At 57.8% G+C, this 42,812-nt stretch carries 44 protein-coding genes and 1 tRNA gene; 31 read left to right on the top strand and 14 right to left on the bottom strand.

Annotated features, from left to right (window positions below; translation table 11 throughout):
• Positions 1 to 1,874: DNA methyltransferase (locus tag ABWP81_RS07090; RefSeq protein WP_353140634.1), on the bottom strand; the 1,874-nt coding region annotated here is incomplete at its 3' end.
• A gap of 86 nt (positions 1,875 to 1,960) precedes the next feature.
• On the opposite strand from ABWP81_RS07090, the gene ABWP81_RS07095 reads away from it, so the two are divergent.
• A complete protein-coding gene (locus ABWP81_RS07095; RefSeq protein WP_353140637.1) occupies positions 1,961 to 2,986 on the top strand; it encodes an alpha/beta fold hydrolase in 1,026 nt (341 codons plus the stop codon).
• Here the strand turns inward: ABWP81_RS07095 and ABWP81_RS07100 are convergent.
• A complete protein-coding gene (locus ABWP81_RS07100) occupies positions 2,952 to 4,088 on the bottom strand; it encodes a methyltransferase (protein WP_353140640.1) in 1,137 nt (378 codons plus the stop codon). The genes ABWP81_RS07095 and ABWP81_RS07100 overlap by 35 nt on opposite strands.
• Positions 4,089 to 4,150: 62 nt before the next feature.
• Here ABWP81_RS07100 and ABWP81_RS07105 point away from each other — a divergent pair, with 62 nt between their 5' ends.
• From ABWP81_RS07105 to ABWP81_RS07125, 5 genes are read left to right on the top strand one after another with little or no spacing between them, the layout of a single operon-like run.
• A complete protein-coding gene (locus ABWP81_RS07105; RefSeq protein WP_353140643.1) occupies positions 4,151 to 4,888 on the top strand; it encodes an endonuclease/exonuclease/phosphatase family protein in 738 nt (245 codons plus the stop codon).
• Positions 4,885 to 6,069 carry a cardiolipin synthase ClsB gene (gene clsB / locus ABWP81_RS07110; RefSeq protein ID WP_353140646.1) on the top strand — a complete coding sequence of 395 codons (1,185 nt, stop codon included), beginning with the start codon at positions 4,885 to 4,887 and terminating at the stop codon, positions 6,067 to 6,069. Before ABWP81_RS07105 ends, clsB begins: the two co-directional genes overlap by 4 nt.
• 43 nt (positions 6,070 to 6,112) lie before the next feature.
• Positions 6,113 to 6,811 (top strand): GTP cyclohydrolase I, encoded by a 699-nt coding sequence (folE, locus tag ABWP81_RS07115; RefSeq protein ID WP_353136826.1) that lies wholly within the window; start codon positions 6,113 to 6,115, stop codon positions 6,809 to 6,811.
• A gap of 4 nt (positions 6,812 to 6,815) precedes the next feature.
• A complete protein-coding gene (locus ABWP81_RS07120; RefSeq protein WP_353136823.1) occupies positions 6,816 to 7,241 on the top strand; it encodes a BLUF domain-containing protein in 426 nt (141 codons plus the stop codon).
• Position 7,242: 1 nt separating this feature from the next.
• A complete protein-coding gene (locus tag ABWP81_RS07125) occupies positions 7,243 to 8,100 on the top strand; it encodes a DUF429 domain-containing protein (RefSeq protein WP_353140649.1) in 858 nt (285 codons plus the stop codon).
• Here ABWP81_RS07125 and ABWP81_RS07130 read toward each other — a convergent pair.
• Positions 8,097 to 9,779: a SulP family inorganic anion transporter gene (locus tag ABWP81_RS07130; protein WP_353140652.1), complete on the bottom strand. Its 1,683-nt coding sequence runs from the start codon at positions 9,777 to 9,779 to the stop codon at positions 8,097 to 8,099. The two genes, ABWP81_RS07125 and ABWP81_RS07130, sit on opposite strands and share 4 nt — an antisense overlap.
• A 75-nt stretch (positions 9,780 to 9,854) precedes the next feature.
• On the opposite strand from ABWP81_RS07130, the gene ABWP81_RS07135 reads away from it, so the two are divergent.
• Positions 9,855 to 10,412: a thermonuclease family protein gene (locus ABWP81_RS07135; RefSeq protein WP_353140655.1), complete on the top strand. Its 558-nt coding sequence runs from the start codon at positions 9,855 to 9,857 to the stop codon at positions 10,410 to 10,412.
• Here the strand turns inward: ABWP81_RS07135 and ABWP81_RS07140 are convergent.
• From ABWP81_RS07140 to gpmA, 3 genes are all read right to left on the bottom strand, one after another.
• On the bottom strand, positions 10,372 to 11,133 hold the full coding sequence (locus ABWP81_RS07140) for a HesA/MoeB/ThiF family protein (protein WP_353140658.1): 762 nt from the start codon (positions 11,131 to 11,133) through the stop codon (positions 10,372 to 10,374). The two genes, ABWP81_RS07135 and ABWP81_RS07140, sit on opposite strands and share 41 nt — an antisense overlap.
• Before the next feature lie 18 nt (positions 11,134 to 11,151).
• Positions 11,152 to 12,615: a S41 family peptidase gene (locus tag ABWP81_RS07145; protein ID WP_353140661.1), complete on the bottom strand. Its 1,464-nt coding sequence runs from the start codon at positions 12,613 to 12,615 to the stop codon at positions 11,152 to 11,154.
• A 78-nt stretch (positions 12,616 to 12,693) separates the two neighbouring features.
• Positions 12,694 to 13,437 carry a 2,3-diphosphoglycerate-dependent phosphoglycerate mutase gene (gpmA, locus tag ABWP81_RS07150; RefSeq protein ID WP_353140664.1) on the bottom strand — a complete coding sequence of 248 codons (744 nt, stop codon included), beginning with the start codon at positions 13,435 to 13,437 and terminating at the stop codon, positions 12,694 to 12,696.
• Positions 13,438 to 13,542: 105 nt separating this feature from the next.
• On the opposite strand from gpmA, the gene ABWP81_RS07155 reads away from it, so the two are divergent.
• From ABWP81_RS07155 to ABWP81_RS07180, 6 genes are all read left to right on the top strand, one after another.
• Positions 13,543 to 13,950, top strand: coding sequence for a rhodanese-like domain-containing protein (locus ABWP81_RS07155; RefSeq protein ID WP_353140667.1), 408 nt, complete (start codon positions 13,543 to 13,545; stop codon positions 13,948 to 13,950).
• Between the two features lie 32 nt (positions 13,951 to 13,982).
• Positions 13,983 to 14,240 carry a glutaredoxin 3 gene (grxC, locus tag ABWP81_RS07160; RefSeq protein ID WP_353131574.1) on the top strand — a complete coding sequence of 86 codons (258 nt, stop codon included), beginning with the start codon at positions 13,983 to 13,985 and terminating at the stop codon, positions 14,238 to 14,240.
• A gap of 80 nt (positions 14,241 to 14,320) precedes the next feature.
• The gene (gene secB / locus ABWP81_RS07165) at positions 14,321 to 14,767 is read left to right on the top strand and encodes a protein-export chaperone SecB (protein WP_353131573.1); all 447 of its coding nucleotides are present in this window, start codon (positions 14,321 to 14,323) and stop codon (positions 14,765 to 14,767) included.
• A 22-nt stretch (positions 14,768 to 14,789) separates the two neighbouring features.
• Positions 14,790 to 15,818, top strand: a complete 1,029-nt coding sequence (locus ABWP81_RS07170; protein ID WP_353140669.1) for an NAD(P)H-dependent glycerol-3-phosphate dehydrogenase — start codon at positions 14,790 to 14,792, stop codon at positions 15,816 to 15,818.
• Positions 15,819 to 15,930: 112 nt separating this feature from the next.
• Entirely contained in the window at positions 15,931 to 16,590 is a 660-nt protein-coding gene (locus ABWP81_RS07175) for a hypothetical protein (RefSeq protein ID WP_353140672.1), read from the top strand.
• On the top strand, positions 16,590 to 16,769 hold the full coding sequence (locus ABWP81_RS07180; protein ID WP_353140675.1) for a hypothetical protein: 180 nt from the start codon (positions 16,590 to 16,592) through the stop codon (positions 16,767 to 16,769). The genes ABWP81_RS07175 and ABWP81_RS07180 overlap by 1 nt, the downstream gene beginning before the upstream one ends.
• A gap of 321 nt (positions 16,770 to 17,090) precedes the next feature.
• On the opposite strand, the gene panC is transcribed toward ABWP81_RS07180, so the two are convergent.
• The 6 genes from panC to metG are packed head-to-tail and all read right to left on the bottom strand — an operon-like array spanning position 17,091 to position 23,805.
• Positions 17,091 to 17,969 carry a pantoate--beta-alanine ligase gene (gene panC / locus ABWP81_RS07185; RefSeq protein WP_353140678.1) on the bottom strand — a complete coding sequence of 293 codons (879 nt, stop codon included), beginning with the start codon at positions 17,967 to 17,969 and terminating at the stop codon, positions 17,091 to 17,093.
• A 28-nt stretch (positions 17,970 to 17,997) separates the two neighbouring features.
• The gene (gene panB, locus ABWP81_RS07190; protein ID WP_353131568.1) at positions 17,998 to 18,870 is read right to left on the bottom strand and encodes a 3-methyl-2-oxobutanoate hydroxymethyltransferase; all 873 of its coding nucleotides are present in this window, start codon (positions 18,868 to 18,870) and stop codon (positions 17,998 to 18,000) included.
• A gap of 48 nt (positions 18,871 to 18,918) precedes the next feature.
• Positions 18,919 to 19,716, bottom strand: coding sequence for a segregation and condensation protein A (locus ABWP81_RS07195; protein ID WP_353140720.1), 798 nt, complete (start codon positions 19,714 to 19,716; stop codon positions 18,919 to 18,921).
• Positions 19,717 to 19,776: 60 nt separating this feature from the next.
• Positions 19,777 to 19,980, bottom strand: coding sequence for a DUF3460 family protein (locus tag ABWP81_RS07200; protein WP_353131567.1), 204 nt, complete (start codon positions 19,978 to 19,980; stop codon positions 19,777 to 19,779).
• Positions 19,981 to 20,020: 40 nt separating this feature from the next.
• Complete coding sequence (locus ABWP81_RS07205) at positions 20,021 to 21,691, bottom strand: SulP family inorganic anion transporter (protein ID WP_353140681.1); 1,671 nt, start codon at positions 21,689 to 21,691, stop codon at positions 20,021 to 20,023.
• A gap of 5 nt (positions 21,692 to 21,696) precedes the next feature.
• Positions 21,697 to 23,805 carry a methionine--tRNA ligase gene (gene metG, locus ABWP81_RS07210; RefSeq protein WP_353140684.1) on the bottom strand — a complete coding sequence of 703 codons (2,109 nt, stop codon included), beginning with the start codon at positions 23,803 to 23,805 and terminating at the stop codon, positions 21,697 to 21,699.
• 56 nt (positions 23,806 to 23,861) lie between these two features.
• On the opposite strand from metG, the gene ABWP81_RS07215 reads away from it, so the two are divergent.
• The 14 genes from ABWP81_RS07215 to ABWP81_RS07280 all read left to right on the top strand — a co-directional run bounded on the left by ABWP81_RS07215 (position 23,862) and on the right by ABWP81_RS07280 (position 38,526).
• Positions 23,862 to 24,140, top strand: a complete 279-nt coding sequence (locus tag ABWP81_RS07215) for a cupin domain-containing protein (protein ID WP_353140687.1) — start codon at positions 23,862 to 23,864, stop codon at positions 24,138 to 24,140.
• Positions 24,141 to 24,225: 85 nt separating this feature from the next.
• Positions 24,226 to 25,317 (top strand): iron-sulfur cluster carrier protein ApbC, encoded by a 1,092-nt coding sequence (gene apbC / locus ABWP81_RS07220; protein ID WP_353131562.1) that lies wholly within the window; start codon positions 24,226 to 24,228, stop codon positions 25,315 to 25,317.
• Between the two features lie 8 nt (positions 25,318 to 25,325).
• Complete coding sequence (locus ABWP81_RS07225) at positions 25,326 to 25,916, top strand: DUF3305 domain-containing protein (protein WP_502905521.1); 591 nt, start codon at positions 25,326 to 25,328, stop codon at positions 25,914 to 25,916.
• Positions 25,906 to 26,523, top strand: a complete 618-nt coding sequence (locus tag ABWP81_RS07230; protein ID WP_353140690.1) for a DUF3306 domain-containing protein — start codon at positions 25,906 to 25,908, stop codon at positions 26,521 to 26,523. Before ABWP81_RS07225 ends, ABWP81_RS07230 begins: the two co-directional genes overlap by 11 nt.
• Positions 26,450 to 28,549, top strand: a complete 2,100-nt coding sequence (locus ABWP81_RS07235) for a 4Fe-4S dicluster domain-containing protein (protein WP_353140693.1) — start codon at positions 26,450 to 26,452, stop codon at positions 28,547 to 28,549. Before ABWP81_RS07230 ends, ABWP81_RS07235 begins: the two co-directional genes overlap by 74 nt.
• An 8-nt stretch (positions 28,550 to 28,557) precedes the next feature.
• Positions 28,558 to 29,175: a TorD/DmsD family molecular chaperone gene (locus ABWP81_RS07240; protein ID WP_353131558.1), complete on the top strand. Its 618-nt coding sequence runs from the start codon at positions 28,558 to 28,560 to the stop codon at positions 29,173 to 29,175.
• 189 nt (positions 29,176 to 29,364) lie between these two features.
• Positions 29,365 to 29,595 (top strand): formate dehydrogenase, encoded by a 231-nt coding sequence (locus tag ABWP81_RS07245; RefSeq protein ID WP_353140696.1) that lies wholly within the window; start codon positions 29,365 to 29,367, stop codon positions 29,593 to 29,595.
• Between the two features lie 11 nt (positions 29,596 to 29,606).
• Complete coding sequence (locus ABWP81_RS07250; RefSeq protein ID WP_353140699.1) at positions 29,607 to 32,570, top strand: formate dehydrogenase subunit alpha; 2,964 nt, start codon at positions 29,607 to 29,609, stop codon at positions 32,568 to 32,570.
• Between the two features lie 10 nt (positions 32,571 to 32,580).
• Entirely contained in the window at positions 32,581 to 33,213 is a 633-nt protein-coding gene (gene fdh3B / locus ABWP81_RS07255) for a formate dehydrogenase FDH3 subunit beta (RefSeq protein ID WP_353140702.1), read from the top strand.
• Positions 33,210 to 33,431: a hypothetical protein gene (locus tag ABWP81_RS07260; protein ID WP_353131554.1), complete on the top strand. Its 222-nt coding sequence runs from the start codon at positions 33,210 to 33,212 to the stop codon at positions 33,429 to 33,431. Before fdh3B ends, ABWP81_RS07260 begins: the two co-directional genes overlap by 4 nt.
• 11 nt (positions 33,432 to 33,442) lie before the next feature.
• Positions 33,443 to 34,579, top strand: a complete 1,137-nt coding sequence (locus tag ABWP81_RS07265) for a formate dehydrogenase subunit gamma (protein WP_353140704.1) — start codon at positions 33,443 to 33,445, stop codon at positions 34,577 to 34,579.
• A 24-nt stretch (positions 34,580 to 34,603) separates the two neighbouring features.
• Positions 34,604 to 34,948 carry a hypothetical protein gene (locus tag ABWP81_RS07270; RefSeq protein WP_353140706.1) on the top strand — a complete coding sequence of 115 codons (345 nt, stop codon included), beginning with the start codon at positions 34,604 to 34,606 and terminating at the stop codon, positions 34,946 to 34,948.
• 72 nt (positions 34,949 to 35,020) lie between these two features.
• The gene (locus ABWP81_RS07275) at positions 35,021 to 35,905 is read left to right on the top strand and encodes a formate dehydrogenase accessory sulfurtransferase FdhD (protein WP_353140708.1); all 885 of its coding nucleotides are present in this window, start codon (positions 35,021 to 35,023) and stop codon (positions 35,903 to 35,905) included.
• Entirely contained in the window at positions 35,902 to 38,526 is a 2,625-nt protein-coding gene (locus ABWP81_RS07280) for an ABC transporter permease (protein WP_353140710.1), read from the top strand. The genes ABWP81_RS07275 and ABWP81_RS07280 overlap by 4 nt, the downstream gene beginning before the upstream one ends.
• On the opposite strand, the gene ABWP81_RS07285 is transcribed toward ABWP81_RS07280, so the two are convergent.
• Both ABWP81_RS07285 and radC read right to left on the bottom strand, forming a co-directional pair.
• Complete coding sequence (locus ABWP81_RS07285) at positions 38,523 to 39,164, bottom strand: Smr/MutS family protein (RefSeq protein ID WP_353140712.1); 642 nt, start codon at positions 39,162 to 39,164, stop codon at positions 38,523 to 38,525. The genes ABWP81_RS07280 and ABWP81_RS07285 overlap by 4 nt on opposite strands.
• Complete coding sequence (gene radC / locus ABWP81_RS07290; RefSeq protein ID WP_353131581.1) at positions 39,161 to 39,838, bottom strand: RadC family protein; 678 nt, start codon at positions 39,836 to 39,838, stop codon at positions 39,161 to 39,163. The genes ABWP81_RS07285 and radC overlap by 4 nt, the downstream gene beginning before the upstream one ends.
• Before the next feature lie 63 nt (positions 39,839 to 39,901).
• On the opposite strand from radC, the gene ABWP81_RS07295 reads away from it, so the two are divergent.
• The 4 genes from ABWP81_RS07295 to ABWP81_RS07310 all read left to right on the top strand — a co-directional run bounded on the left by ABWP81_RS07295 (position 39,902) and on the right by ABWP81_RS07310 (position 42,812).
• Entirely contained in the window at positions 39,902 to 40,360 is a 459-nt protein-coding gene (locus tag ABWP81_RS07295; RefSeq protein WP_353140714.1) for an FKBP-type peptidyl-prolyl cis-trans isomerase, read from the top strand.
• A gap of 5 nt (positions 40,361 to 40,365) precedes the next feature.
• The gene (gene ispH, locus ABWP81_RS07300) at positions 40,366 to 41,301 is read left to right on the top strand and encodes a 4-hydroxy-3-methylbut-2-enyl diphosphate reductase (protein ID WP_353140716.1); all 936 of its coding nucleotides are present in this window, start codon (positions 40,366 to 40,368) and stop codon (positions 41,299 to 41,301) included.
• A gap of 16 nt (positions 41,302 to 41,317) precedes the next feature.
• Positions 41,318 to 42,688: a serine--tRNA ligase gene (gene serS, locus ABWP81_RS07305; protein ID WP_353140718.1), complete on the top strand. Its 1,371-nt coding sequence runs from the start codon at positions 41,318 to 41,320 to the stop codon at positions 42,686 to 42,688.
• 34 nt (positions 42,689 to 42,722) lie between these two features.
• Positions 42,723 to 42,812, top strand: a tRNA-Ser gene (locus ABWP81_RS07310).

Here is a 42,812-nt window from a genome sequence, read left to right on the forward strand (position 1 = left end):
ACATCAGGCGCATCCACCAAATACGCATTGATGCGTTTGGCCAACACCGCATGCGGTTGGCCTTTGATGTCTTCGTATTCGTAAATGGTTTTCACAGCATGGCTGTCATGCCCAAAGCCCACGATGACGCAATGCACCGCCGCGTTGCCGCTGGCTTCGTTGCTCCACTGAAACGTGCGGTGCGCAAAGTTAATGTGCATGCCAAGCCGCTGCATCTCGCCCCACAGCACGGCCACTTGTTCGCCTTGGGTGATGCTGTTGGTGGATACAAACGCGGCTTGTGTGCCTGCTTGCCCTTGCAGGTATTGCGCGGCCAGCACGTACCAGCCGCACACCAAGTCGAGGTCGCCCGCGCCGTGTATGCCGTGCATCACCAAGGCTAGGTCGGCCTTTTGTTCTTTGCTTTGGTAGGTCTTGCCCAAGAACGGCGGATTGCCCAACACATAACTGCATCGCTGGGCGGGCAGCACGCGGTGCCAGTCCACGCGCAGGGCGTTGCCGTGTTGGATGTGCGGCGTGCTTTTGAGCGGGATGCGCGCAAAGTACAAACCAAACTCCACGCTCACGCGCAGGTTCATTTGGTGGTCCATCAGCCACAGGGCCACTTGGGCAATTTGCGCGGGAAATTCTTCAATCTCGATGCCGTAAAACTGGTCCACGTTCACGCCAATCAGGGCATGCACGTCCACGCTCAGTTGGCCTTTGTGGGCGCTTAGCTCGTGGTCGGCGCGCAGCACTTTTAGCTCTAGTTCGCGCAGCTCTCTGTAGCTGATGACAAGAAAGTTGCCGCAGCCGCAGGCTGGGTCAAAGAACGTCAGTTGGCGCAGCTTTTTATGAAACTCAAACAGCTTGTTACGGTGGCCTTTGATACGTTCAAACTCGGTGTGCAGCTCGTCTAGAAAAAGGGGCTTGATGAGCTTGAGGATGTTGGCCTCTGAGGTGTAGTGCGCGCCCAAGTTGCGGCGGGCCTTTTCGTCCATGATGCTTTGAAACAAGCTGCCAAAGATGGCGGGGCTGATGGCCGACCAATCGAGCGCACACGCATCCAGCAGTGCTTCGCGCATGGCGGTGCTGAAGTCGGCCATGGGCAGGGTTTCTTCAAACAGTTTGCCGTTGATGTACGCAAACCTGCCCAGTTGTTCGTCAATGTGATGGCTGCGCTGCGCCTCGTGCGTGTTGAGCACTTGAAACAGTTGGCCCAAGCGTGGCCCTAGGTCTGAGCCATCGGGCGCGGTGCGCTCTTCTACAAAGTCGCGAAACGATTGCGCGGGCTGAAAGATGCCGGTGTCGTCTGCAAACAAGCAAAACAGCAAGCGCACCAGCAGCACTTCTAGTGCGTGGCCTTCGTAGCCGCTGGCTTTGAGGGCGTCGTGCAAGCGGCCCATGCGTTCGGCGGCTTTGATGTTGACGGGGTCTTCTGCCCGAATGTCTTGCACTTTGTAGCCCGCCAGTAGGCCAAACAGTTTGATGTGTTTGTGCAGGTGCTGAAGCTCAAACTCCACGGTTTCGCCCGTGGCCAAAATGCGCACGCGAAAGCGGGCAAAGTCGCATACCACCACCAGTTGGGGCAGGTCGCGCTCGGTCAGGTGGTGCAGGTAGCCCACGGCTTGATCGACGGCATCGTCCAGGTTTTTGCCGCGTGACTTGTGCTCCACCAGCAGCACGCCGGGCCAAAACAAATCAACAAAGCCTTGTGCGCCGCCTAGCTTTTTGACGTTGAGCTCAAAGGTGGCCACACGTTTGTCGGTAATGCCAAAGATTTCAAAGAAGGCCAACCAAAAGGGCTTGGCCTCGCTGTCTTCGTTGCTCGCGTCGGCCCAGGTTTTGCTAAAAAGCAGTGCCCTAGATTTAATTTCGTTCCAGTTAATGCTCATAAAGTGCTCAATTAATGAGCTAGCATCGTACTAGAAAGTATTATTTTTAAAGATTAAACATCCATAAGCTAGGATGATTCGCACGTATGACCCTCTCTAAATTTCCCTCTCTCCAATTTCAGATCCCCAAAGCCCACCGCCACTTGGCCTTCAGCGCCGTGGGCGATGCGCACAGCCCGCATGTGTTGCTGTGTTTGCCTGGGCTTTTAGAAACCCGCGCCACGTTTGACTCGTTGTTGCAAGACGCCGAGGGGGTGCAAGGCCTGCGCGTGGTCAGCCTTGATTTGTGCGGGCGCGGCGACTCTGGCCCGTTGGCTGATGACAAGGGCTACACCATGCAGGTGTATCTAGAAGACACCGAGCATTTCATTCGCACCCAGCTCATGCCCGAGGGCCAACCCGTGCCTTGCATTGAGGTGCTGGGCACCAGCATGGGCGGCATTTTGGCGATGTATTTGGCGCACGATGCACGTAACCACATCAGCGGTTTGACGCTGAATGACATTGGCTTGGATTTGCCTTGGATGGCTATTTACGGCTTGTACGACGGCATGAAAAAAGCAGGCCGCTTGCCCACGCCCGAGGAGATGGCCGAAAAGTTAAATGTCAGCATCGGCGTGGCATTGGCGGTGCAGTCGCCCACGCACTTTGATTTGCCTTACCGCAAAGACTGGAAGGGCATGCAGTTTGGCCACTTGCTCAGCGGCTTCAAAGGCTCGGTGCGTTTGGTGCACGGCAGCGATTCAGGTGTGTGCACCGCCAAAGAGGTGAAAGACTTGCAGCGCGAATTTCCCAAAGCCAAAGTGCTGGAGGTGGCGGGTGCGGCTCACCCTGTGCCGTTCAATGCGGCGGTAAACAAGTTTGTGTTGAAGTCCTTGGGCTTGCCTGTGGCCTCAGCGGCCAAAGCAGAGCCAGCCGTGGCCTTGACGCAAATGGACATGGCGCTAGACGCAGGCCCAGTGCTGTTAGAAACTTCGGTGGCCACTGATGCGCCTGTAGCCGTGTTGCAGTCAATTGAGCCACCCGTGGAGGCGTTAAAGCCAACCCCTGCTCAGCCGCCTAGCCTGTGGGCGTGGCTCAAGCGGCAGCTGCTAGGCACCAAAGAGAAGTAACTTCTTTGGCGCGTGCGTCGTGCAGTGGGTCGGTGTCGTCGCTGGCTTTGCCGTGACGCGGCTTGATGTCGCTGCGGCCCAACACTTGCAAGCCCGCTTCGCTGATCCAGCCCAGCAGCTCGTCGCGGCTGCGCAGACCCAAGTGTTCGGCCAAGTCCGACAAGATAAGCCAGCCCTCGCCCTTGGGCGCGAGGTGCGCACGCAAGCCGCCCAGGAAACCACGCAGCATGCGGCTGCCTTCGTCATACACCGCGTGTTCGATGGGCGAGCTGGGCCGTGCGGGCACCCACGGCGGGTTGCACACAATCAGCGGTGCAAGGCCTTCGGGGAACAAGTCGGTTTGCAACAGCTCTACTTTGTCGATGCGTTGCAAGCGTTTGAGGTTTTCGCGCGCGCAGGCCAAGGCGCGTGGGTCTTGGTCGGTGGCCACAATGCGTTGCACCCCGCGCTTGGCCAACACGGCCGACAACACGCCCGTGCCCACGCCAATGTCAAAGGCCAATGATTTGTCTTTGATGGGCGCGTTGGCCACGAGGTCGACATACTCGCCACGCACGGGCGAGAACACCCCGTAATGCGGGTGAATGCGGTTGTTGGGCGCGTCACCCAAGGCGGCTATTTCGACGCCGTTTTTGCGCCACTCGTGTGCGCCCACCACGCCTAGCAACTCGCGCATAGACACCATGCAGGCTTCACCGTTGGCGGGCCCCCAGGCTTCGGTGCAGGCTAGCTTCAGGTCGGGTGCGCGGCGCAGGGGAATGGCGTAGTCGCCCTCCAGCGGCACGATGACCATGGCCAAGATGCGAGCGCGTTGGCCCAGCGCTAAACGGTGGGCATTGAATACTTGCAGGGGCGCCACTTCGGGTGCTGGCTTTTTGTTTTTCTTAGGCTTGCGCTCGGTGCGGCGTGCCAAGGCTTGCAGCAGTTGGCGTGCGTTGTGAAAGTCACCCTGCCACAACAGGCCCGTGCCCTCGCAGGCCAAGCGGTAGGCTGTGTCGGCTGACATGGTGTCGTCAGCTGCCACCACGCGGCGGGGGGCAGCAGCGCCGCTTTCGGCGCGCCATGTGGGAAGGTTGGGTAAGGTTTCTGGGGAGGTAAGCATGGCTCATCATAGAGGTCGCTATGTGGGGCCACGCTGCGTTGAGGCACACTTATGCGCAGAACATGAAAACATTTAAAGTTGCCACCTACAACATCCACAAAGGCGTGCAAGGCCACGGCCCTGCGCGTCGTTTAGAGATACACAACCTGGGCCTAGCGGTGGAGCAGTTTGATGCCGACGTGGTGTGCTTGCAAGAAGTGCGTGCGTTTAATCGACAACAGGCTCGCCGTTTCAAGCACTGGCCCCAGCAGGGCCAAGCTGATTTTTTGGCGCCCGAGGGCTACACGCCTGTGTACCGCACCAATGCCATCACCCAACACGGCGAGCATGGCAATGCGTTGCTTAGCCGTTGGCCCGTGTTGGAGCATCGCCACGAAGACATGTCAGACCACCGCCTAGAGCAGCGCGGCTTGTTGCATGCGACTTTGCAATTGCAAGCGCGTGAGCTGCACGTCATCGTCATGCATTTGGGGCTCTTGCCTGGCAGCCGCATGCGCCAAACGCAGCAGCTGCACGACTTCATCATGCGCGAAGTGCCCGCCGATGCGCCGCTGTTGGTGGCGGGTGACTTCAACGACTGGGGTAGCGCTGTGTCGCACAAGATGGCCGACGTGGGTTTGCACACCAACACGGGTAAAAAACACCCCACGTTTCCCGCACGTTTGCCCTTGGCGCAGCTTGATCATGTGTATGCGCGAGGCTTGCACCGCTTGGGCTCGCAGGTGCCCCGAGGCCCCATTTGGCGTCGCATGTCCGACCACTTACCACTGCTGGTGGAGTTTGCGTGGGACGCGCCATGAAGCGCTCGCACACAGAGCCACACGAGATGAGCCTGCTGACAGGCGGTGTGGATTTGTTTGCGGCGATGGTCAAGGCGGTGGATGCCGCGCAACACGAGGTGCTGCTAGAAACCTACATCTTTGACTTTGCAGGTGCAGGCGCCGAAGTAGCGCGTGCGCTGATGCGTGCAGCGCAGCGCGGTCTGCGCGTGTGTGTGGTGGTGGACGGTGTGGGCACGGGTGAGTTGCCCGCCTTGTGGGCTGATCAGTTTGCGCAAACGGGTGTGCAAGTGCGCGTGTTTGCACCCGCTGTGGGTTTGGGATTTTGGCTGCCTAGCCGTTGGCGGCGCTTGCACCGCAAGCTGTGCGTGGTGGACAACGCAGTGGCGTTTTGTGGCGGCATCAACATCTTGGATGACTACCTAGACCCGCATGTGGAAGGCTTGCTCAAGTCGCCGCGGCTGGACTACGCCGTGAGCATGCGCGGCCCTTTGGTAAAGGCCGCCTACGACACCATGACGCAGCTGTGGTCGCGCATCGAGGCCGTGCGCGAGCTGCGCAGCCAAGACCTGAGCGGTGCCATGGACGCCTTGCGCGGGGCATCGCAAAGCTTGCACTTTCCTGCGCTGGGTGAGGCGCAGCTGGTGTTGCGCGACAACGTACGCCACCGTTCCCACATTGAGCGCACCTATCGCAAAGCGATTGGCGCAGCGCGACACGACATCCTTGTGGCCAGTGCTTATTTTTTTCCGGGTCTGCGTTTGCGCCGAGCGCTGGCGACGGCAGCGCGTCGTGGCGTGCGTGTGCGTTTGTTGCTGCAAGGCCAGTACGAATATTTTGTGCCCTACCGCGCGGCGCGTCAGTTGTACGGCCAGTTGATTACGGCGGGTGTGGAAATTCATGAGTATCACGCCAGCTTTTTGCACGCCAAAGTGGCGGTGGTAGACGGCAAGTGGCTGACCGTGGGCTCGTCCAATCTAGATCCTTTTAGTTTGTTGCTGGCGCGTGAGGCCAATGTGGTGGCGCACAACCCGCCTTTGGCGCAAACCTTGCAAGCCAGTTTGATCAATGCCATTGAGCAAGGCGCTACCCGCGTGGACCCGCTCGCCTATCTCAACCGTGGTGTGTGGGAGCGTTTGGTGGATGCGTTGGCCTCGGCTGTGCTTCGTTTTGGCGTGTTTTTGACCGGCAAGCCATACTGAGTGCGCCGTCTAAGGTTTTTGCTTCGCTGATACCATCCCCCCCATGACAGCAAAAGACAACTTCGAAGGCACGCCGGTTTCAGTGAAGATTCGTGAGCGCATCGCCGCCGCACGCAAACGCTTCCATTCCAATGACAACATTGCTGATTTCATTCAGCCGGGTGAGTTGGAGGCTTTGCTTGACGAAGTCGAAGTCAAAATGCAAGGCGTGCTTGATAGCTTGGTGATTGACACCGAGCACGACCACAACACGGGCGATACCGCCCGACGCGTGGCCAAGATGTACCTGCAAGAGGTCTTCAAAGGCCGCTATGTACCAGCCCCCGCCATCACCGAATTTCCCAACGCCGAGCACTTGAACGAGCTGATGATTGTCGGCCCCATCACTGTGCGCAGCGCTTGCAGCCACCACTTTTGCCCCGTGATTGGCAAGATTTGGATTGGCGTGTTGCCCAACGAACGCACCAACGTGATTGGCTTGTCCAAATACGCACGCTTGGCCGAGTGGGTCATGGGCCGCCCTCAAATTCAAGAAGAGGCCGTGGTGCAACTGGCCGACCTGATTCAATCCAAAACTCAGCCCGATGGCTTAGCCATCGTTATGGAGGCTAGCCACTTCTGCATGTCTTGGCGCGGTGTGAAAGACATGGACAGCAAGATGCTCAACTCGGTCATGCGTGGTGCTTTCTTGAAAGACCCCAACTTGCGCCGCGAATTTTTGTCTCTCATTCCTAAAGGTTGATGCCATGCTCGTTCGTCTGTTGTATGTGAGCCGGTCTGTCCACCCTGAGACGCCCGACGAAACGGAATCTATCTTGAACAGCTCACGCGAGCACAACATTGCCAACGGCATCACCGGCGTGCTGTGTTTTGGTGGCGGCATTTATTTGCAAGCCATCGAAGGTGGCCGCAACCAAGTGAATGCGCTCTACACCCATATCGTCAAAGACCCACGCCATAAAGACGTGGTGGTCTTGGCGTATCAAGAAATCTCAGAGCGCCGCTTTGGCGGCTGGACTATGGGTCATGTGCGCCTAGACAAGCTCAACCCGTCCATCGTGTTGAAGTACTCCGAAACCCCCGAGCTCGACCCCTACGGCGTGTCGGGCAATGTGTCCTTCGCGCTGCTAGAAGAGCTGATGGCCACCGCGTCCATCGTCGGTCGCGCTTGATGTGAACTTGATTGGCTGCGACTTCAGCAGCAGCCCCTCCAAACGTAAACCCATCGTCGTGGCTGTCGGCCACGCCAAGGCTGGCCGCGTGCAGTTGCAAAGCCTGCAGCGGTTTGACGCCCTTGCCGCGTTTGCCGATTGGCTCAAACAGCCCCAAGCGTGGGTGGGTGGTTTTGATTTGCCATTTGGCTTGCCGCGTGAGTTGGTGCAGACGCTAGGCTGGCCCAACGACTGGCTGGCCTGCATGCAGCACTACACCGCACTTAGCCGCGCCGAGATACGCGACACCTTCAAAGCCTTTTGTGATGCGCGACCCGTGGGCGGCAAGTTTGCGCACCGCGCCACAGACACGCCTGCGGGCTCTAGCCCGTCGATGAAGTGGGTCAACCCGCCCGTGGCCTACATGCTGCATGCGGGTGTGCCGCTGCTGATTAAGGCGGGCGTGACGCTGCCGCGTTTACATGCACCTGCTGTGTTGGCCGACGAGCCTGCGCCATCTGTTTCATCATCCTCGTCACTGCGCATCGCGTTAGAAGCCTACCCGGGCCTGCTGGCGCGTGAACTGATTGGCAACACCTCCTACAAAAGCGACGATAAAGCCAAGCAAACCCCCGAGCGTTTGATTGCCCGCAAACAACTCTTGCAGGCGTTAGAAGTGGGTCAAACCCGTTTGGGCCTGCGCCTCAAACTTACCCACGCCCAGCACGACACCTTGGTGGACGATGCCAGCGGCGACAGCCTAGACGCAGTGTTGTGCATGGTGCAATCTGCGTGGGCGCAAGCTCAGCACGAGGCAGGTGATGCGCACTATGGCTTGCCTGACTGTGATCCGCTCGAAGGCTGGATCGTTACGGCTTAGATAAACCACCCCATCTCCCCAGGCAATGCCTCCAGTTGCCGCAGATGCGCAATTGCTTCCGTATCCGTCCGATACAAGTGAAGCCCCGCATGCGCTTGCAGGCAGCCTGCGCGGCGCAGCACGGTTTCTACTGGTAGCTTCATGCCGCTGATGTGTAGGCTGATACTGCGCTCGCGCAGCATGACTTCAAGCTTGGCGAGGCTCTCCACGCCGGTGGCGTCGATGCGGTTGATGGGCATTGCAAACAAGCACACATGGGCCACGGTAGGGTGCTGGCCTAGGTGCTCCATCACGTTGCGCTCAAGGGTGCTGGCGGCTGCAAAGTCCAGCTCGGCGTCCATGCGCAGAGCGTAGAGGTGGGGCGCTAAGGGTGGCAGTTTCCAAAGGTGGCGGTCGCGCAGGCTGCCGTCGGGGTGCAGGCCGACTTCAATGATGCGCGGGTGCAAGCGTGTGTGCAAAAAGTGGCTTAGGCCCATCACCACACCGGCCAGCACACCCCAATACAAACGCGGGGCCGAGAGCAAGGTAATCACAAACGTCAGTACCGCCGTGGCCGCCTCCACACGGTTAATTTTGTAAAGCTTCACAAACGCGTGCGGCTTGATGAGCCCCAGCACCGCCGCCACCACAATGGCCGCCAATACCGACTGCGGAACTGGTTGCAACACGGCGGTGAAGAACAAGAGGATGACCAAAATCACCGCCACCGAAAATACGGTGGCCCACGCCGACTGGGCGCCTGCATACAGGTTGAGCGCTGAGCGGCTGAACGACGAACTGGTGGGAAACGCGCCGCACAAACCCGACGCTACTTTGGCCAAGCCTTGGCCAATCAAGTCTTGGTCTTGGTCCCAGCGTTTGCTGCTGCGGTCGTTGTCCACTTTGGCGCTGGACGCAGTTTCTAAAAAGCTCACCAGCGTGATGACCAACGTGGGCAGCACCAGCTGCTTCAGCACATCCCACTCAATCACGCTGGGCACAAATAGCGCCGGCAAGCCCTGCGGCAACGCGCCCACCACCGCTGTGCCAGATGCCTCTAGCCCCAGCGCCCAGCTGCCGCCCGCCGCGCCCAGCACCACCACCAACACGGTGGGGAAGGTGGGCCGCCAGCGGCGTGCCAACAACAGCACCGCAACTGTGACTACGCCAAACACTAGGCTGGCCCAATCAATGCCAGCGCCCGTGATCAGGGTTGACCAGCCGTTTGTCAAACCCAACAACGCTGGAATTTGCGACGAAATGATCAGCACGCCCGCACCCTGTGTGAATGCCATCAACACCGGCGAGCTGACCAAGTTCAGCAGCCAGCCAAACCGCGCAAAGCCCAGTACCACTTGCATCAAACCCGTCATGAGCGACAGCCACACCGTGAGGTTGACCCACTCGGCGCTGCCAGGCGCTGCCATGCCATTGAGCGAGGCCGATACCAAAATAGCCGTGAGCGCCGTAGGCCCCACCGACAAACGCTGCGAAGCGCTGAACAGCACCGCCATCAGCGCTGGCAACAACGATGCATAAATGCCCGTGACCAGCGGCATGCCCGCCAGCGCCGCATACGCCACGCCCTGGGGAATGACCATCAGGCCCACGCTCAGACCCGCAAAGGCTTCGCTCTTGAGGAGTTGAGGGGTAGGCTTAGGCCAACTGAGAAATGGGAGCCATTGTTTTGCAAAACGCATCCGCCAATCGTAACGGCTGGCTCACCATCTGATACGCGATGGTTTGCACAATACGTTTTTGGTTTGAGGCGGCTGATGAACTTTACGTGGAGCAAGCAAACAACAGCACAGACGCAGGGTATGTGGGCGTTGTTGCGAGCTTTGGCAGCTTCGCTCTTGGTGTTCGTGTTCGTGTTCGTGTGCGCCGCCAAGCCAGCGCATGCCTGGCCCGGCATCGTCACCCACGTGACCGATGGCGACACCGTGTGGGTGCAGCCACTGCAGGGAGGCGAGGCACACAAGGTGCGACTGCTGGGCATTGATGCCCCCGAGATTTGCCAGCTTTGGGGACCGCAGTCACGCGCCGCATTGCATGCGGTGCTACTGGGCCAAGTGGTGGAGGTGACGGCCCGCACACGCGACAGCTATGGCCGTTTGCTGGCGCAACTTAGCCGCCAAGGCAATGATGTGGGCGCGTGGATGGTGGGGCAGGGCTACGCGTGGTCATACAGTTACAAAAACAACGCTGGCCCTTATGAGGCTCTGCAGCTGTATGCGCAAACGCAACACCTCGGTTTGTTTTCAGATGGGCGAGCCTTGCAGCCGAGGTGGTTTAGAAAGCGGTTTGGGTCGTGCCACACACCGGGCAGCTAAGGTTGCGCTGCAAGCGCACTTCGTTCCATGCCATGTCACGGCCATCCAGCATTTGCAGACGGCCCGTCAAGCGCGAACCAATGCCCGCGATAAGCTTGACGGCCTCCATGGCTTGCATCGTGCCCACCACGCCCACCAGGGGTGCGAGCACGCCCATAGTGGCGCACGTCACTTCTTCGGGTGCTTCGCTAGGCGGAAAGATGCAGGCGTAGCAGGGTGACTTGTCGTCACGCGCGTCGTACACCGCCAGTTGGCCATCCATGCGAATGGCCGCGCCTGAAACCAAGGGAACTTTGTGCTTCACGCATGCAGCGTTCACGGCTTGGCGAGTCTCAAAGTTGTCGCAGCAGTCCACCACCACGGTCACGGTGGGCACGAGGGAATCTAGTTGGGCGGCGTCTAGCTTGTAGGCCAGCGGTGTTACCCGCACTTCGGGGTTGAGGGCCAGCATGGTTTGTGCGGCTGACGCGACCTTGGGCTGACCCACACGCGAGGTGGTGTGAGCAATTTGGCGTTGCAGGTTGGTCAGGTCCACCACATCGTGGTCGGCAATCGAAATATGGCCTACGCCGCTAGCTGCCAAGTACATCGCCACCGGAGAACCCAAACCACCTGCGCCGACGATCAGCACATGGCTGTCAATTAAGCGCTGCTGGCCTTCGATGCCCACCTCGTCCAGCAGGATGTGGCGCGAATAACGCAGCAGTTGGTCGTCGTTCACCGCAGAGTTACTCGTGAGTTACTTGTCTTTCTTCTCAGCAACAGGGCGCTCGCTTTGCGTCTTGCTGGCCAATACGGGTTGGCCTTTGAGTCGCTTCAAGGCTTGCTCAAGTTGGAAGTCTTTGTCGCTGCCAAACTCGGGTGGGCGGCGCTCGCTGTTGGGCTTTTTGGATTCTTCTTCCAAACGCTTCATGGCTTCTTCGCGAGCCTTTTCTTTTTCTTTCTCTTTGGCTGCGTCTTTGGCGTCTTTGCCTTGGCCGCTTTCTAAATGTTTGTCCAGGTCGGCTTCACGCATGCGCAAAACGGCAAATGGGCTGCCCTCGGCGGTGTCGTCCAGCAACACATCGGGCACGATGCCCTTGGCTTGAATGCTGCGGCCATTGGGTGTGTAGTAACGCGCGGTGGTGATTTTCAAGGCGGTATCAGGGCCCAACTGGCGCACAGTTTGCACCGAGCCTTTGCCAAAGGTTTGGCTGCCCATGATGGTGGCACGTTTGTGATCTTGCAAAGCACCAGCCACAATTTCGCTGGCTGAGGCCGAGCCTTCATTCACCAACACCACCAGTGGCACGGTACGGTAAATGCCTTTGGTGTTTTGATGCATACGGGCCACGGGGTCATTGCCGCTGTTGCGGCGGTAAAACTCGGGCGAGGCTTTGTAAACAAACTTGCTCTCAGCCAATTGGCCGTTGGTAGACACCACAGAGATGTTCTCAGGCAAGAACATGGCAGACACCGCTACTGCTGCGTCCAGCAAGCCACCTGGGTCGTTGCGCAGGTCAACCACCAAACCTTTGAGCTTGGGTTCTTGTTTGTAAATTTCTTCCAGCTTCTTGATGAAGTCGTCCACCGAGCGGTCTTGGAACTGGCTGAGGCGAATCCAGGCGTAGCCAGACTCCATCACTTTGCCCTTGACACTTTGGGTTTTGATTTCTTCGCGCACGATGTTCACAGGGAAGGTGCGGTTTTCGTCCTTGCGGAAGATGGTGAGCATGACCTTGGTGCCAGGCTCGCCACGCATGCGTTTGACCGCCTCGTTGAGCGACAGGCCTTTGACCGCGGTGTCGTCAATTCGGGTGATCAAGTCGCCCGACTTCATGCCCGCACGGAAAGCGGGTGAGCCTTCGATGGGCGACACCACTTTGATGAGTCCTTCTTCTTGGGTGATCTCAATGCCCACGCCCACAAAGCGGCCCGTGGTGCCTTCACGGAATTCTTTGAACGTCTTTTTGTCGTAATACTGCGAGTGGGGGTCAAGGCTGGCCACCATGCCGGTGATGGCGTCACTGATAAGTTTTTTCTCGTCTACGGGCTCGACGTAGTCGCTCTTGACCATGCTGAACACGGCAGCGAGTTGCTGCAGTTCTTCCAGGGGCAGCGGCGCCATGTTGGCACGAGCAGCGGTTTGCAGTGAAACGGTGGTCAGTGCCCCGGTCAAAGCGCCGATGGCGATCCAACCTGCGATCTTGAGTTTTTGACGCATGTTGCCCTTGAATGTTAACTAGTTTCTAAATGTGCTCAATATACAACGCGTCCAATGGGCGCGCTCTAAAAGGGACGATTAAGCCTGGCCGTGAGCGGCTGACGCTGCGGCGGCTTTGGCGGCTGCCTCAGCGTCGCCCAAATAGTAGTGACGAATGGGTTTGAGGTTGTCGTCCAGTTCATACACTAGGGGTATGCCATTGGGAATGTTCAAGCCCACGATGTCTTGGTCGCTGATGCCGTCCAAATATTTGATCAGCGCACGAATCGAGTTGCCATGAGCGGCCACCACAATGCGTTTGCCTGCTTTGATGGCTGGAGCCATGGACTCGTTCCAGAATGGAATGACGCGCTCCACGGTGTCTTTTAAACACTCGGTCAGCGGCACTTGGGCGGTGTCAAGCTTGGCGTAGCGGGCGTCGCCGCGTTCGCTGCGGGGGTCGTGTGCTTCTAGCTCCGGCGGTGGGGTGTCGTAGCTGCGGCGCCAGACCAGCACTTGCGCGTCACCATATTGCTTGGCCATGTCGGCTTTGTTCAAGCCCTGCAAGCCGCCGTAGTGGCGCTCGTTCAGACGCCAGCTTTTCATGACGGGTAACCACGTGCAGTCCATCTCGTCCAAGGCAAGGTACAGGGTGCGAATGGCGCGTTTCAACACGCTGGTGTAGGCCACGTCAAAAGCAAAGCCTTCGGCTTTTAAAAGCTTGCCGGCGTTCTTGGCTTGTTCGATACCCGTAGGGGTGAGGTCCACATCCGTCCAGCCGGTAAAGCGGTTTTCAAGGTTCCAGGTGGATTCGCCGTGGCGGATTAATACGAGCTTGTACATGGTTTAAATCAGCAGTGTCAGTTTAAGAGTGGGCATGATTTTAGAATGCTGCACTGACACAATACTTTTATTACCGCTTTTTGCTTTTTTGAACTGGATTACTCTGTGAAATTTCTCCTCGACAACTGGATGTTGATCACCATCGCCCTGAGCTCTGGTTTCTTTTTGCTGCTGCCTGTAGTGCAAGGCGCCGCTGCTACCGGCATCTCACCCACTGAGACGGTGCAATGCATCAACCGTGAAAAGGGCGTGGTGGTGGATGTGTGTGCTGCTGATGAGTTTGCGAAAAGCCACATCAAAGGCGCGGTGAACGTGCCCCTGGATGAGTTGGAGTCGCGATTGATCAAGGCAGTGAAAAATAAAAGTACACCCGTCATCATGGTGTGTGCAGCAGGTGCGCGTTCTAAACGCGCCCAAGCCATTGCGCAAAAGCTGGGTTACGAGAAGGTGCATTCGCTGCACGGCGGGCTGAAAGCATGGAAAGAAGCTAATCTGCCTATTGCCAAAGTTTAATTTTTGGCTTGAATTACCTCGGAGAACCTGTCATGCCCGTTGTCAAGATGTACACCACCGCTGTTTGCCCATTTTGCATCCGAGCCAAGCAGCTGCTCAACGCCAAAGGCGTGTCTGAGATTGAAGAAATTCGCATCGACATCGACGCGCAGGCGCGCGCCTACATGATGGAAGTCACAGGCCGCCGCACGGTGCCGCAAATCTTCATTGGCGACACGCATGTGGGGGGCTGTGACGACTTGATGGCCTTGGACGCCAAGGGCGGCTTGGTCGCATTGCTGCAATCTTGAGCTGACATAATTCAGCCATCCCGATTTGCTGCCCGCTTCGGTTCTGCCGATGCGGGCTTTTTTTGTTTTAGGAAATCACCATGTCAGAAGAACAAGCCACACCCGTGTTTCAAATTCAACGCGTCTATTTGAAAGACCTGTCTTTGGAGCAACCCAACTCCCCCGCCATCCTGACCAGCACCGAACAACCTTCGGTAGACATTCAACTGGCTGTGGGTGTTGAGCAAGTGGCTGAAGGCATTGTGGAAGTGACGGTGACTGCCACCGTGACCACCAAGATTGAAGACAACGTGGTGTTCTTGGTCGAGGCCAAGCAAGCAGGCATTTTTGAAGTGCGCAACTTGCCTGAAGACCAAATGGGGCCCGTCATTGGCATTGCTTGTCCACAAATCATTTATCCCTACCTGCGCGGCAACGTGGCTGACGTGATTCAACGCGCGGGCTTCCCGCCTGTGCACTTGGCAGAAATAAACTTCCAAGCCATGTACGAACAACAGCAGCAACAAGCCGCTGGCTCAGTTCAGTAATTTCACGCCCTAGGCCGTCGATATGAAGATTGCCGTTTTAGGTGCAGGCGCGTGGGGCACGGCGCTGGCGATCAACGCTGGCGCACACCACACCGTGGCGTTGTGGGCACGCGATGTGCCCCAAGCGCAAGCCATGCAAGCCGAGCGTGTGAACACGCGCTACTTGCCTGAGCAGCCCTTCACCGCAGGCGTGCAAGTGTCTTCAGCACCCCTCGGGGCCTGGCTGGCCGAGCAAGACTTGGTCGTCATTGGCTCACCCATGAGCAGCCTGCGCGGCATGCTGACGCAGCTCGCGCCCATCTTGGGCGACAGCGTGCCTGTGGCTTGGTTGTGTAAAGGCTTTGAGGCGGCGCAAGCCGACGCATCAGCCGCAGATGCATTACAAAAAAGCATTGGCTTGATGGCCCACGAAGTCAAGGCCCAAGTGGCCCCCGCATTGCGTGGCGGTGCTTTGAGCGGCCCCAGCTTTGCGCAAGAAGTGGCACGCGGCATGCCCACCGCCTTGGTGGCCGCCAGCAGCGACCCTGCCGCGCGTGATGCCATGGTGCAAGCCTTTCACAACCACAGCCTGCGCGTGTACGCCAACGACGACATCGTGGGCGTAGAGGTGGGTGGCGCGGTGAAAAACGTGTTGGCTATCGCCACAGGTTTGTGCGATGGCTTGCAGCTTGGCCTCAATGCACGCGCCGCACTCATCACACGCGGCTTGGCCGAAATGACACGCTTGGGCGTGGCGCTGGGTGCCAAAACCGAAACCTTCATGGGCTTGTCTGGCTTAGGAGACTTGGTGCTCACCGCCACCGGTGATCTGAGCCGCAACCGCAAAGTGGGCCTGGCCTTGGCCCAAGGTATGACGCTGCAACAAGCGGTGGATTCACTGGGCCATGTGGCTGAAGGCGTGTATTGCGCCCGCACCGTGGTGCAACGTGCGCAGCACTTGGGCGTGGACATGCCCATCGCGCAAGCCGTGGTCGCATTGCTAGATGGGCAAATCACATCCGCGCAAGCTGTGGCTTTATTGATGGGACGAGGAGCCAAAGGTGAAAATTAAATTCATTTTTTTCTTGATGTCATTGGCGGTTTGCTGGGTGAGTCCCAGCGCGCTTGCAAACCAAGACCGAGTCAATACGCAGGATGTAACCTCGATGAAAGAGGGGCAGCCCGTGACTTGGAAAGCCACCCTGGGCACGTACCAAGACTCCGTGACCAAAGACACTTCCACCGATGTCAACCTGCGAGGTAGCACCAAAGACACCCGGTTTTGGTTCGGTTATTACCAAGAACTCACCAACTTCAAACAGTCCCGTTTAGGCGCAGAGCGGGCGATGGACCTGGCTTCCTACGGTAAATTGATTTATTCCTTGCAAGTGGCCAGCGGCGGCTTTGTGGGTGGCAGCCTCACGTGGGATGGCAAACAAGACAACGTCGAGGGTTTGTCTCCACTGTTGGGCTGGGGGCGCACCAATGCCAAGCCCTATGTCAATTTGAACTTTGACCCAAATGATTCCGTGTTGTGGGGCGGCACATATTCGCAGCGCCAAATTGGACAAATTTCGTTGTTTCAAATTTTTGATGACCGATTCAACACAGGTCAGCGCGTGACGCATTTGGTGTGGCGCGGCTCTATGCCAAATTCTGTGAGCTTGGTGGTCGACGCGTTTCATCGTTCTGGCGCCAGCGAAGCTGGCGAGGCCAGAGTCAGCGGTAACGGGCTGGCCACGACCTTGGAAATGCGTGATTATTTTGTGCGCGTTGCTTACGATCAAAAAGCCAACTACACACAGGCCAACATCACGCGTTTGGCCGTAGGCTTTCGGTTCTGATGCGTTTCGTTTTGCTGCTGTGTTGTCTGCTTAGCAGCTGCGGCTCGGTGAGCGAACAATCGTTTTACGAAGGCATTCGCGCCAATGAACGTGCCAAATCGGCGGGGACGGGGCAGGACGACGAGGCTTTGCCTAACTACGACCGATACCGTCAAGAGCGTGAGACTTTGAAGAAATAATTTTCTTGGCTGAGCTCGCTTCTCGCCTAGGGAATGAGCGAGTTCCTCATGCTGGGGTACCAGAAATCGTCACCCGCTCATTCCCTAGACGAGAAGTCTGCGGCCGACAAATGAGTGTTTTAAAACTTTTGGCGCGGATGAATTTCGTCAGCGCGGCATTCCTTCAATCGAAGATTTTCCCGATCACAAAGTCGTGTGCGTGAGGTGCGGCGGCCAACGATTTCTGGTACTCCAGCATGAGGCGGCCGCCGTGCCTCACGCATACGGCCTTAGCCGGAGAAAAACCACCACAAGCACCACCAACGAAGCAGAAGAAAAACCTCAAACTTCGAGGTTATCAATCAAGCGCGTCTTGCCCAATTTAGCCGCACCCAACACCACCAAGGGTTCAGCGCAAGTGCCGCTGACAGGAGACAAATCATGTTGACGGCGCACCGTGAGGTAGTCAGGTTGCCAGCCACGCGCACGCAGCGCTTGCATCGCAGCGGCTTCGATCGCCTCCACGTCCAACTCGCCAGCCGCATTGCCCGTTCGGGCTGCCGCAGCCAAACTCTTCAATGCCATTGACAGCTGCACCGCCTCGGCGCGTTCTTCGGGGCTGAGGTAGCCGTTGCGTGAGCTGAGGGCTAGGCCATCTTCGGCGCGGCGGGTTTCGCCCCCGATGATCTCGATGGGCAAGGCCATTTGCTGCACCATGCGGCGGATGACCATCAGCTGTTGGTAGTCTTTCTTGCCAAACACGGCCAAGTCGGGCTGCACGATGTTGAAGAGCTTGTGCACCACGGTGCTCACGCCCACAAAGAAACCGGGGCGAAATGCGCCTTCCAAGATGTCAGATAGCTCTGCAGGCGGATGCACCTTGAACACTTGGGGGTCGGGGTAGAGGTCTTTTTCGCTCGGGGCAAACACCAGGTCGCAGCCATTGGCCTTCAGCATGGCGCAGTCGTTTTCTAGGGTGCGGGGGTAGGTGTCAAAGTCTTCGTGGGGGCCAAATTGCAGGCGGTTGACGAAGATGCTGGCCACGGTCATGCCAGCACTATGGTGCTTGTTGTCACCTGCACGTTTGTCCACCTCTTGGCGCGCCAGTTGCATCAGATCAAGGTGGCCTTGGTGCAAATTGCCCATGGTGGGCACAAAGGCACGCAGGGCGGCGGGCTTTAAAGCGCGGCGTAGCTCCGCGAGGGTATGAACGATTTGCATGAGACGAAAGAAAGGGCTTGGGGCGCGTTCAGGTCCAAGCGTGTTTGGCGTTATCGGGGAAGGTGCCACCTTTGACGGCGGCCACATAGGCGCTCATGGCGGCTTGCACGCTGGCTTGGCCTTCCATGAAGTTGTGCACGAACTTGGGGTTCTTGCCCAAGTTGACGCCCAGCATGTCATGCATCACCAGCACTTGGCCCGCCGTGCCGTTGCCCGCGCCAATGCCAATGGTGTGGCAGGTTGGCAGTTCTTGGGTCAGGGCGGTCGACAAGGGTTCGGGCACCATTTCTAGCACCAGCATGGAGGCGCCTGCGTCTTGCAGCGCGATGGCTTCTTGGCGCAGCTGGGTGGCCGAGTCGCCGCGACCTTGTACGCGATAGCCGCCCAAGGCGTGCACGGTTTGGGGGGTGAGGCCCAAATGTGCGCACACAGGAATTCCGCGCTCAACCAAAAAATGCACGATGTCGGTGGTCCAGCCGCCGCCTTCGAGCTTCACCATGTGCGCACCTGCCTGCATCAACACGGTGGCGCTGCGCAGGGCTTGCTCTTTGGTTTCTTGGTAGCTGCCAAAGGGCAGGTCGCCAATGATCCACGCTGTGCCTTGCACGCGGCGTATGCCACGGGCCACGCTTTCGACGTGGTAGCGCATGGTGTCTAGGGTGACGCCCACGGTGCTACCCAAGCCTTGGCAGACCATGCCCAGCGAGTCGCCCACCAAAATGCATTCCACGCCCGCCGCATCGGCCACGGCGGCAAAGGTGGCGTCATACGCGGTGAGCATGGTGATTTTTTCATTCCGAGCGCGCAGCTCGTTCAGTCGTGGCAGGCTGATGGGCTTGCGGGCCGCCACGGGGGAGGCGGGGGGCAAAGTGCCGTAAGGCGAGGCGTGGGTATTGCTCATAGAACGGTGTGGCGCAAAGCCAGTCCTGTGTTGCTGAGAGGTTGGAGTTTACGTGGGTGTGTAGGCCAAGCGCACATAAATCGGTGCGAAAGCCTCAGCCTGCGTGATTTCAATCAGCGTTTCTTTGGCTAACTCAAGCAAGGCGATGAAGGTCACCACCAACACGGGCACGCCTTTTTCGGCGTCGAATAATTTTTCGAATTCGACAAAGCGTTGGCCTTGCAGGCGGCGCAGCACGATGCTCATGTGTTCGCGCACCGACAACTCTTCGCGAGTGATTTTGTGGTGCTGTACCAGCTTGGCACGCCTCAAAATGTCGGCCCACGCCTGCTGCAGCTCGACCACATGCACATCAGGAAAGCGCGGTTGCAGCGACTGTTCGATATAGACCTGCGCGCGCAAAAAATCGCGGCCAAATTGCGGTACTTCGTTGAGCTTGGCGGCGGCCAGCTTCATTTGCTCGTATTCGAGCAAGCGGCGCACCAGCTCGGCGCGGGGGTCTTCGGGTTCTTGGCCTTCTGCCACCTTTTTGGGCGGCAGAAGCATGCGTGATTTGATTTCAATCAGCATGGCGGCCATTAGCAGGTATTCGGCGGCCAGCTCTAGGTTGCGCGTGCGAATTTCGTCCACATAGCTCAGATACTGGCGCGTGAGCGCTGCCATGGGAATGTCGAGGATGTTGAAGTTTTGCTTGCGGATGAGGTACAGCAGCAAGTCCAGCGGACCTTGGAAGGCCTCGAGGAAAACTTCTAACGCATCTGGCGGAATGTACAAATCCTGCGGCATGGCAAACAGTGGCTCGCCATATAGGCGGGCCACGGCCACGTTGTCGATCACCTCTGGCATCACAGAGGAGATGCGCGCCTCGTCGTTAGGCAGGGTGGAGTCGGCAGGATGCACGGATGGTTATGCGTTGGTTTGATAGGGGTAAGGCTTTTGCGCCACGCGGCCCGCTGCGTTGTCTTGCTGAATTTCGGTGTTTACTTGTTTGTCCCACAACAAAGCGCGGCCATCGCGCTGTTCTTTTTCGAGTGTGGGCTTGTTGGCCTTGAGCGACTCGATGAACTGAGTGACTTCGGAGGTGTAGCTGTCACGTTGAAAAATTGACATGGTGAAGTTCCTAATTGGCTATCTTGAAATTGCATGAATTTTAACGACCGAGGGCCATGGCCAAACCGTGGCTCAAATCGGCCACAAGGTCTGTGTCAGGTAAGGCGTGCAGCAAACCGCTGCGCTTCGCCATGTCCAGCGGCTGGTGGTCCAAGCCAGACAAAATGAGGCGTACCTTTTTTTTCTTGCACGTTCGCACCAGGGCCAGCAAGGCGTCGGCGCCCGACGAGTCGACATAGATGAGGTTTTTCAGGTCCAGCACCACGGCTTGTGACGGCAGGGTTTCTTCAATCGCCTCCACCAGTTTGACCGCCCCAAAAAACAAAGCGCCATACAGACGGTGGGCATGGACATCTGTTTCATGGCCCACGAGTTCAGGAAAGGCTTGGGCTTGCACCTGCTCGACACGGCTAAGGCTAGAGATGCGGTAGATGAAGGTGAGGCAAGCGGCCATCAGGCCGACCTCGACCGCCACCGTTAAATCGAGGATGACGGTGAGCAAAAACACCGACAACAACGTGGCGCGGTAGGGCAGACGGAACTGGCGTAGGTGCACAAATTCACGCCACTCGCCCATGTTCCAAGCGACAAACATTAGGATGGCCGACAGCGCGGCCAGTGGCACATCCCCCGCCAGGGGTGCGGCCACCAGCATGACCAGAAGCAGCGTGGCCGCATGCACCATGCCCGCCACGGGGCTGTTGCCACCGTTTTTCACGTTGGTCACGGTGCGGGCAATCGTGCCTGTGGCGGGCATACCGCCAAAAAATGGCGTGATGATGTTGGCAATGCCTTGGGCCATCAGCTCTTGGTTGGCATCGTGGCGGTCGCCGTAGGGGCCGTCGGCCATCATTTGGTCGGCAATGCGGGCGCACAAGAGCGACTCGATCGAGCCCAACAAGGCCAGTGTGGTGGCGGGAATGAGCAAGAACTTGGCGGTGTCCCAGCTGAACGCCGGCCACGCAAAAGTGGGTAAGTTGCTGGGAATACTGCCAAAGCGTGAGGCGATGGTGTCGACTTCGAGCCCCATCATTTTTGCTGCCACGGTGGCACCCACCAGCACCACGATGGAGCCAGGGATGGTGGCAAAACTTTTGGTGCTGGGCATGCCCCTGGCCATGCGTGGCAAAGCCAACTGCCAAAACGCCAACACCGCCAAGCAGACCACGGCCAAGCCCAAGGCCTCGCCGTTGTAACTGCTGAGGTTGGCGTTGATCGTGTGCAAGATGCCAAAAAAATCGGCAGGCATGCTGGTGATGGGCATACCCAAAAAGTCTTTGAGTTGTGACACGATGATGAGCACCGCAATGCCGTTGGTAAACCCAATCACAACAGCCACGGGAATGAAGCGAATCAGCGTGCCCAATCGCAGCAAGCCCATGAAAAACAAAATCACTCCCGACATGGCGGTGGCAATGATGAGGTTGGCCAGGCCGTAGCGCTCCAAGATGCCGTACACGATGACGATGAACGCACCCGCTGGCCCACCAATCTGCACGCGGCTGCCACCCAAGGCGGAGATTAAAAACCCAGCAATGATGGCGGTGAACAAACCCGCCTCAGGCTTGAGCCCCGACGCAATGGCAAACGCCATGGCCAGGGGAAGCGCTACCACCCCCACCGTGATGCCCGCGCCCACATCTTGGTAAAAACGCTGGCGCGTGTAGCCTTTTAGCGAATCAACAACGTGGGGGCGAAAAAAGTTAAACATGAGAGTTAATGAATCCTCATGCCGGGCTTTGCTCCGGGCCATGGGTGCAGCACATAGATGCCGGGCTCGGCTTTTTCGTCGGCGTGGCTGGCGGCAAGCACCATGCCTTCGCTGACGCCAAACTTCATCTTGCGCGGGGCCAAGTTGGCCACCATCACGGTGAGCTTGCCCTTGAGGTCTTCGGGTTTGTACATGCTGGCGACGCCTGAAAAGACGTTTCGTGTTTTACCTTCGCCCACATCGAGCGTGAGACGTAGCAGCTTGGTCGAGCCTTCCACCGCTTCGCAGTTGACGATTTCGGCAATGCGCAAATCGATCTTGGCAAAGTCGTCGATGCTGATGGTGGGGGCGATGGGTTCGCCGCCGGGAGTGACTTTTTCTTCCAAGACAGCGGGTGGTTCAAACAGAGCTTCGAGTTGTTCGGGCGTGACGCGTTGCATGAGGTGTTGGTAGGGTTGAATGTGGGTCACGTGGCCAGTGGTCGACCAGTTTTGCATGGAAGCGCCGGTGAAAGTTTCGACCGCTTGCGCGAGTGACGGCAACACAGGTGCCAAGTAGCGGCTCAACTCTGTAAAGGCATTGATAAGCAACGAACACACTTGGTGCAAGGCTTCGTTGTTGGCTGTATCTTTGGCCAAGTCCCAAGGCTTGTGTTGGTCCACGTACGAATTAACCTTGTCGGCCAGCAACATGATTTCGCGGGCGGCTTTGCCGTACTCGCGTGCGTCGTAGGCATGGGCAATGCTGTCTTTGGCCGCGTGAATGTCGCTCAGCAACGCCGTGCCTTGCTCGTCAAATGACGGCGTCAATTTGCCTTCAAAGCGCTTGGTCAAGAAGCCCGCCGCACGCGATGCAATGTTGACAAACTTGCCAATCAAATCGCTGTTCACGCGCAGCATGAAGTCTTCGGCGTTGAAGTCGATGTCTTCATTCTTGTTGTTCAGCTTGGTGGCCAAGTAGTAGCGCAGCCACTCGGGGTTCATGCCGAGGCTCAGATACTTGAGCGGATCCAGGCCCGTGCCTCGGCTTTTGCTCATCTTCTCGCCGTTGTTAACAGTGAGGAAGCCGTGCACAAACACGTTGTTGGGCGTTTTGCGACCGCTAAAGTGCAGCATGGCGGGCCAGAACAAGGTGTGGAAGGTGACGATGTCTTTGCCGATGAAGTGGTACTGCTCTAGCTCGGGGTTGGCCATGTAGGCGTCGTAGTCAGGGCGTTTCGAATCTAAGGATCGGCGCTTATCGAGCAAGTTTTTCAGCGAGGCCAAGTAGCCCACGGGCGCGTCGAGCCATACATAAAAGTATTTGCCAGGGGCATCCGGAATTTCGATGCCAAAGTAAGGTGCATCACGCGAGATGTCCCAGTCGCCCAAGCCTTCGCTGGTGGTGCCATCGACGTTGGTGCGCACGCTAAACCATTCTTTGACCTTGTTGGCTACTTCGGGTTGCAGCCGTGGCTTGCCACTTTCGTCTTTGTCTTGTGTCCACTTTTCCAAAAACGCCACGCATCGCGGGTCTGACAGTTTGAAGAAGAAGTGTTCCGAGCTTTTCATCTCAGGCTTAGCGCCGGACAAAGCGGAGAAGGGGTTGATCAGGTCGGTGGGGGCGTAAACCGCGCCGCACAGCTCGCAGTTGTCGCCGTATTGCTCTTTGGCGTGGCACTTGGGGCATTCGCCTTTGATAAAGCGGTCGGGCAAGAACATGTTCTTTTCTGGGTCGAAGAACTGGTCAATCGTGCGCCGCTCAATCAACGAGCCGCCTTCTGACTCTGGGATGTCGCGCAAGTCACGGTAAATCTGTTGAGCCAACTCGTGGTTCTCAGGTGCATCGGTGCTGTGCCAGTTGTCAAACGCGATGTGAAAGCCGTCCAAATAGGGCTTGCGGCCTGAGGCGATGTGGGCCACAAACTGCTGGGGTGTGACGCCGGCCTTCTCGGCGGCGATCATGATGGGCGCGCCATGCGTGTCGTCCGCGCACACGAAATCGACCTTGTGGCCCTGCATTCGCTGGAAACGCACCCAGATGTCGGCCTGGATGTACTCCATGATGTGGCCGATGTGGAAGTTGCCGTTGGCGTAGGGCAGTGCGGTGGTGACGAAGAGCTGGCGCTGGGACATTTGAGAACAAGACCTTAAGGCGAAGGGGTCGATTTTAGTTCCAGCAGAATGCGCGCATGAACTTACCCAGCTTTGACGAATTCCGCCAAAAAGCCCTAGCCGCTGGTTTTGACGAGGTGATCGAACGCGAATGGTCGCCCAACACCGTGCTGGACACCCATACCCATCCGTTTGGCGTGCATGCCTTGCTCACGCGCGGCGAGATGTGGCTGACCATGAACGGCCATACCCAGCACTTGGTGCCGGGCTCTATTTTTGAGCTTGAGCCTAACGTGCCACATGACGAGCTTTATGGCGCTGAAGGCGCGGCTTATTGGGTGGCGCGGAAAAACTAAATCCATCTTCCTGTTGGGTCTGCACGACCAGCGGCCGACCCCGCGCTAGACTTGCGCGCATTCCTCCTTATGTAAAAGAATTCTTATGGCCCTGACTGAACAAGCACTACACGCAGCCCTGCAAACCGTGATTGACCCCAACACGGGTAAAGACTTTGTCACCACCAAAGCACTGAAGAACCTGCAGATCAACGGCAGCGATGTGTCGTTTGACGTGGTGCTGGGCTACCCCGCCAAAAGTCAGATTCCCATTTTTCGTAAAGAGCTGATTGCTGCGGCCAAAAGCGTGGCGGGCGTCGACAACGTGTCTGCCAACATCAGCATGAACATCGTGGCGCACGCTGCGCAGCGCGGTGTGGCTTTGTTGCCGCAAGTCAAAAACATCATTGCTGTGGCCTCGGGCAAAGGCGGCGTAGGCAAAAGCACCACCGCCGCCAACTTGGCCCTGGCCTTGGCCGCCGAAGGTGCCAGCGTGGGTTTGCTGGATGCCGACATTTACGGCCCCAGCCAGCCCATGATGATGGGCATCGAAGGCCGCCCCGAGAGCAGTGACGGCCAGACCATGGACCCCATGGAAAACTATGGCGTGCAAGTCATGTCCATCGGCTTCTTGGTGGACCAAGACGAAGCCATGATTTGGCGCGGCCCCATGGCCACCCAAGCGCTGGAGCAGTTGCTGCGCCAAACCAACTGGAAGGCTTTGGACTATTTGATCGTCGACATGCCACCCGGTACCGGCGACATTCAGCTCACGCTCAGCCAGCGCGTGCCCATGACGGGCGCGGTGATCGTCACCACGCCGCAAGACATTGCGCTGCTCGATGCTAAAAAAGGCATCAAGATGTTCGAAAAAGTGGGCGTGCCCATTCTCGGCTTGGTCGAAAACATGGCGGTGCACGTGTGCACCAACTGCGGCCACATTGAACACATCTTTGGCGCCGATGGCGGCAAGAAGTTGGCTGCAAAAGACGGCATGGACTACCTTGGCGCGTTGCCTCTCAACATGCAAATTCGCCTGCAAGCCGACAGCGGCAAGCCTACGGTGGTGGCCGATCCCGACGGCGAAATGGCTGGCATCTACAAGGCGGTCGCCCGCCAAGTGGCGGTGAAGATTGCGTCGAAAGCCAAAGACTTCTCCAGCAAATTCCCCAGCATCAAGATTTCTAAAGAGACTTGATGTCCAACATGACGCAGCGCCCCAGCCTACAAGTGGCCGTGGTCATGCGCCGTGAGCGCGTGCCTGGTGACATGAGCCGTTGGCAGCCTTGGCGTTGGGTGCTGCACGACGTCACAGGTCACGACGTGCAGCCGCATGCCGAACACTTTGGCACCGAGCCGCGCTGCATGCGCCAAACTGACGATGAGCAAATTTGGTTGCACCCCGGCTTCACGGTGGCGCTGTTCAAAGACGATGCCGAGGGTTATTACCTCAACGCCTCGTCACCTGCGCCGTGCTGGTTTGTGTTGTGGCGCATGGAAGAAGAGCCCAGCATTGGTGACGACGTGATGGCTGTGCCCACCATGGTCAGCCTGAGCTACCACGACGCTGGTCGCTGGCTCGACGCCCAAGAAAATGTGGACCAAGTGCCGGCCCCCGCCGAAGTGGTGGCTTGGATGAGTGAATTCATTGACGAGCACATGGTGGTGGAGAGCAAACGCCGCAAGCGCCCCGATAGCTTTAGAAGTTTGCAAGACCGCTTTGGCAACCCTGCTTCTGTGAGCACCGAAAAAATGCGCGGTGGTGGTCAACACAACGGAGGCGGTCATGGCCAATGACGATGACACCCCCGCTGGCTTTTTAAGCCGCTGGTCGCGCCGCAAAGTTGATGAACGCGCGGGCCGCCCTTTGGACGAGCCCAAGCCTGTTGAAGCTCAGCTCGGTAATTTGCCACCGAATTTGCCAATATCGGCGCATCCAACAACCGCCGCCGTGGATGCACAACCTGCAAAACCACCCCCAACTTTGGCCGATACCCAGCAACTCACCCCTGATTCCGACTTCACGGGCTTCATGGCCCGAGGCGTCGCACCCGACGTGAAAAACGCGGCCATGAAAAAGCTGTTTGCCGACCCGCACTTCAATGTGATGGATGGCTTGGATATCTACATCGATGACTACGGCATTCCCGACCCGCTGCCCTTGGCTATGCTGCGCCAAATGACCAGTGCCAAGACTTTGAACTTGTTTAATGACGAGCCCGAGGAACTGGCCGAAACCCGCGTGGGTGACACACCCGCCCCTGAAGATCCCAAAGTCGTGGCACAGTCCGACCTTACTGAGAACACTTTTAACCCCGAGCCCACCACGCATGACCACGCTGATTTGCGACTGCAACCAGACCCAACCTCTGGACCCGAAGGCGCTGAGCCAAAGCCTGTCTGAGCCGCTCACGCTGCACACCGCGTTGTGCCGTCGTGAGGCTGGTGCTTTCATCCAAGCCGTGCAAGGCACGGAGGACGTGGTGGTGGCCTGCACCCAAGAACAGCGCCTGTTTGGCGACTTGGCTGTGGAGGCGCAAGCCAAAACATCGGTCATCAAATTCGTCAACATCCGTGAGACCGGCGGCTGGAGTGTTGACGCCAAAAACGCCTCACCCAAAATTGCTGCGCTATTAGCCGCCGCACACTTGCCCGACCCAGAGCCAGTGCCCACGGTCACGTTCAAAAGTGCGGGACGCTTGCTGATTTTGGGACAAATTGACGAGGCTGAACAGGCTGCTGCCTTGCTGGCCGACACCCTGAATGTGACGATCTTCACTCATGGTGCGGGCATGGCAGGCGGTGCGCAAAGCCGCCGCTACCCCGTGTTGGGCGGCAAAGTGCTGCGTGTGGAAGGCTGGCTGGGTGCATTCAAATTAGCTTGGCAAAACAACAACCCGATTGACCTTGACCTGTGCACACGTTGCAACGCCTGCGTGGCTGCCTGCCCCGAGCAAGCGATTGGTCTTGACTACCAAATTGACCTGAACAAGTGCAGTGCGCACCGCGATTGCGTGACCGCTTGCGGCGCGGTGGGTGCCATCAACTTTCAACGCTTGGCCACAGAAGAAGCGGCCGAGTTCGACCTGGTGCTTGACTTGCGTGAGCAAACCGCGTTTAACCGCCACGCACTGCCGCAAGGCTATTTCCGCGGTGCAAGCGCCGCCAACCTGTTGCGCTTACGTGAGCTGGTGGGCGAGTTTGAAAAGCCCAAGTTTTTTGACTACAAACAAAAGCTGTGCGCCCACAGCCGCAACGAACAAGTGGGCTGCAACGCCTGCGTGGACATTTGCTCTGCCGAAGCCGTGAGCTCCGACAAGTCGCGCCAACAAATCAAGGTCAACCCCAACCTGTGCGTGGGCTGCGGTGCATGCACCACGGTGTGCCCCACAGGCGCATTGACCTATGCCTATCCTCGTGCCAGCGAGCAAGGCGTCAAGCTCAAGACCTTGCTGAACACCTACCAAAAAGCAGGCGGCAAAGACGCCGTCATCTTGTTACACAGCCAAGAGGCTGGCCAAGCTTTGGTGAATGAGCTGGGACGTGCAGCGCAACTCAAAGTTGCCAAAGGCTTGCCAGCGCATGTAATTCCCGTGTCGTTGTGGCACACCGCTAGCCTCGGGCTCGATGTGTGGCTGACAGCTTTGGCCTATGGCGCAGCCCAAGTGCTGGTGCTGCACACGGCCGAAGAAGCGCCTCAATACGCCGACGGTTTGCAGGCGCAAATGCGCCAAGCGCAGGCCCTGCTCGAAGGTTTGGGTTATGCCAAAGCTGGCCAAATGCCTGTGCAGTTGTTGCACGCCACACAAGCTTTGGATCTCGACGCCGAGCTGCAACGCCTCACCACTGGCAAACAGCGTTTGAGCAGCACCGTGCCTTTGGCCACGTTTGCTGTGATGGCTGAAAAGCGCAGCACGCTCAGCATGGTGATTGACCATTTGCTTGAACACGCGCCGGTTTTGAAAACCGCTGCGGCCCCCGAAGCCTTGGCGCTGCCCAAAGACGGCTCGCTGTTTGGTTCGGTCGACGTCAACAAAGACAGCTGCACCTTGTGCATGAGCTGCGTCAGTGCTTGCCCCGCCAATGCGCTGCAAGACAACCAACAAGCACCGCAACTGCGCTTCTTTGAAAAGAACTGCGTGCAGTGTGGCTTGTGCGTTAGCACTTGCCCTGAAAACGCGCTCAGCCTTGTGCCGCGCTTGTTGCTCACGCCACAACGCAAAGAAGTGCGCGTGCTGAACGAAACCCAGCCCTACGGCTGCGTGCGCTGCGGCAAGGCCTTTGGCACGCTCAAAGGCATCGAAACCATGATTGGCAAACTGGCTGGTCACTCGATGTTCCAAGGCGATGCGTTGCAGCGTTTAAAGATGTGTGGCGACTGCCGCGTGATTGACATTTACTCTGCCGGCGACGAGCAAAAAATCGTTTAAAAATTTGTATGACCGAACCTCATTTATCCTCCGCCCTTGACGAAGAAACCGCACGCGCCGAGCTGTACGGTTTGATTTCCGAGTTGTTCTACGCACCTGCGCGCCCCGAGCTGTTGACGCAGTTGCGCGTGGCCGCCACGGAGGCGCCCACTGCCGGTGGCTTTTTGGAAGAGCCTTGGCGTCAGTTGGTGGGCCTGGCCCGCGAGATGGACGACCAGAGTATTCAAAACGAACACAACGCCCTGTTTGGCGGTGTAGGCAAGCCCGAGGTGTATGTGTTTGCCTCACATTTTTTGACGGGCTTTTTGAACGAAAAGCCTTTGGCTCAAATGCGCACCGACTTGGCCGCCTTGGGTCTAGGCCGCGACGACACCACCATGTCTGAGACCGAAGACCATGTGTCTTATGTGTTCGAGGTCATGCGCTTTTTGGTGGCGGGTGAGGACGTGGCGGTGTCCAACCTCACGCAACAAGCCAAGTTCTTTGCTGCCCATGTGCAAACCTGGTTGCCCGCGTTTTGTGATGCTGTGCAAGCCACGCCGCGTGCCCGTTTTTATGCCTCCTTGGCCGAGCTGACCCGAGCGTTTGTCAGCGTGGAAGCTCAGGGCTTTGACATGCTGGCTTAACGCCTCTTTTGCGCCTCGAATCTGTTTTTGATGCGCATCTCATGACGCATAAGTGACAGATGTGGCTTTTTGGCTTAGCTATTTTGAATGTATTCTCGCGCTCATGGCGTTTGTACGTACAAGGCTAAACCACATCGTTGATACATTATGCAAAGTCGTTCATATCCACGGCATCACGAGGAGCTCAAAATGCTAAAAGACCAAGTCAAAGACCAAGCCAAAAATCAAGCGACACCATCGCGCCGAGGCTTCTTCATGGGCGCTGCTGCCGCAGGTGCTGCCGCTGCAGCCGTCACGGCGATGCCCGGCCTCAGCGCACCCTCTGCTGAACTGAACACACTTCCACCTGCGCCCCAAAACGGCGGCGGCTACAGCTTGAGCGAACACGTCAAGCGTTACTACCAGACCGCCCGCGTCTGAAGGAGCACATCATGTTGTTAACACGTAAAACTGACGCCGCTGCCCAAACCTCTGGCAGCTCTGCATTTGTCGGCCGCTTGCAACGCGGTTTGTCACAAGCTTTGCCAACCCTTGACCGTCGTGGCTTTTTGCGCCGCTCTGGCCTCGGTATTGGTGTGGGCTTGGCCGCCACGCAGCTGAGCTTGGTGAAAAAAGCCAGTGCCTCTGGTGCGTTTTCTAGCGCTGGCGCGAGCAAGATTGAAGTCAAGCGCACTGTGTGTACCCACTGCTCGGTGGGTTGCGCGGTGGATGCCGTGGTTGAAAACGGCGTCTGGGTACGCCAAGAAGCGGTGTTTGATTCCCCCATCAACCTCGGCGCGCATTGCGCCAAAGGTGCGGCCCTGCGTGAGCACGGCCACGGCGAGTTCCGCCTGCGTTACCCCATGAAGCTGGTCAACGGCAAGTACGAGCGCATCAGCTGGGACACTGCCCTTGACGAAATCAGCGCCAAGCTGCTTGAGCTGCGCAAAACATCAGGTCCAGACAGTGTGTACTGGATTGGCTCTTCCAAGCACAACAACGAACAAGCCTACCTGTTGCGCAAGTTTGTCAGCTACTTCGGTAGCAACAACTGTGACCACCAAGCCCGTATTTGCCACTCCACCACCGTGGCTGGTGTGGCCAACACGTGGGGTTATGGCGCAATGACCAACTCGTACAACGACATGCAAAACAGCAAGGTCGCCATGTACATCGGCTCCAATGCCGCTGAAGCGCACCCTGTGTCGATGCTGCACATGTTGAATGCCAAAGAAAACGGCTGCAAGATGATCGTGGTTGATCCACGTTTCACACGCACAGCGGCTAGGGCTGACGAGTTCGTGCGCATTCGCTCTGGCTCGGACATCGCCTTCTTGTTTGGCCTCTTGCACGTCATCTTCAAGAACGGCTGGGAAGACAAAAAATACATCAACGACCGCGTGTTCGGCATGGACAAGGTCAAAGAAGAAGTCATGGCCAAGTGGACGCTCGACAAAGTCGAAGAAGTCTGCGGTGTGTCTCCAGAACAAGTCACCCTTGTGGCCAAGATGCTGCACGACAACAACCCCGGCACCATTGTTTGGTGTATGGGTCAAACCCAACACACCACGGGTAATGCCATCGTCCGTGCCTCTTGTATTTTGCAGTTGGCCTTGGGCAACGTGGGCAAGACCGGCGGCGGTACCAATATTTTCCGCGGCCATGACAACGTGCAAGGCGCAACCGACGTGGGCCCTAACCCCGACTCATTGCCCGGCTACTACGGACTTGCCGAAGGTTCTTGGAAGCACTTCGCCAAAGCGTGGGGTGTTGAATTTGATTGGATCAAAGGCCGCTTTGCCTCGCCTGCCATGATGAGCAAGCCCGGCATCACTTTGTCACGCTGGATCGACGGCGTGATGGAGAACAACGAACTCATTGACCAAGACAGCAACCTCAAGGCCGTGTTCTATTGGGGTCATGCACCCAACTCACAAACCCGTGGCTTAGAGATGAAGCGCGCCATGGACAAGCTGGACTTGTTGGTGGTGGTTGACCCTTACCCATCAGCTACAGCCGCGATGGCAGCGATGCCCGGCAAAGCCGAAGACCTCAACCCCAACCGCGCGGTGTACCTGTTGCCCGCTTCCACGCAGTTTGAAACCAGTGGCTCATGCACCGCATCGAACCGCTCTATTCAATGGCGCGAAAAGGTCATCGAGCCCTTGTGGGAAAGCCGTTCTGACCACATGATCATGTATCAGTTCGCGCAAAAGCTGGGCTTTGGTCCTGAGCTGGTCAAGAACTACAAGCTGCAAAAAGTCAAAGGCATGGACGAACCCATGGTCGAAGACATCTTGCGCGAAATCAACAAGTCGGTTTGGACTATTGGCTACACCGGCCAAAGCCCTGAGCGACTGAAGGCCCACATGAAGAACATGCACTTGTTCGACGTGAAGACCCTCAAGTCCAGAGGCGGCAAAGACAAAGAAACCGGTTACGACTTTGGCGGCGACTACTTTGGCTTGCCTTGGCCTTGCTACGGCACACCCGAACTCAAGCACCCTGGCTCACCTAACCTGTACGACAACTCCAAGCACGTCATGGAAGGCGGCGGTAACTTCCGCGCCAACTTCGGCGTGGAAAAAGACGGCAAAAACTTGTTGGCTGAAGATGGCTCGCACTCCAAAGGTGCCGACATCACCACCGGCTACCCAGAGCTTGACCACGTGTTGCTCAAAAAGCTTGGCTGGTGGGACGAACTCACCGATGCTGAAAAACCATTGGCCGAGGGCAAGAACTGGAAGACCGACAACTCGGGCGGCATGATACGGGTGTTCATGCAAAACCACGGTTGCCATCCCTTCGGCAACGCCAAAGCGCGTGCCGTGGTGTGGAACTTCCCAGATCCAATCCCACAACACCGCGAGCCTTTGTATGGCACACGTCCCGACTTGATGGAAAAGTACCCCACGCACGCTGACAGAAAAGCGTTCTGGCGTCTTCCCACCTTGTTCAAAACGATTCAAGACAAAAACCTGGCCGACAAGGTGCACGAGAAATTCCCGCTCATCCTCACATCCGGCCGATTGGTCGAATACGAAGGTGGCGGCGAAGAAACCCGTTCCAACCCTTGGTTGGCCGAGTTGCAACAAGAAGCCTATGTGGAAATCAACCCCAAGACCGCTGCTGACCGTGGCATTCGCAACGGTGAGCGTGTGTGGCTAAAAAGCCCCACGGGTGCTCGGTTGAACGTACAAGCCTTGGTGACCGAGCGCGTGGATTCAGGCACCGTTTGGATGCCTTTCCACTTCTCTGGCCGCTGGCAAGGTGAAGACATGCTCAAACACTACCCCAAGGGCGCAGCCCCTGTGGTGCGTGGTGAAGCCGTCAACACTGCTACGACCTATGGATACGACAGCGTCACCATGATGCAAGAGTCCAAGACCACTGTTTGCGACATCGAACGCGCCTAAGGAGAATTAAATGGCACGCATGAAATTTATTTCCGACGCAGAGCGTTGCATCGAGTGCAACGGTTGCGTTACCGCTTGTAAAAATGAACACGAAGTCCCATGGGGCGTGAACCGTCGCCGTGTGGTCACCTTGAACGACGGTGTACCCGGCGAGAAATCTATCTCTGTCGCGTGTATGCATTGTTCGGACGCGCCTTGCATGGCAGTTTGCCCAGTGAACTGCTTCTACAAGACCGACGAAGGCGTGGTCTTGCACGACAAAGACATTTGTATTGGCTGTGGCTACTGCTCATACGCTTGCCCATTTGGCGCACCTCAGTTTCCAAGTCAAGGCACCTTTGGTGTGCGCGGCAAGATGGACAAGTGCACCTTCTGCGCGGGTGGCCCAGAAGCCAACGGCAGCCAAGCCGAGTTTGAAAAATACGGTCGCAACCGTTTGGCCGAAGGCAAGTTGCCTGCATGCGCTGAAATGTGTTCAACCAAGGCCTTGCTTGCTGGCGACGGCGACATGGTGGCCGACATCTTCCGCAACCGCGTTGTCAAGCGCAACAAGGGTGCTGAAGTGTGGGGCTGGGGTACGGCTTACGGCTCAAAGCAAGCGGGCCAAGCACCCGCCAAGGTTGAGGGAGTGAAGAAATCATGAAACGCATGTCATTCATCTTGTTGAGCGTGGGCGCTCTCACCGCTTGCGGTGAAGCCACCCAAACCCTCGGCACCAAAAACGACGCCACCGCCTTCAGCGGTGCAACCAACAGTTACGTTGAAGCAGGCTGGACCGCCGGCAACAAAACCAGCTGGGAGCAGCACTTGCGTGCACGCGCCCAATACGGGCAAGACGATCACAGTCGTTCACCAAAATAAAGGGGCATACCATGCACCGCTCTTTTCAATCGGTCTTGTGTGCGGCGTTGACGGTGTTTGCACTGTCGGCTGCGGCACAAGACAAATCGCCTGCGGCGGCCATGGCCGTGCAGAGCGTCAACATACAAGACGTCAAGCCTGACGCCAGCGATGCGCCTGGTTATGCCGAGCAAAACAACGCACAACGCGGCCAAGTTCAGCCTGGCAACAATGCGCCCATGTGGCGATCTGTGGGCGCTGGCGCCGAAGGCTACACCAGCTTGCCAAAATCGGAGGCCCCAGAAGCTGGCGTGCTGATACAACCCTTCGTACAGTACCCAGGTTCGCGCTTAACCACGGCTGGCGAAGCGTGGCGGCAAGTGCGTAACAACTGGATCATTCCTTACGGTGGCGCCTTGTTGTTGATCGCTCTCGGCGCGGTCGGCATTTTCTACTGGCGCAAGGGCATGATCATGTTGCATGGCAAGCCCTCAGGCGTAGAGATTGAGCGCTTCACACCCTTCGAGCGCTCAGCCCATTGGACCAATGCCATCACGTTTGTGATCTTGGCTATTTCTGGCATTGTGATGGCCTTTGGTAAGTATTTCATGCAGCCCATCATTGGCGACACGCTGTTTGGTTGGTTCACTTATCTGCTTAAAAACGCGCACAACTTTGCGGGTCCCGTGTTTGCAGTGTCTTTGACGGTGGTGTTTTTCACTTTCTTGAAAGACAACTGGCCAAGCAAAGAAGACTGGACTTGGATCATTAAGGCCGGCGGTTTATTTGGTAGCACAGAAGTGCCCTCGCACCGCTTCAATGCTGGTGAAAAAGTGGTGTTCTGGGGCGGCGTGTTTGCCTTGGGTTTGGTGGTGGTGGGTTCGGGCTTTGTGCTTGACAAGATTATTCCCTTCCTTGACTACGAGCGCGGCACCATGCAGATTGCTCACATGATTCACGCTGTGGCAACCTTGTTCATGATGGCCATGTTCATTGGTCACATCTACATGGGCACAGTCGGCATGGAAGGCGCTTACAAAGGGATGCGCACAGGCTACGTCGACGAAACCTGGGCCAAAGAACACCACGAACTTTGGCACGACGACATCAAGGCAGGCAAGATCCCCGCCCATCGCACCGAAAGTTCGGGCAATCCAGCGCGCGCTTGAGCGAGTTGACACAGGAGAATAACGATGAACAAAGCACTTTTTGCATTGATCTTGGCCGCAGCCAGCTCGGCTGCATTTGCCAAACTGCCCCCTCTTAACGATGAGGCCAAAGCCAAGGCGGAAGAAGCTAAAGCCAAAACTGCTCACACTGGCAAGGCCGATGCCTACCTGCTGTGCAAGTCGCAAGACAAGGCGGCTGCTCATTTGCAAAAGACCAACAAAGCCAAAGCGGGCAAGCCAGTGGCCACTCCGCCTTGTGCTGACCCAGGTAAGTTTGTTTACACACCGCCAGAAGCAGCGCCTGCTGCTGCGGCCGCACCTGCAGCTGCACCCGCACCCGCAGTGGCTGCAGCACCGGCTAAAAAGTAATCCACACAGCCGCGCTGTTGATTGGGCCGCACTGAAAGGTGTCGGCCCTTTTTGTTGTAGCCTACTGGGCTTATGTCCTTTGTCTCTTTACCTTCTGTGTTGCCATATCTGACCCAAGCCCAAGCCGAGTTGACGCGCCAAATTGAAGCGGTCAATGAACACGGCGTCAGCGAGCAAGTGTCCATCCCCGCTGAACGCGCTCTCACTGTTTATGTGGACAAACGAGAAATTGTGACGCTCATGACCTTGGGCGCTCACCCTGAGCTGCTGGTGCTGGGCTATTTACGTAACCAGCGTTTGGTGGGCGATGTGAGCGAGGTCGAGTCCGTCACGGTCGATTGGGACGCCGGCGAAGACGGCGCGGGCGTGGCAGCAGTCAAAACCCGTCGTGGCATAGCCGACATTGAAGCCCGCACTGAAAAGCGCGTGGTCACCACGGGCTGCGGGCAGGGTAGTGTGTTTGGTGACTTGATGGGTGAGATTGACACCCTTAAGCTCCCCGATGCATGCATCAGTCAAGCGCGTTTGTATGGCCTGCTGAACGCCATTCGCCTGCAAGAAAGCACCTACAAATCGGCAGGCTCGGTGCATGGCTGTGCCTTGTTCAGTGGCGAGCAGATGCAGATTTTTGTTGAAGATGTAGGCCGCCACAACGCCATCGACACCATCGCCGGCTGGATGTGGATGCACAGTGTGGTTGCCAGTGTTGATTCAATTTTTTACACCACGGGTCGCTTGACCAGCGAGATGGTGATGAAGTCTGCCCAAATGGGTGTAGCCGTGGTGGTGTCGCGCAGCGGCATCACGCAAATGGGCTATGACGTGGCCATGCGCTTGCAGCTGTGCACCATTGGTCGTGCCACCAACAAACACTTTCTTTGCTACACCGCGCGTGAGCGTTTGCAGCTAGATCCAGCACTGGCGCAAGGCGGCGTGCACAAGGTAAACCACGCATGAATGCAAACACCCAAGCAACATCTTCACGCGTCGCAGCCAGCGGCGTGACTTGGTTGGCTTTGGCCTGGCGCACGCTGTGGCGTGACGCCCGCGCGGGTGAGTTGCGCTTGTTGGTGGTAGCGGTGGCTTTGGGTGTGGCCGCACTCAGCTCGGTCAGCTTTTTAGCCGACCGTTTGAATGGCGGCTTGCAACGAGATGCACGACAACTTTTGGGCGGCGATGTGGTGGTGGTCAGCGACCATGCCACGCCCGACGATATTGCACAACGTGCTGCACAGTTGGGTTTGAAGGGCGTGACCACCTTGACGTTTCCCACCATGGCGCGGGGTGTGCTCGCGAAGGGTGGCGAGGGCAACAGCAAATTGGTGGCGCTCAAAGCGGTGGAGGCAGGCTACCCCCTACGCGGCGAGCTGCGTGTGGCAGATGACCTTATGCAAGCCCAAGTTTCTTTGACACCCGAGGGCGCTCAGGCGGCCCGCAAAACCAAGCAAGTGCCCGAGCGGGGCCAAGCTTGGGTGGATGCAGGCGGCTTAGAGGCTTTGGGGCTCGATGTAGGCGATGCGTTGTTCTTGGGCGACGTGCGAGTGCGCATCACACAAGTGCTGGTGACCGAGCCCGACCGTGGCGCGGGCTTTATGAACTTTGCGCCACGCGTGATGATCAACAGGGGTGACATCGACGCCACGGGGCTGATTCAACCCGCCAGCCGGGTGAACTGGCGTCTTGCCTTGGTAGGCGAGCCCGCCGCGGTGGCTGATTTTTCTGACTGGCTGCAAATCGAAAGCAAAAAACCCGACGTGCGCGGCGTGCGTGTGGAGTCGTTGGATGCAGGCCGCCCTGAGATGCGGCAAACCTTGGACCGTGCGGGCAAGTTCTTAAACTTGGTAGCTTTGTTGGCTGCTTTGCTAAGCGCTGTGGCTGTGGCACTGGCCGCCCGGGCATTTGCTGCCCGTCACTTGGATGACTGCGCCATGCTGCGTGTGTTGGGTCTGAGCCAACGTCACATCACGCTGGCCTATTCCGCTGAGTTTGTGTGGGTGGGCATGTTTGCCAGCGGGTTGGGTTTGGTCTTGGGTTATGCCGTGCATTGGGTGTTCGTGGCTTTGCTCAAAGGCTTGGTAGAAACTGCTTTGCCTGCACCCAGCGTGTGGCCGGTGGTGTATGGCTTAGGCACGGGTTTGACCCTTTTATTGGCGTTTGGTTTACCCCCCGTGCTGCAACTGGCTAGCGTGCCAGCACTGCGCGTGATGCGCCGCGATGTGGGTGAGCTCAAAGCCACCACGCTCAGTGTGTGGGCCTTGGGGCTCACGGGCTTTGCCGTGTTGCTGGTGGCAGTGAGCCGTGATGTGAAACTCGGCCTCATGGTGGTGGGCGGCTTTGCCGGCGCGGTGTTGGTGTTTGCGGGCATGGCTTGGCTGGCTGTGTGGCTGTTGCGCCGCAGTGTGGTTGAAGGGGCAGCGCCGCCTTGGTTGATGTTGGCCACACGGCAAATCAGCGCTCGCCCTGTGTATGCCATGGTGCAGGTAAGCGCCTTGGCGGTGGGTTTGTTGGCTTTGGCGTTGTTGGTGCTGCTGCGCACCGACCTCATCAGCAGCTGGCGCAATGCCACGCCAGCGGATGCGCCCAACCGATTTATTTTGAATATTCAGCCCTCGCAGTCCGAGCCGTTTTTGCAAAATTTGCGCGATGCGGGTGTGAACAAACTCGACTGGTACCCCATGGTGCGCGGGCGTTTGGTGGCGGTGAACGATGTCAGCGTTACCCCCGACAGCTTCACCGATGAACGCGCCAAACGCTTGATGGACCGCGAGTTCAATGTGTCCTACAGCGTCGAGCCGCCTGCACACAACCAAGTGGTGGGCGGCACATGGCAAGCCGAAGACCCCAAGGGCTTGAGTATCGAAGACGGCATTGCCAAAACTTTTAACCTCAAATTGGGCGACAGCCTGCGCTTTGACATCGCGGGTATGCAACGCGAAGCACGCATCACCTCGGTGCGGCGTGTGGACTGGACCTCCATGCGTGCCAACTTCTTTGTCATGTATCCCGTCGAGCGTCTCACCACCGATGAGGGCTTTGACGTGCCCACCACCTACATCGCCGCGTTTCGTGCACCGCCCCGTGTGACGGGACAGAGCTTTGACAACCAACTCACGCGCAGCTTTCCCAACATCACCAATGTGGACATGGGCGCCACCTTGAACCAAGTGCAAAGCGTGCTCGGCCAAGTGGTGAGCGCAGTGGAGTTTTTGTTCTTGTTCACCTTGGCCGCTGGTTTGGTGGTGTTATTTGCCGCCGTCACCGCCACCCGCGAAGAGCGTGCGCGTGAATACGCGGTGCTGCGCGCGCTGGGTGCGTCCAACCAACTGCTGGCCCGTGTGCAACGTGCCGAGCTGGCTGGCGTGGGTGCACTGGCTGGCCTGTTGGCCACCAGCGTGGCCATGGCCATGGGCTGGGGTTTGGCCCGATTCGCGTTTGAGTTTGAATGGACGGCCAGCCCGTGGGTGCCTTTGCTGGGCGCAGCAGTAGGCGCGTTATTGGCCTTGGCTGCAGGGTGGTGGGGCTTGCGCGATGTGCTGCGTCGCCCCGTGGTGCAGACGCTCAGGCAAGCCAGCCACTAGCCTTTGCTAGGGCCCAACAAAACGACCAGCGCACCGCCGCCGCCGTCTGAAGGCTTGGCCTGCACAAAGGCCAGCACCTCATTTTTTTGCACCAACCAGCGCTGCACTTTGCTCTTTAGCACCGGCTCTTTGCCGGGCGAACCCAAGCCTTTGCCGTGCACCACGCGCACACAACGCCAGCCCATGCGTTTGGCATCGCGTATAAATTGGCCCAGTGCTTCACGGGCTTCGTCACTCCGAAAGCCGTGCAGGTCGAGCTGGCCTTGCATGGCCCATTCGCCTTTGCGCAGCTTATGAGTCACGTCCGTGCCAATGCCGGGCCGTCTGAAGCTCAGTTGGTCATCCACATCTAGCAGGGTGCTTACATCAAACTCGTCACTCATGCTCTCGACCAACGCGGCTTGGTCGTCTAGATCTTGCTGCAAGGGGCGGGCTGCGGGGCGTTGTGGCGTGATGTGCACACGGGCTTTGGCGGCAATGGGCTTCACGTTGCCAATGGCGCTGGTGAATAAATTGCGCTCGGCCTCGGCGCGTCGTGCGGCTTCTTTGCGAGCTTCTTCAGCAGCCGCCGCGGCCACGGCTGCATCGTTCACCTGCTTGCGAATCGCGCCCAAGTCTTGCAGTGATTTGGCTTTCACAGCAGCCCCTCTTCGGCCATCGACAAATACTTGCCCTGCGCCACGATGATGTGGTCGCGCACGGTCACGTCGATCAGTGCCAAGGCTTCTTGCAGGGTGCGGGTGAGTTTCATGTCGGCTTGCGAGGGGTTGACCGTGCCGCCCGGGTGGTTGTGCGCCAGCACCACGCCGTCCGCGCCCAAGGCGAGGGCGGTCTTAGCCACTTCACGGGGGTAGACCATGGTTTGTGACAACGAGCCACGAAACATGGGCTGATACGACAGCAGGCGGTTGTGGGCGTCTAGAAACAAAACTGCAAATACCTCGTGTTTGAGTTGCGCTAATTCAAGTTGTAAGTATTGTTTCACCGCATTGGGCGAATTCATGACAGTGGTCTCAGTTAATTCTTGGGTCAGTGCGCGGCGTGCCATTTCTAGCACGGCCACCAACTGCGAGCGCTTGGCGTCGCCGCCCATGCCCTTGCAGGTTTTTAGCTCGGCTGCGGTGGCGTGAATCAGGCCGGCAAAGCCCTTGAAGCGGTCCAGCAGTTCTTGGGCCATCACAAACACACCTTTGCCCTTGATGCCCGTGCGCAAAAATAAGGCCAACAACTCGGTGTCAGTCAGCGCTGAAGCGCCGTGTTTGAGCAGCTTTTCGCGAGGCCGCATCTCGACGGGGAGTTGCGCAATGGTCATGGGTGCGGGCATTCGGTCCATAGCGAGAGCTTTCTACAATAGTGGTTCAACACAGAGACTTCCATGACTGCATCCAACGCTCACCCTACCATTGGGCCCGCTTCTTTTTTAACGCTGCACTACCGGCTTTCGGGACCGCAAGGCGACGTGATCAATACGTTCAACGACAAACCCGCCACGCTCTCGCTGGGCTCGGGCGAGTTGTCGCCTGCGTTAGAGCAGCATTTGATGGGGCTTGAAGAAGGTGCGCACACCACGTTTGAGCTGGCTGCTGGCTTGGCCTTTGGCGAGCGCAACCCTGACATGCAGCAGTGGGTCAGCAAAAGCTTGCTGAAAGAATTTGGCGACCCCAACGAGCAATACAACGCGGGCGATGTGGTGCAGTTTCCTGCGCCTAATGGCCAAGGCTCTTTTGCCGGCGCGGTGCAGAAAGTAAGCGACGACCTAGTTTTGTTTGACTTCAACCATCCATTGGCCAACCAGCCTGTGACGTTTGAAGTAAAAGTTATTGGGATTTTGTAAACATCATGAACCACAGCCTAAAAGAAATTGTCCTGGCCGAGCCCCGTGGGTTTTGCGCTGGCGTAGACCGTGCCATCGACATTGTTGACCGCGCCTTAGAAAAGTTTGGCTCGCCCGTGTATGTACGACACGAAATCGTGCACAACACCTATGTGGTGGAAGACCTCAAGCAACGGGGCGCCATCTTCATTGAAGACTTGGCCGATGTGCCCGCGGGCGCCACCTTGGTTTTTAGCGCCCACGGCGTGCCCAAGTCGGTGGAGGAAGAAGCAGCGCGACGTGGCTTTACCGTGTTTGACGCCACTTGCCCGCTCGTCACCAAGGTGCATGTGGAAGTGGCCAAGCTGCACAAAGAGGGCTTCGAGTTCATCATGATTGGCCACAAAGGCCACCCCGAAGTCGAGGGCACGATGGGCCAGTTGCTAGACGGTATTTACTTGGTGGAAGACGTGGCTGATGTGGCCAAGGTGTCGCCCAAACAAACCGAGCGCTTGGCCGTGGTCACACAAACTACCCTGAGCGTGGACGATGCAGCCGTCATTACCGATGCCGTGGTGGCGCGTTTTCCGAGTATTCGCAAGCCCAAGATGCAAGACATTTGCTACGCCACCCAAAACCGCCAAGATGCGGTGAAGGTGCTGAGCACCGAGGTCGATTTGGTCATTGTGGTGGGCAGCCCCACCAGCTCCAACAGCAACCGCTTGCGCGATGTGGCCCAACGCTCGGGCGCACAAACCTACATGGTCGACAGCGCTGAGGAGTTGAAAGAAGAATGGTTTGCTGGCGTGACCCGTGTGGGCCTAACCGCCGGCGCCTCGGCCCCAGACATCTTGGTGCAGCAAGTCATTGCCCGCATGCGCGCCTTGGGCGCCTTGTCCGTCCGAACCCTTGATGGTGTCGAAGAAACCATCAAATTCCCGCTGCCCAAAGGGCTGAAGTAACAGGACTGAAAACCACATGCTCGACATCAACCAACTGCGCCGCGATCTGCCCAGCGTCATTGCCAAACTCGAAACTCGCAAGAGCCCACAAGCGTTTTTGAATGTGGAGGCGTACCAGGCGCTAGAGGCTGAGCGCAAAACATTGCAAACTCGCACCGAAGAGTTGCAGGGCCATCGCAATAAAGCCTCTAAAGAAATCGGTATGTTGATGGGGCAGAGAGCTCGTCTCGTTGCTACGGAGGAAAACGATGTTGTTGATGCCAACGACCATCGTGTTGAGTCTTTAAAAGCATCTGTTGTAGAAATAAATACCGAATTCGATGGCGCATCTGCTCGCTTAGATGTGCTCCAAGCCGAATTGCAAACCTTGCTCTTGGCTGTGCCCAACCTGCCTCACGACAGCGTGCCAGTGGGCGAAGACGAACACGGCAACGTGGTGCTGCGCAGTTGGAGCCCCACGGGCACCGAGCCCGCACCTTTGGGCTTCGAACCCAAAGACCATGTGGACTTGGGCGAGCCCTTGGGCCTTGACTTTGAAATGGGCGTCAAGCTAACGGGTTCACGCTTCACTGTGATGAAGGGCCAAATTGCCCGCATGCACCGTGCCCTCGCGCAGTTCATGCTGGACGTGCAAACCCTAGAGCACGGCTACACCGAGTGCTACACGCCGTACATCGTGAACGCCGACAGCCTCAAAGGCACGGGCCAGTTGCCCAAGTTTGAGGAAGACTTGTTTGCCGCCAAAAAGGGCGGCCAAGAAGGCGAAGCGGCCAGCGAAACCGCCGCGCTGTATCTGATCCCCACCAGCGAAGTGCCTTTGACCAACTTTGTGCGCGACGTGGTGTTGGCCGAAAGCGAGCTGCCCATCAAGCTAACGGCGCACACGCCGTGCTTCCGATCAGAGGCGGGCAGCGCAGGCCGTGACACGCGTGGCCTGATTCGCCAACACCAGTTTGACAAAGTCGAGATGGTGCAAATCGTGCATCCCGACAAGAGCAACGAAACCTTAGAAGAAATGACTGGCCACGCCGAAGCCGTGCTGCAAAAGCTGGGCTTGCCTTACCGCGTCATGTTGCTGTGCACCGGCGACATGGGCTTTGGCGCCACCAAGACGCACGACCTTGAGGTTTGGCTGCCCGCGCAAAACACCTATCGCGAAATCAGCTCGGTGTCCAACTGCGAAGCCTTCCAAGCGCGCCGTTTGCAAGCCCGCTACAAAAATGCACAAGGCAAGAACGAGCTGGTGCACACCTTGAACGGTTCAGGCCTCGCCGTGGGCCGCACCTTGGTGGCGGTGCTTGAAAACTACCAACAAGCCGATGGCAGTGTGCGCGTGCCTGAAGCGCTGCGCCCCTATATGGGCGGCCTGACCGAATTGCGCGGCTGATAGAATTGCGCCTTCGACAAACGACACCGAATCAGGAGAAGTGGCAGAGTGGTCGAATGTACTTGACTCGAAATCAAGCGTAGGGGCGACCCTACCGAGGGTTCGAATCCCTCCTTCTCCGCCA

This window comes from Limnohabitans sp. (assembly GCF_040401135.1).
GTDB lineage: Bacteria > Pseudomonadota > Gammaproteobacteria > Burkholderiales > Burkholderiaceae_C > Limnohabitans.

Coding starts and splice junctions, on each gene's coding strand:
- ABWP81_RS07095 (WP_353140637.1), top strand. CDS start 1,961: ATGACCCTCTCTAAATTTCCCTCTCTCCAATTTCAGATCCCCAAAGCC.
- ABWP81_RS07100 (WP_353140640.1), bottom strand. CDS start 4,088: ATGCTTACCTCCCCAGAAACCTTACCCAACCTTCCCACATGGCGCGCC.
- ABWP81_RS07105 (WP_353140643.1), top strand. CDS start 4,151: ATGAAAACATTTAAAGTTGCCACCTACAACATCCACAAAGGCGTGCAA.
- clsB (WP_353140646.1), top strand. CDS start 4,885: ATGAAGCGCTCGCACACAGAGCCACACGAGATGAGCCTGCTGACAGGC.
- folE (WP_353136826.1), top strand. CDS start 6,113: ATGACAGCAAAAGACAACTTCGAAGGCACGCCGGTTTCAGTGAAGATT.
- ABWP81_RS07120 (WP_353136823.1), top strand. CDS start 6,816: ATGCTCGTTCGTCTGTTGTATGTGAGCCGGTCTGTCCACCCTGAGACG.
- ABWP81_RS07130 (WP_353140652.1), bottom strand. CDS start 9,779: ATGCGTTTTGCAAAACAATGGCTCCCATTTCTCAGTTGGCCTAAGCCT.
- ABWP81_RS07135 (WP_353140655.1), top strand. CDS start 9,855: ATGAACTTTACGTGGAGCAAGCAAACAACAGCACAGACGCAGGGTATG.
- ABWP81_RS07145 (WP_353140661.1), bottom strand. CDS start 12,615: ATGCGTCAAAAACTCAAGATCGCAGGTTGGATCGCCATCGGCGCTTTG.
- gpmA (WP_353140664.1), bottom strand. CDS start 13,437: ATGTACAAGCTCGTATTAATCCGCCACGGCGAATCCACCTGGAACCTT.
- grxC (WP_353131574.1), top strand. CDS start 13,983: ATGCCCGTTGTCAAGATGTACACCACCGCTGTTTGCCCATTTTGCATC.
- secB (WP_353131573.1), top strand. CDS start 14,321: ATGTCAGAAGAACAAGCCACACCCGTGTTTCAAATTCAACGCGTCTAT.
- ABWP81_RS07170 (WP_353140669.1), top strand. CDS start 14,790: ATGAAGATTGCCGTTTTAGGTGCAGGCGCGTGGGGCACGGCGCTGGCG.
- ABWP81_RS07180 (WP_353140675.1), top strand. CDS start 16,590: ATGCGTTTCGTTTTGCTGCTGTGTTGTCTGCTTAGCAGCTGCGGCTCG.
- panC (WP_353140678.1), bottom strand. CDS start 17,969: ATGCAAATCGTTCATACCCTCGCGGAGCTACGCCGCGCTTTAAAGCCC.
- panB (WP_353131568.1), bottom strand. CDS start 18,870: ATGAGCAATACCCACGCCTCGCCTTACGGCACTTTGCCCCCCGCCTCC.
- ABWP81_RS07195 (WP_353140720.1), bottom strand. CDS start 19,716: ATGCCAGAGGTGATCGACAACGTGGCCGTGGCCCGCCTATATGGCGAG.
- ABWP81_RS07200 (WP_353131567.1), bottom strand. CDS start 19,980: ATGTCAATTTTTCAACGTGACAGCTACACCTCCGAAGTCACTCAGTTC.
- ABWP81_RS07205 (WP_353140681.1), bottom strand. CDS start 21,691: ATGTTTAACTTTTTTCGCCCCCACGTTGTTGATTCGCTAAAAGGCTAC.
- metG (WP_353140684.1), bottom strand. CDS start 23,805: ATGTCCCAGCGCCAGCTCTTCGTCACCACCGCACTGCCCTACGCCAAC.
- ABWP81_RS07215 (WP_353140687.1), top strand. CDS start 23,862: ATGAACTTACCCAGCTTTGACGAATTCCGCCAAAAAGCCCTAGCCGCT.
- apbC (WP_353131562.1), top strand. CDS start 24,226: ATGGCCCTGACTGAACAAGCACTACACGCAGCCCTGCAAACCGTGATT.
- ABWP81_RS07225 (WP_502905521.1), top strand. CDS start 25,326: ATGACGCAGCGCCCCAGCCTACAAGTGGCCGTGGTCATGCGCCGTGAG.
- ABWP81_RS07230 (WP_353140690.1), top strand. CDS start 25,906: ATGGCCAATGACGATGACACCCCCGCTGGCTTTTTAAGCCGCTGGTCG.
- ABWP81_RS07235 (WP_353140693.1), top strand. CDS start 26,450: ATGACCACGCTGATTTGCGACTGCAACCAGACCCAACCTCTGGACCCG.
- ABWP81_RS07240 (WP_353131558.1), top strand. CDS start 28,558: ATGACCGAACCTCATTTATCCTCCGCCCTTGACGAAGAAACCGCACGC.
- ABWP81_RS07245 (WP_353140696.1), top strand. CDS start 29,365: ATGCTAAAAGACCAAGTCAAAGACCAAGCCAAAAATCAAGCGACACCA.
- ABWP81_RS07250 (WP_353140699.1), top strand. CDS start 29,607: ATGTTGTTAACACGTAAAACTGACGCCGCTGCCCAAACCTCTGGCAGC.
- fdh3B (WP_353140702.1), top strand. CDS start 32,581: ATGGCACGCATGAAATTTATTTCCGACGCAGAGCGTTGCATCGAGTGC.
- ABWP81_RS07260 (WP_353131554.1), top strand. CDS start 33,210: ATGAAACGCATGTCATTCATCTTGTTGAGCGTGGGCGCTCTCACCGCT.
- ABWP81_RS07265 (WP_353140704.1), top strand. CDS start 33,443: ATGCACCGCTCTTTTCAATCGGTCTTGTGTGCGGCGTTGACGGTGTTT.
- ABWP81_RS07270 (WP_353140706.1), top strand. CDS start 34,604: ATGAACAAAGCACTTTTTGCATTGATCTTGGCCGCAGCCAGCTCGGCT.
- ABWP81_RS07275 (WP_353140708.1), top strand. CDS start 35,021: ATGTCCTTTGTCTCTTTACCTTCTGTGTTGCCATATCTGACCCAAGCC.
- ABWP81_RS07280 (WP_353140710.1), top strand. CDS start 35,902: ATGAATGCAAACACCCAAGCAACATCTTCACGCGTCGCAGCCAGCGGC.
- radC (WP_353131581.1), bottom strand. CDS start 39,838: ATGACCATTGCGCAACTCCCCGTCGAGATGCGGCCTCGCGAAAAGCTG.
- ABWP81_RS07295 (WP_353140714.1), top strand. CDS start 39,902: ATGACTGCATCCAACGCTCACCCTACCATTGGGCCCGCTTCTTTTTTA.
- ispH (WP_353140716.1), top strand. CDS start 40,366: ATGAACCACAGCCTAAAAGAAATTGTCCTGGCCGAGCCCCGTGGGTTT.
- serS (WP_353140718.1), top strand. CDS start 41,318: ATGCTCGACATCAACCAACTGCGCCGCGATCTGCCCAGCGTCATTGCC.